Annotated in this window: 52 protein-coding genes and 1 tRNA gene (1 of these 53 running past the window's edge); 24 read left to right on the top strand and 29 right to left on the bottom strand. The window is 72.1% G+C overall.

The features are described 5' to 3' along the window. Together FFA01_RS07945 and FFA01_RS07940 are read right to left on the bottom strand one after the other, a co-directional pair. Window positions 1–240, bottom strand: partial view of an ABC transporter permease gene (locus FFA01_RS07945; RefSeq protein ID WP_146854745.1) — the 5' end (the start) only. Its footprint begins 840 nt before the window's first position; 240 of the gene's 1,080 nt are visible here — the first part of the coding sequence; it begins with the start codon at window positions 238–240; the stop codon falls past the left edge of the window. Next, window positions 237–1,778: an ABC transporter substrate-binding protein gene (locus FFA01_RS07940; protein ID WP_146854742.1), complete on the bottom strand. Its 1,542-nt coding sequence runs from the start codon at window positions 1,776–1,778 to the stop codon at window positions 237–239. Before FFA01_RS07940 ends, FFA01_RS07945 begins: the two co-directional genes overlap by 4 nt. 146 nt (window positions 1,779–1,924) lie before the next feature. On the opposite strand from FFA01_RS07940, the gene FFA01_RS07935 reads away from it, so the two are divergent. Beyond that, window positions 1,925–2,974, top strand: coding sequence for an Lrp/AsnC family transcriptional regulator (locus FFA01_RS07935; protein WP_167627315.1), 1,050 nt, complete (start codon window positions 1,925–1,927; stop codon window positions 2,972–2,974). Window positions 2,975–2,983: 9 nt separating this feature from the next. On the opposite strand, the gene FFA01_RS07930 is transcribed toward FFA01_RS07935, so the two are convergent. Continuing rightward, window positions 2,984–4,129 carry a glycerol dehydrogenase gene (locus FFA01_RS07930; protein ID WP_146854738.1) on the bottom strand — a complete coding sequence of 382 codons (1,146 nt, stop codon included), beginning with the start codon at window positions 4,127–4,129 and terminating at the stop codon, window positions 2,984–2,986. A gap of 91 nt (window positions 4,130–4,220) precedes the next feature. Further along, window positions 4,221–5,192 (bottom strand): sugar-binding transcriptional regulator, encoded by a 972-nt coding sequence (locus tag FFA01_RS07925; RefSeq protein WP_167627314.1) that lies wholly within the window; start codon window positions 5,190–5,192, stop codon window positions 4,221–4,223. 166 nt (window positions 5,193–5,358) lie between these two features. On the opposite strand from FFA01_RS07925, the gene FFA01_RS07920 reads away from it, so the two are divergent. The 7 genes from FFA01_RS07920 (at window position 5,359) to FFA01_RS07890 (ending at window position 14,241) form a co-directional block, all read left to right on the top strand. Beyond that, a complete protein-coding gene (locus tag FFA01_RS07920; protein ID WP_146854734.1) occupies window positions 5,359–6,948 on the top strand; it encodes a sugar ABC transporter ATP-binding protein in 1,590 nt (529 codons plus the stop codon). Then, the gene (locus FFA01_RS07915; RefSeq protein ID WP_146854732.1) at window positions 6,945–7,928 is read left to right on the top strand and encodes an ABC transporter permease; all 984 of its coding nucleotides are present in this window, start codon (window positions 6,945–6,947) and stop codon (window positions 7,926–7,928) included. Before FFA01_RS07920 ends, FFA01_RS07915 begins: the two co-directional genes overlap by 4 nt. Window positions 7,929–8,025: 97 nt before the next feature. After that, window positions 8,026–9,096 (top strand): substrate-binding domain-containing protein, encoded by a 1,071-nt coding sequence (locus tag FFA01_RS07910; protein ID WP_146854730.1) that lies wholly within the window; start codon window positions 8,026–8,028, stop codon window positions 9,094–9,096. A 99-nt stretch (window positions 9,097–9,195) separates the two neighbouring features. Further along, window positions 9,196–10,662 carry a xylulokinase gene (xylB, locus tag FFA01_RS07905; protein WP_146854728.1) on the top strand — a complete coding sequence of 489 codons (1,467 nt, stop codon included), beginning with the start codon at window positions 9,196–9,198 and terminating at the stop codon, window positions 10,660–10,662. A gap of 716 nt (window positions 10,663–11,378) precedes the next feature. Then, window positions 11,379–12,413: an NAD(P)-dependent alcohol dehydrogenase gene (locus tag FFA01_RS07900; RefSeq protein ID WP_146854821.1), complete on the top strand. Its 1,035-nt coding sequence runs from the start codon at window positions 11,379–11,381 to the stop codon at window positions 12,411–12,413. Between the two features lie 20 nt (window positions 12,414–12,433). After that, window positions 12,434–13,195 carry an SDR family NAD(P)-dependent oxidoreductase gene (locus tag FFA01_RS07895; RefSeq protein WP_146854726.1) on the top strand — a complete coding sequence of 254 codons (762 nt, stop codon included), beginning with the start codon at window positions 12,434–12,436 and terminating at the stop codon, window positions 13,193–13,195. Window positions 13,196–13,209: 14 nt separating this feature from the next. Next, a complete protein-coding gene (locus FFA01_RS07890; RefSeq protein WP_146854724.1) occupies window positions 13,210–14,241 on the top strand; it encodes a zinc-dependent alcohol dehydrogenase in 1,032 nt (343 codons plus the stop codon). 254 nt (window positions 14,242–14,495) lie between these two features. Here the strand turns inward: FFA01_RS07890 and FFA01_RS07885 are convergent, their stop codons facing one another. The 5 genes from FFA01_RS07885 to serS all read right to left on the bottom strand — a co-directional run bounded on the left by FFA01_RS07885 (window position 14,496) and on the right by serS (window position 18,044). After that, window positions 14,496–15,053: a PIN domain-containing protein gene (locus FFA01_RS07885; RefSeq protein ID WP_244289755.1), complete on the bottom strand. Its 558-nt coding sequence runs from the start codon at window positions 15,051–15,053 to the stop codon at window positions 14,496–14,498. Next, a complete protein-coding gene (locus tag FFA01_RS07880) occupies window positions 15,053–15,547 on the bottom strand; it encodes a helix-turn-helix domain-containing protein (protein WP_146854722.1) in 495 nt (164 codons plus the stop codon). The genes FFA01_RS07885 and FFA01_RS07880 overlap by 1 nt, the downstream gene beginning before the upstream one ends. Before the next feature lie 116 nt (window positions 15,548–15,663). Continuing rightward, window positions 15,664–15,748 (bottom strand) — tRNA-Ser (locus FFA01_RS07875). A gap of 188 nt (window positions 15,749–15,936) precedes the next feature. Beyond that, window positions 15,937–16,782, bottom strand: a complete 846-nt coding sequence (locus FFA01_RS07870) for an HAD family hydrolase (protein ID WP_244289754.1) — start codon at window positions 16,780–16,782, stop codon at window positions 15,937–15,939. Then, entirely contained in the window at window positions 16,779–18,044 is a 1,266-nt protein-coding gene (gene serS / locus FFA01_RS07865) for a serine--tRNA ligase (protein WP_146854720.1), read from the bottom strand. Before serS ends, FFA01_RS07870 begins: the two co-directional genes overlap by 4 nt. A 168-nt stretch (window positions 18,045–18,212) precedes the next feature. Between serS and FFA01_RS07860 the strand changes: the two genes are divergently transcribed. Beyond that, complete coding sequence (locus FFA01_RS07860; RefSeq protein WP_146854718.1) at window positions 18,213–19,271, top strand: diacylglycerol/lipid kinase family protein; 1,059 nt, start codon at window positions 18,213–18,215, stop codon at window positions 19,269–19,271. 40 nt (window positions 19,272–19,311) lie between these two features. Here FFA01_RS07860 and pheA read toward each other — a convergent pair whose 3' ends face one another. Continuing rightward, window positions 19,312–20,271: a prephenate dehydratase gene (pheA, locus tag FFA01_RS07855; protein ID WP_146854716.1), complete on the bottom strand. Its 960-nt coding sequence runs from the start codon at window positions 20,269–20,271 to the stop codon at window positions 19,312–19,314. A 69-nt stretch (window positions 20,272–20,340) separates the two neighbouring features. On the opposite strand from pheA, the gene pgm reads away from it, so the two are divergent. Further along, a complete protein-coding gene (gene pgm / locus FFA01_RS07850) occupies window positions 20,341–21,960 on the top strand; it encodes a phosphoglucomutase (alpha-D-glucose-1,6-bisphosphate-dependent) (protein WP_146854715.1) in 1,620 nt (539 codons plus the stop codon). 171 nt (window positions 21,961–22,131) lie between these two features. Next, a complete protein-coding gene (locus tag FFA01_RS07845; protein ID WP_146854712.1) occupies window positions 22,132–23,199 on the top strand; it encodes a matrixin family metalloprotease in 1,068 nt (355 codons plus the stop codon). Window positions 23,200–23,203: 4 nt separating this feature from the next. Here FFA01_RS07845 and FFA01_RS07840 read toward each other — a convergent pair whose 3' ends face one another. Further along, entirely contained in the window at window positions 23,204–24,037 is an 834-nt protein-coding gene (locus FFA01_RS07840) for a M15 family metallopeptidase (protein ID WP_146854710.1), read from the bottom strand. Between the two features lie 231 nt (window positions 24,038–24,268). Between FFA01_RS07840 and FFA01_RS07835 the strand changes: the two genes are divergently transcribed. From FFA01_RS07835 to FFA01_RS16410, 3 genes are all read left to right on the top strand, one after another. Further along, entirely contained in the window at window positions 24,269–24,838 is a 570-nt protein-coding gene (locus FFA01_RS07835; RefSeq protein WP_146854708.1) for a MarR family winged helix-turn-helix transcriptional regulator, read from the top strand. A gap of 241 nt (window positions 24,839–25,079) precedes the next feature. Beyond that, a complete protein-coding gene (locus FFA01_RS15900) occupies window positions 25,080–25,229 on the top strand; it encodes a hypothetical protein (RefSeq protein WP_167627313.1) in 150 nt (49 codons plus the stop codon). After that, window positions 25,229–25,354 carry a hypothetical protein gene (locus FFA01_RS16410; protein ID WP_259394199.1) on the top strand — a complete coding sequence of 42 codons (126 nt, stop codon included), beginning with the start codon at window positions 25,229–25,231 and terminating at the stop codon, window positions 25,352–25,354. Before FFA01_RS15900 ends, FFA01_RS16410 begins: the two co-directional genes overlap by 1 nt. A gap of 96 nt (window positions 25,355–25,450) precedes the next feature. Here the strand turns inward: FFA01_RS16410 and FFA01_RS07830 are convergent, their stop codons facing one another. Continuing rightward, the gene (locus FFA01_RS07830; protein WP_146854706.1) at window positions 25,451–26,365 is read right to left on the bottom strand and encodes a DNA-methyltransferase; all 915 of its coding nucleotides are present in this window, start codon (window positions 26,363–26,365) and stop codon (window positions 25,451–25,453) included. Window positions 26,366–26,686: 321 nt separating this feature from the next. On the opposite strand from FFA01_RS07830, the gene FFA01_RS07825 reads away from it, so the two are divergent. Further along, window positions 26,687–26,971 (top strand): GNAT family N-acetyltransferase, encoded by a 285-nt coding sequence (locus tag FFA01_RS07825; RefSeq protein ID WP_146854704.1) that lies wholly within the window; start codon window positions 26,687–26,689, stop codon window positions 26,969–26,971. Between the two features lie 75 nt (window positions 26,972–27,046). Here FFA01_RS07825 and FFA01_RS07820 read toward each other — a convergent pair whose 3' ends face one another. The 11 genes from FFA01_RS07820 to FFA01_RS07770 all read right to left on the bottom strand — a co-directional run bounded on the left by FFA01_RS07820 (window position 27,047) and on the right by FFA01_RS07770 (window position 40,000). Continuing rightward, complete coding sequence (locus FFA01_RS07820; protein ID WP_146854702.1) at window positions 27,047–27,352, bottom strand: hypothetical protein; 306 nt, start codon at window positions 27,350–27,352, stop codon at window positions 27,047–27,049. 14 nt (window positions 27,353–27,366) lie between these two features. After that, entirely contained in the window at window positions 27,367–28,416 is a 1,050-nt protein-coding gene (gene lplAB / locus FFA01_RS07815; protein ID WP_146854700.1) for a lipoate-protein ligase LplAB, read from the bottom strand. Window positions 28,417–28,623: 207 nt separating this feature from the next. Next, window positions 28,624–29,493 (bottom strand): alpha/beta hydrolase, encoded by an 870-nt coding sequence (locus FFA01_RS07810; protein WP_146854698.1) that lies wholly within the window; start codon window positions 29,491–29,493, stop codon window positions 28,624–28,626. Between the two features lie 257 nt (window positions 29,494–29,750). Continuing rightward, the gene (locus FFA01_RS07805) at window positions 29,751–30,380 is read right to left on the bottom strand and encodes a PepSY domain-containing protein (protein ID WP_146854696.1); all 630 of its coding nucleotides are present in this window, start codon (window positions 30,378–30,380) and stop codon (window positions 29,751–29,753) included. Window positions 30,381–31,289: 909 nt separating this feature from the next. Continuing rightward, the gene (locus tag FFA01_RS07800; protein WP_244289753.1) at window positions 31,290–32,963 is read right to left on the bottom strand and encodes a sensor histidine kinase; all 1,674 of its coding nucleotides are present in this window, start codon (window positions 32,961–32,963) and stop codon (window positions 31,290–31,292) included. Then, window positions 32,956–33,633, bottom strand: a complete 678-nt coding sequence (locus FFA01_RS07795; protein ID WP_146854694.1) for a response regulator transcription factor — start codon at window positions 33,631–33,633, stop codon at window positions 32,956–32,958. Before FFA01_RS07795 ends, FFA01_RS07800 begins: the two co-directional genes overlap by 8 nt. 159 nt (window positions 33,634–33,792) lie before the next feature. Beyond that, window positions 33,793–34,545, bottom strand: coding sequence for an SDR family NAD(P)-dependent oxidoreductase (locus FFA01_RS07790; RefSeq protein WP_146854692.1), 753 nt, complete (start codon window positions 34,543–34,545; stop codon window positions 33,793–33,795). A gap of 171 nt (window positions 34,546–34,716) precedes the next feature. Next, window positions 34,717–35,637 carry a carbohydrate ABC transporter permease gene (locus tag FFA01_RS07785; protein WP_146854690.1) on the bottom strand — a complete coding sequence of 307 codons (921 nt, stop codon included), beginning with the start codon at window positions 35,635–35,637 and terminating at the stop codon, window positions 34,717–34,719. Then, on the bottom strand, window positions 35,634–36,632 hold the full coding sequence (locus FFA01_RS07780) for a carbohydrate ABC transporter permease (RefSeq protein ID WP_146854688.1): 999 nt from the start codon (window positions 36,630–36,632) through the stop codon (window positions 35,634–35,636). The genes FFA01_RS07785 and FFA01_RS07780 overlap by 4 nt, the downstream gene beginning before the upstream one ends. Next, on the bottom strand, window positions 36,625–37,926 hold the full coding sequence (locus FFA01_RS07775; protein ID WP_244289752.1) for an ABC transporter substrate-binding protein: 1,302 nt from the start codon (window positions 37,924–37,926) through the stop codon (window positions 36,625–36,627). The genes FFA01_RS07780 and FFA01_RS07775 overlap by 8 nt, the downstream gene beginning before the upstream one ends. A gap of 46 nt (window positions 37,927–37,972) precedes the next feature. Beyond that, a complete protein-coding gene (locus FFA01_RS07770) occupies window positions 37,973–40,000 on the bottom strand; it encodes a beta-galactosidase (protein ID WP_146854686.1) in 2,028 nt (675 codons plus the stop codon). A gap of 549 nt (window positions 40,001–40,549) precedes the next feature. Between FFA01_RS07770 and FFA01_RS07765 the strand changes: the two genes are divergently transcribed. After that, window positions 40,550–41,263 carry an HAD family hydrolase gene (locus tag FFA01_RS07765; protein ID WP_146854684.1) on the top strand — a complete coding sequence of 238 codons (714 nt, stop codon included), beginning with the start codon at window positions 40,550–40,552 and terminating at the stop codon, window positions 41,261–41,263. A gap of 163 nt (window positions 41,264–41,426) precedes the next feature. Here FFA01_RS07765 and phoA read toward each other — a convergent pair whose 3' ends face one another. Continuing rightward, a complete protein-coding gene (phoA, locus tag FFA01_RS07755) occupies window positions 41,427–43,382 on the bottom strand; it encodes an alkaline phosphatase (RefSeq protein WP_244289751.1) in 1,956 nt (651 codons plus the stop codon). 205 nt (window positions 43,383–43,587) lie between these two features. Here phoA and FFA01_RS07750 point away from each other — a divergent pair, with 205 nt between their 5' ends. Both FFA01_RS07750 and FFA01_RS07745 read left to right on the top strand, forming a co-directional pair. After that, window positions 43,588–44,049, top strand: coding sequence for a MarR family winged helix-turn-helix transcriptional regulator (locus FFA01_RS07750; protein WP_146854682.1), 462 nt, complete (start codon window positions 43,588–43,590; stop codon window positions 44,047–44,049). Next, a complete protein-coding gene (locus tag FFA01_RS07745) occupies window positions 44,046–45,440 on the top strand; it encodes an MFS transporter (RefSeq protein WP_146854680.1) in 1,395 nt (464 codons plus the stop codon). The genes FFA01_RS07750 and FFA01_RS07745 overlap by 4 nt, the downstream gene beginning before the upstream one ends. 64 nt (window positions 45,441–45,504) lie before the next feature. Here the strand turns inward: FFA01_RS07745 and FFA01_RS07740 are convergent, their stop codons facing one another. From FFA01_RS07740 to FFA01_RS07730, 3 genes are read right to left on the bottom strand one after another with little or no spacing between them, the layout of a single operon-like run. Then, the gene (locus FFA01_RS07740; protein ID WP_244289750.1) at window positions 45,505–46,179 is read right to left on the bottom strand and encodes a methionine ABC transporter permease; all 675 of its coding nucleotides are present in this window, start codon (window positions 46,177–46,179) and stop codon (window positions 45,505–45,507) included. Then, entirely contained in the window at window positions 46,172–47,209 is a 1,038-nt protein-coding gene (locus FFA01_RS07735) for a methionine ABC transporter ATP-binding protein (protein WP_146854678.1), read from the bottom strand. Before FFA01_RS07735 ends, FFA01_RS07740 begins: the two co-directional genes overlap by 8 nt. Then, window positions 47,206–48,216 carry a MetQ/NlpA family ABC transporter substrate-binding protein gene (locus FFA01_RS07730; RefSeq protein WP_146854676.1) on the bottom strand — a complete coding sequence of 337 codons (1,011 nt, stop codon included), beginning with the start codon at window positions 48,214–48,216 and terminating at the stop codon, window positions 47,206–47,208. The genes FFA01_RS07735 and FFA01_RS07730 overlap by 4 nt, the downstream gene beginning before the upstream one ends. Window positions 48,217–48,365: 149 nt before the next feature. Between FFA01_RS07730 and FFA01_RS07725 the strand changes: the two genes are divergently transcribed. The 3 genes from FFA01_RS07725 (at window position 48,366) to FFA01_RS07715 (ending at window position 52,075) form a co-directional block, all read left to right on the top strand. Further along, window positions 48,366–49,733: an acyl-CoA dehydrogenase family protein gene (locus FFA01_RS07725; RefSeq protein ID WP_146854674.1), complete on the top strand. Its 1,368-nt coding sequence runs from the start codon at window positions 48,366–48,368 to the stop codon at window positions 49,731–49,733. 9 nt (window positions 49,734–49,742) lie between these two features. Beyond that, a complete protein-coding gene (locus FFA01_RS07720; RefSeq protein ID WP_146854672.1) occupies window positions 49,743–50,588 on the top strand; it encodes an alpha/beta fold hydrolase in 846 nt (281 codons plus the stop codon). A gap of 176 nt (window positions 50,589–50,764) precedes the next feature. Further along, window positions 50,765–52,075, top strand: a complete 1,311-nt coding sequence (locus FFA01_RS07715) for a PP2C family protein-serine/threonine phosphatase (protein ID WP_146854670.1) — start codon at window positions 50,765–50,767, stop codon at window positions 52,073–52,075. A 133-nt stretch (window positions 52,076–52,208) separates the two neighbouring features. Here the strand turns inward: FFA01_RS07715 and FFA01_RS07710 are convergent, their stop codons facing one another. Further along, a complete protein-coding gene (locus FFA01_RS07710) occupies window positions 52,209–52,976 on the bottom strand; it encodes a cation-transporting ATPase (protein WP_146854668.1) in 768 nt (255 codons plus the stop codon). Between the two features lie 232 nt (window positions 52,977–53,208). Between FFA01_RS07710 and FFA01_RS07705 the strand changes: the two genes are divergently transcribed. From FFA01_RS07705 to FFA01_RS07695, 3 genes are all read left to right on the top strand, one after another. Further along, window positions 53,209–54,087, top strand: coding sequence for a hypothetical protein (locus FFA01_RS07705; RefSeq protein WP_146854666.1), 879 nt, complete (start codon window positions 53,209–53,211; stop codon window positions 54,085–54,087). 67 nt (window positions 54,088–54,154) lie between these two features. Continuing rightward, a complete protein-coding gene (locus tag FFA01_RS07700; RefSeq protein WP_244289749.1) occupies window positions 54,155–55,051 on the top strand; it encodes an endo alpha-1,4 polygalactosaminidase in 897 nt (298 codons plus the stop codon). A 207-nt stretch (window positions 55,052–55,258) separates the two neighbouring features. Then, window positions 55,259–56,167 (top strand): hypothetical protein, encoded by a 909-nt coding sequence (locus FFA01_RS07695; RefSeq protein ID WP_182501178.1) that lies wholly within the window; start codon window positions 55,259–55,261, stop codon window positions 56,165–56,167. Here the strand turns inward: FFA01_RS07695 and FFA01_RS07690 are convergent. Further along, the coding region (locus FFA01_RS07690) for a transglutaminase-like domain-containing protein (RefSeq protein WP_146854657.1) at window positions 56,151–56,642 on the bottom strand (492 nt) is incomplete at its 5' end. The genes FFA01_RS07695 and FFA01_RS07690 overlap by 17 nt on opposite strands.

The following is a 56,642-nucleotide window of genomic DNA, read 5'->3' as shown; positions in this document are numbered from 1 at the left end:
GGCCAGCGCCACGGCCGGGTCGCCCGGGATGAGCTGGACGATCAGGAACGACAGCACGACCAGGGCGGCGAAGGTGCCCACGAGCCCGAGGGCACGGCGGCCCGCGAAGTCGATCCAGGGCGAGCGACCCCGGCGGGCGGGACGGGAGGCGTCGGAGGGGCGACCACCGGGGGTGGTGCCGGGTGCAGGAGGCGTGGTCGCGCCTCCTGCACCGGCGCGGTCCGCGATCGTGGACGTCATTCGACGATGCGCATGGTCGACGGGTCGATGTAGTCGTCGAAGGTGCGGATGCTGACGCCTTCGGCGGTGACCACCGTGGTGGGGACGCTCGCGAGGGGCGCGGCGTCGACGTTCTCGAGCATCGAGGTCTGGGCGGCCTGCATGGGCTCGCACTGGGCGGCCGGGTCGACGATGCTCATCGCCTCGTTGAGCGCCGAGTAGCCGGTCTCGTTCACCAGGCCCATCTTGTTGCGACCGCCGTCCTCCTGCGAGGGGCCCATCACCCGCAGCAGAGACGAGGTGAGGGTGCCCATCAGGTTGATGTCGCCCTGCACGGTCATGTCCCAGCCGGTCGGCGAACCGGTGGTGGTCGACCAGTTGGCGTTGTCGAGCTCGTCGTAGCTGACGTCGGCGCCGGCGGCGCGCAGCACCTCGGCGACGTACTCGTTGCCCGGGCCGAACAGCTGCGTGCCGACCAGGTGGATCGAGACGCCGTCGAGCACCGCCGAGGCGGCATCGGCGTCGTAGCCCGCGAGCAGCGAGTCGTCGGTGTTGACGCAGGCGACCGAGTCGGAGCTGACCGAGGCGATCGTGTCGCCGCGCCCGTTCGTCAGCACGTCGGCGAAGGCGGCGGGGTCGACGGCCTGCGCGACGGCGGCGCGGAGCTCGGGGTCGTCGGCGAACACCGAGCCCTCGCGCTCGTTGAAGACGAGGTACGACGTGAGGCCCGTCACCGACGACTGCGTGTACGCGTCGTCGCCGTCGAAGCGCTCGACGTCCTCGCCGCTGAAGCTCGCGACGTCGATGCCGCCCGAGAGCAGCTGCGTGGCCTGCGTCGCCTGGTCGGCGATCGGGGTGAAGGTGACCGTCTGCGCCGGCGTGCCCTCGACCGGGGTCGAGAACTCGGGCCAGGCGTCGTAGTCGTCGCGCAGGGTGAGCTCGTACGAGACGGCGGGCTGCGCGTCGGTCAGCGTGTACGGGCCCGAGAAGGCGCCGTCGACGGTGCCGGCGAGCAGCCCCTCGGGGTCGGCCAGGCCGGCGGGGCAGACGATGCCGGTGTGCGGCAGGGTCATGCCGGTGAGGAAGTCCGACCAGTCGTCGGAGAGCTGCACGGCGACCGTGCCCGCGGCGTCGTCCGCCGTGATGTCGGCCGTGGCGCCGCCCATCGCCAGGGTGCGGCCGGTCGAGGCGGTCTCGGGGTCGGCGAACCGGCTCAGCGAGTCGGCGACGATCGTGGGCGTGATCTCGGTGCCGTCCGAGCAGGTGGCCCCGTCGCGGATCGTGAACGTGTACGAGGAGGCGCTGGTCGCCTCCCACTCGGTGGCGAGGCCTCCGACCAGCTGGTTGTCGTCGTCCTTGCGCAGCAGGGTGTCGAACAGCATGCGGTCGACGTAGTAGTCGTCGGCGGCCCGGGCGAGCGCCGGGTCGAAACCGCCGGGGTCGGTGCCGAGCGTGGCGTTGATGCTGTCGGCGGAGGCGCCTCCACCGGAGGCGCAGGCGGTGAGCGTGAGGGCGGCCAGCGCGGTGAGCGCGGTCGCGACGAGGGGGCGAGCGGACATCGGTCCTCCGAGGGCTGCGGGGTGGCGGGTGATGAGGTGGGGTGGTGCCGACTGGTGCTGCGGCGTACCTCAACCATCGACCTCGGGTGCCAGTTATTTCGAGCGCGACGGGGTGATCGTCATCTTTATTGACAGATGGGGCCAGCGTGCGCCAGATTCTTGACGTGGCCGACCAGTTAGATTTCCAGTTGATTAACGCCGTGCAGATCAGTCCGCGCATCTCGTGGGCGCAGCTGGCGGGCATCCTGCAGGTCGACGCGTCGACCCTGTCGCGGCGCTGGCAGAAGCTCGTCGACGACCGCGTGGTCTGGACGGCCGTCTACTACCACCAGCTCCGCAGCTCGCCGTCCGACGACGCCCTCGAGATCCCGCGACGGACGGCGCTGGTCGAGGTGATCTGCCACCCCGGGGCCCGAGAGGCGGTGATCGAGACCGCGTCGGCGCGACGCGAGATCATGAGCGTGCACTGCACGAGCGGGTCGCGCGACCTCTACCTGACGGTGATGGAGGCGGACCTCATCTCGATCGACCGCCTCGTCGACCAGCTGGGCAGCACCGTCGAGGGCATCGCGGCCACCCGCACCCACCACGTGCGCCGGTTCTTCCAGGAGGGCTCGAGCTACCGGGTCGGCGGGCTGTCGACGGCGCAGGTCGGGCAGATCGCCGAGACGCTGCCGCAGAACCCGCGCCGGGCGGTGCCGACGCAGGCCTACCTCGACATCATCGACGCGCTGACCGACGACGTGCGGCGCCCCGTGTCCGACGTGCAGCAGCGGGTCGGCAAGTCGCTCGCCAGCGTCTCACGCGGCATCGACGCCCTGCTGACGGCGCCCTGGGTCGGCTGGCGCATCGACTTCGCCTACAACCTGCTCGGCTGGGAGACCTCGGCGATGCTCTGGCTGAGCGTCAGCCAGGCCGAGATGGAGAAGGTCGCGGCGGCCTTGCAGCTGTTCCCCCAGCTGCGGATGTGCGCGTCGGTCACGGGCGAGGCCAACCTCGTGGCGTCGCTCTGGCTGCGCAGCCTCGACGAGCTCGACGACATCGAGAACAAGCTGACCCGGGTGTTCCAGGGGCTGCGCATCGTCGACCGCTGGGTCGTGCCCCGGGTGGCGAAGCGGGCCGGCCACCTCTTCGACGGCGACGGGCGCTGGGTCTCGTTCGTGCCTCCCGGGCTGGAGCGGCGCCCCGCCGACTGAGGCGCCGGCTCAGTGCTCGGCGACGTACAGCTCGGGCTCGGGCAGGCCCTTCGCGGCGCGGATGGTGCGCGAGAGGCGCTCGATCGACGTCAGGGCGGCCACGACGTCGGCCGCGGTGACCGGGAACGGCATCGCGTGGATCGTCTCGGTCTCGACCGTCGCGGCCTCGGCCACCGCGGTGAGCGCATCGACGTCGTCGACCGTCAGGCCGATCTCGGTGAGCGTGTTGGGCAGGCCGACGCGGGTGGTGAACTCGACGAAGTCCTCGATCTCGGCGCGCGGAGCCCCTTCGAGCACGAGCTGCGTCAGCGACCCGATGTTGACCTTCTGACCGTGGGTGAGCCCGTGGGTCTGGGGTGCGGCGGTGAGCCCGTTGTGGATGGCGTGGGCCGCCGCGAGCCCTCCCGACTCGAAGCCGAGACCGGAGAGCAGGGTGTTGGCCTCGACGAGGGCCTCGAGCGCCGGGGTGACGACGCCGTCCTCCGCTGCGGCGATTGCCGAGAACGCGTTCTCGTGGATGATCGTCCAGGACAGCTCGGCGAGGGCGAGGCCGGCGTGGGTGGCGAGCCCGCCCGCCATGGTGGTGGAGTTCGAGCGCCCGGAGGCCCGCGCCTCCAACCAGGTGGCCAGGGCGTCGCCGATCCCGGCGACCAGGAACCTCACCGGGGCGTTCGCCACGAGCTGGGTGTCGATCAGCACGAGGTCGGGGTTGCGGGGGAAGAACCGGTACTCGATGAACTCGCCCTCCTCGCTGTAGACGACGGCGAGGGCCGAGGTGGGGGCGTCGGTCGACGCGACCGTGGGCACGCTGACCCAGCGGATGCCGGCGAGGTGCCCGGAGGCCTTGGCGGCGTCGATGGCGCTGCCGCCGCCGACGGCGACGACCACGTCGGCCGAGGCCGCCTCGATCTTCTCGACCAGGTCGTCGATGGCGGCGGGAGTGGCGAAGCGTCCGAAGCCGACCCGCTCGACGGGGAGCGAGGCCGACTCGAAGCTCGATGCGACGGCGTCGCCGACCAGCCCCCAGACGACGTCGTCCGAGACGATCAGGGGCCGCGAGCCGATGGGGGCCACGAACTCGCCGAGCCTCGTGATGGCGTCCTTGCCCTGGACGTACCGGGCGGGGCTCATCACCGTGCGGATGGGAGTGGTCATGGAACGTTCCTCTCGTTGGATCCTGCGCGTCCTCCCGACGGTACGCGGACCGGATCCGTGCGAGCAGGGCACGGTGCCGTCTCGAGGATCGTCAGGACGCGGAGTCCGGACCCGCGCCTCCTGCCGCCTCGTCGCGGTCCCCGCGCAGCAGCCGCTCCGCCGTGGCCGCATCGGTGATCAGCGACTTGACCAGCCCCGTTCGGAGCGCCGCTCTGATCGCCACCGTCTTGGTCACGCCCCCGGCGACGGCGATGACCTCGGGGATGCGGCGGAGCTCGTCGACCGTGATGGCGACCGAGCGGTCGTCGATCGCGTCGACGATCTCGCCGGACTCGGTGAAGAGGGTCGCCCCGACCTCGCCCACCACGCCCGCGGCCAACAGCGACTCGGCGATCCCGGCGCGCGCGGCGCCGTCGTAGAGCTGCGAGTCGGCCGGCTGCCAGCTGCCCACCGCGACGACGCCGATGTCGACCCGGGCGAAGCGGGTGAACGCCTCGGCGATGCCGCGGTCCGAGCGCAGCGCCTCGGCGACCTCGGCGTTGGAGACGAACAGGGGCGCGAAGATCGGGAACGTCGGGCCGCCCGTGACCTCGCCCACGCGGCGGATGACCTCGACGCCATGCTCCTTGACTGGGCCGGCGACCCCGCCGAGGGCGACGACCTCGCAGTAGGGCAACGACGTGAGCTGCATCGTCGTGGCGTTGAGGGTGCGCCCCGCGGTGAAGCCGAGAACGGCACCCGCGGGCACGATCTCCTCGAGCAGCTGCGCCGCGACGGCGCCCAGAGCCGACTGGATGACCTCGGGCTCGTCGCTCGGCGTCGTGACGGCCAGCGCATGCTGCAGGCCGAATCGGTTCTTCAGCTCGATCGAGAGGTCGAGGTCGACCGATGCCGGGTTCTGGATCGTGATCTTGACGACGCCGCTCTGGACGGCCTTGTCGAGCATGCGAGCGACCTTGAACCGGGAGACCCCGATCTCCTCTCCGATCTGCACGTGACTTGCCTTGTCGATGTAGAAACGCCGCGCTACGTGACTGATCTGGACGAGCTCATCGGGCCCCATCGTCGGTTCCTTCCCTGGATGCATGAACCCTACCCGCAGACACTCTTCCGCTCAAGTGAGCGGTGGTTGCGCTCGGACGCGCGGTGTGGTTGTCTCTGTCCTGCCACCGCGGAAGCGGCGGATGACGACGCGACGATGCGCTGATGCTCGTCGGGAAAGCGAGCTCATGAGCGACGAACCAGCGACCCTCGAGTGTCGAGACGTCGAGATGGCCTTCGGCGGGGTGCCCGTCCTCCGCGGCGTCTCGCTCGCCTTGCGACCGGGCACGATCACCGCCCTCGCCGGCGAGAACGGCGCGGGCAAGTCGACCCTGATGAAGATCGCGTCGGGCCAGTACCGCGCCGACGCCGGGATCGTGACCGTCCGCGGCGAGACGCTCCAGCCGGGCAGCACCGCCGATGCCACCAAGCTCGGCGTGGCGATCGTGCCGCAGGAGCTGGCCTCGCTGGAGGAGATGACCGTCTACGAGAACCTCTTCGTCGGGCGTGAGCTGCGCGGACCCTGGGGCCTGCGACGCCGCGACATGATCGCGACGGCCCGGGAGAACCTCGAGAGCTTCGGCGTCGACATCGACCCGAGCCGGAAGATGGGCACGCTCCCGCTCGGGCTGCGCCAGATCGTCGAGATCGTGAAGGCCACCAACACGGGCGCGCGGGCCATCCTGCTCGACGAGCCGTCGAGCGCCATCGCCGCCCGCGAGGTCGACCGGCTCGGCGCCGTCATGCGCAAGCTCCGCGACAGCGGCGTGGCTCTGCTGTTCACGACGCACAAGATGGAGGAGATGCGGAGCCTCGCCGACGTCGTCGTCGTGCTCCGCGACGGCGACCTCGTGCTCGAGTCGCCGATGTCCGAGGTCTCGGACGACGACATCGTCACGGCCATGATCGGCCGCGAGCTCGACGATCTCTTCCCCGATCGTCCCACCACCCTCGGCGAGACCGTCCTCGAGGTCGAGGGCCTGCAGGTCGAGGGCTCGCCGGCCCCGGTCGACCTCACCGTCCGTCGCGGCGAGATCGTCGGACTCGCCGGCCTCGTCGGAGCCGGGCGCACCGAGCTGCTCGAGGGCGTCTTCGGCATGCGACGCACGACCGCCGGGACGGTGACCGTCGCCGGGCGGCGAGTGCGCCGCAACGACCCCGCCTCCGCCATCTCGTCGAACGTCGCGCTCGTGCCGGAGGACCGCAAGGGCGCCGGCGGGGTGCTGTCCATGGACATCCTCGACAACGGCACCCTGCCCCGACTCGCGTCGTTCACCACGGCCGGCTGGCTGCGCGGCCGCGCCCGCCGGGAGGCGGTCGGCGCGGCCACCCGGTCGGTCGCGCTGAAGAGCCGCGGACTGAAGCAGAGCATGGAGACGCTGTCGGGCGGCAACCAGCAGAAGGTGGTCTTCGCCCGGTGGCTCGTCGGCTCGGTCGACGTGCTGCTGCTCGACGAACCGACCCGGGGCGTGGACGTCGGGGCGAGGAGCGAGATCTACCGCATCGTCACCGAGCTGGCCCAGCAGGGCATGGCCGTCGTCATGGCGTCCAGCGACATGCCCGAGATCCTGAGCCTCTCGCACCGCGCGCTCGTGCTCAAGGGCGGGCGGGTCGTCGCCGAGCTCGACCGGCGCGACCTCGACGCACCCGACGTCCAGGACACGATCTTCCGTCTCGCCAGCGGCCTGACCACCGACCCGACGACCGCCGCCTCGACGTCGACGCCCGTCACCCCCGCCTCGGCACCCGCCGCCGCTTCGAAGGAGTCCGCACGATGACCAGCGCATCCACCGCCCCCACCCGCCGACGGATCGACGCGGCGACCGTCCAGGCGTTCGCCATCCGCTACGCGATGGTCATCGTCCTGCTCCTGGTGATCGCGTTCTTCGCCTACCGCAGCGCCCGCTTCGGCACCGTCGAGAACGCCACCACCATCCTGGTCGCCGCCGCGCCGTTCGCCCTGATCGCCCTCGGGCAGACCCTCGTCATCCTCACCGGCGGCATCGACCTCTCGGTCGGCAGCGTGATCGCGCTCAGCTCGATGAGCGCCGCGCTGGTGGCCAAGGCGACACCCGGCCAGATCTGGATCCCGGTCCTCGTCGCGGTCCTCGTCGGTCTCGCGGCCGGCAGCGTGAACGGCTTCGTCGTCTCGGTCATGAAGGTTCCGCCGTTCATCACGACCCTCGGCATGCTGACGTTGGCGTCGGGTCTCGCCTACGTCGTGGGGAACGGCGCCCCGATCAACGGTCTGCCCACCGAGTTCGGCGCCATCGCCAACACGAAGTTCCTCGGCCTGACCATCCCCGTGATCCTGATGATCGTCGGCATCGTCGGTCTGGGCCTCGTCATGCGCCGCACCGCCTTCGGCATGCGCGTCTACGCGGTCGGCGGCAACCCCCTCGCCGCCCGCATCGCCGGCGTCAAGACCGGGCGCGTCCTGTTCAGCGTCTACGCCATCAGCGGTGCGTTGGCCGGCCTCTCGGGCGTGATGCTCGCCTCCCGGGTCATCACGGGCTCCCCCACGCTCGGCCAGGGCTACGAGCTCGACGCGATCGCCGCCGTCGTCATCGGCGGCGCGAGCCTCCTCGGCGGGCGCGGCACCGTCTGGGGCACCGCCCTCGGCCTGCTGCTGATCCAGACGCTGAACAACGGCCTCGACATCCTCACCGTCCCCGCCTACTGGCAGGACGTCATCAAGGGCGTGCTCATCGTCTCGGCCGTCGCCGTCGACGTCTGGGCCGCGAAACGACGGCGCTGACCCGCCCGGCGCACCGAGCCTCCCCGTTCCGCCCCTCACACCCCGCACCTCTCACCCCGCACCTCCACCCCGCACCCCACCGAGCGAAGGAAAATCGATGAAGATCAACCGCCCCCTCACCCGCCTCGCCGTCCTCGGCGTCACCGCCGCGACGGTCGTCGCCCTCACCGGCTGCGGCGCCGGAGACCCGTCTGCGGGCGGCACCGACGAATCGGGCGAGGAGCGCATCACCGTCGGCATCAGCGTCTACGACATGTCCTCGTTCATCACCGAGGGCAAGGAGGGGATCGACACGTACGCCGAGGCGAACAACATCGAGGTCCTCTGGAACTCCGCCAACAACGACGTCAGCACGCAGGCCGGTCAGATCGACCAGTACGTGACGGCCGCCGTCGACGCCATCATCGTCGTTCCCGTGCAGGCGGACACGCTCCAACCGCAGGTCTCGCAGGCCAAGGCCGCCGGCATCCCGATCCTCGACGTCAACGCGACCCTCAACAACCCCGACATCACCGCGAGCGTGCAGCCCGACGACGTCGCCGCTGGGGCCCAGGAGGCGCAGATGATGGTCGACGAGATCGGCGAGACCGGCAACGTGGTCATCCTGCAGGGCCCGCTCGGCGGGTCGGGCGAGATCAACCGCGGCAAGGGGATCGACCAGGTCCTGGCCGAGCACCCGGGCATCACGGTCCTCGCGAAGGACACCGCGAACTGGAAGCGCGACGAGGCGGTCAACAAGACGAAGAACTGGATCTCGGCGTTCGGCGACGACATCGACGGCGTCATCTCGCAGAACGACGACATGGGCCTCGGCGCCCTCCAGGCGTTGAAGGAGGCGGGCATGTCCGTGCCGATCGTCGGGATCGACGGCATCCAGGACGGTCTCCAGGCGGTCAAGGACGGCACCTTCATCGGCACATCCCTCCAGAACGGCACCGTCGAGCTGGCCACGGGGCTCGCAGTCGCCGCCCAGGTCGCCCGCGGCGAGGCCGACGACGCCAACCCGGTCTACGTCATGCCCGCGATCACGACCGACAACGTCGACGCCGCCATCGAGCACGTCGTCACCGATCGCGACGCGTTCCTCGACCAGCTGACCGAGCTCATCGACGCGAACCTCGAGACGGGCGACATCTCGTACGAGGGCCTGCCCGGCCAGGAGAAGTAGCGACGGCGGTCGGGGACCGGTCACGGCCGGTCCCCGACCCCGCCTCGGGCTCCCCGTCCCGACCGCCCCGTCCACGATCCGACACCGGAGGAACGACCCATGACCGCGAAGCGCATCGTCGCCGGCGTCGACTCGTCGACCCAGTCCTGCAAGGTCGAGCTGTTCGACCTCGACACCGGCCACCGGATCGGAGGAGGCGCGGCGCCGCATCCGGCGGTCCACCCGCCGACCAGCGAACAGGACCCCGAGACCTGGTGGCTGGCCTTCCTCGCCGCCTTCGGCCGGGCGCTGACCGACGCGGACGTCGCCCCCTCGGCCGTGGTCGGCCTCTCCGTCGCGGCCCAGTGCCACGGTCTGGTCGTCCTCGACGAGGCGGACAGGGTGATCCGACCGGCCAAGCTCTGGAACGACACGACCTCGGCCGAGGACATCGCCCGCCTTCGTCGCGACATCGGCGACGCGACCCTCGTGGGACGCCTCGGCACCCTCCCGACCTCGGCGTTCACCCTCGGCAAGCTCGCCTGGCTCGCCCGTGTCGAACCGTCCGCCCTCGCACGGACGGCCCACATCCTCCTCCCCCACGACTACCTCACCTTCCGGCTCACCGGCCGGCGGGTCACCGACCGGTCCGAGGCCTCGGGCACGGGCTACTTCGACGCCGAGACGAACGAGTACCTGCCGGGCTTCCTCGCCCGGATCGACCCCGACCGCGACTGGGCCCCCCTGCTGCCCGAGGTGCTCGGCCCCGACGAGGCGGCGGGCCCCGTCGTCGGGTCCGCACGCGAGCTGCTGGGGCTCTCCCCCGACGTGGTGGTCGGCGCCGGCGGCGGCGACCAGCATGCCGCCGCGCTCGGTCTCGGGATCACCGGCGGCGACGTCGTCTACTCCTTCGGCACCAGCGGCGTCGTCTCGGCGTTGAGCCGCACGCCCGTGCGCGACCCGACGGGCGCCGTCGACGGGGTCGCCGACATGACCGACGGGTGGATGCCGCTGGCCAGCACGCTGAACGCGGCCCGCACGACCGACACCTTCGCGCGCCTCCTCGGCACCGGGCACGACGAGTTCGCGCGGCTCGCCCTCGCGGCCGATCCCCGCCGGGCTCCCGTCCTCGCTCCGTACCTCGACGGCGAACGCACGCCTGACCTCCCCGGGGCCGTGGGCATCCTCGCCGGCATCACGACCGAGACCTCGCGTGAGGACGTGGCCTTCGCCGCCCACGAGGGCGTCGTGCTCGGCCTCGTGCGGGGGCAGCGGCACCTCGAGCGCATGGGCGTCGCGGTCGACGGGCGCACGCTCGCGGTCGGCGGCGGCGCTCGGTCCCCCGCGTACCGGCAGGTGCTCGCGGACGCGACCGGCACGCCCGTCGCCGTGACCGACGTGTCGGAGGCCACGGCACGCGGTGCCGCCGTCCAGGCGGCGGCCGTCGCCACCGGCAGCCCGGTCTCCGTCGTCCGCGACGCGTGGGCGCCCTCGAGCACCGTCGTCGCCGGACCTCGCCCGGAGGCCGTCGACCGACGGGCTGCGTTCGAGGCGGTGACCTCGATCCGCAGCCTCGATCGATCGTGACGGCGGCGATCTCGACGGACGGCGCCTCCTTCGCCGTCGCCGCGTGGTCGGAGGTCGTCGCCGCCCGCGGCGTGGTCGTCGCCGGAAGCCTCTACGCGGCGCCCGCGGGCTCGCGGGTCGACGCTGCTCGGGCGCTCGCGCGGGCCGGCCGGGCCGTCCACGTCGACCTGATCGTCGATCCATCGGGTCAGCACCGGGGCGTGACGCCGGTCGAGCTGGCCGAGGTGCTCTCCGGCGTTCCGGAGGCCCGGGTCGACGTGCACCTGATCCCGACGGCTCCCGGGACGAACCCCGCCACCACGACGACCGCCGCCGCCCGGGAGATCGACGCCGTCCTCGCCGGACTCGACCCCTCACGACTCGACCACGTCACGGTCGATCGAGGCACGCTGCAGCGACAGGCGTCCGCGCTCGAACGCTTCCGCGACCGAGGAGGGGCGGTGTGGCTCGAGATCCCCTGCGAGGACCCCGCGACGGACGTGCCCGACGTCGACGGCCTCCTGGTGATGCTCATCTCGTCCGGGACGAGGCACGACGCCGATCCGGCCTCCCTCGACAAGATCGCACCGCTCGCCGCCCGACTGCCCGTCGGCGTCGACGGCGGAGTCACCCCGACGATCGCCGGCGCCGCGGCCCTGGCCGGGGCCCGCCGGATCGTCTCGGGCCGCGCTCTCCTCTCCCTCCGAACCCCGAACCCCCATCCGAAAGGCATCACCATGAGCCAGAACCTGCCCGACTCCATGCGGACGAGCGTCCTCGAGGGCGCGAAGACCCTCACGATCGAGGACCGCCCGCTGCCCCAGGCCGGACCGGGCGACGTGCTCGTCCGGGTCGCCGCCGTCGGCGTCTGCGGGTCGGACGTGCACTACTTCCGACACGGGCGGATCGGCGACTTCGTGGTCGACGGCCCGTTGGTGCTGGGCCACGAGCTGTCCGGCGTCATCGCCGCCGTCGGCGCGGGGGTGGACGAGGCCCGGATCGGCCAGCGCGTCGCCATCGAGCCGCAGAAGCCCTGCCACCGCTGCCGCGAGTGCCTCGCCGGCCACTACAACCTGTGCCCGAACATGGAGTTCTACGCGACCCCGCCGATCGACGGCGCGTTCACGGGCTACGTCACCATCGAGTCCGCCTTCGCCCACGCCGTGCCCGACAGCATCTCCGACGAGGCCGCCGCCCTGCTCGAGCCGCTGTCGGTCGCGATCACCACGATGCGCAAGGCGCATGTGGTGCCCGGCTCACGGGTGCTCATCGCCGGCGCCGGGCCGATCGGCATCATCTGCGCTCAGACGGCGCGGGCGTTCGGGGCGAGCGAGGTCATCGTCAGCGATCTCGTCCCCGAGCGGCGCGAGCGCGCCCTCGGCTACGGCGCAACGCAGGTCGTCGACCCCGCCGAGGTCGACGTGGCCACGGCGGGCTTCGACGTCGACGCCTTCGTCGACGCGAGCGGTGCCCCGCGGGCCGTGTTCGCGGGGATCCAGGCGGTGCGGCCGGCCGGCTACGCCGTGCTCGTCGGTCTGGGCAACTCCGAGATGACGCTGCCCGTCGAGCACATCCAGAACAAGGAGGTCTGGGTCACGGGCATCTTCCGCTACACGGACACGTGGCCGGCCGGCATCCACCTCGTCGAGAGCGGCCAGGTCGATCTGGACTCGCTCGTGACCGGCCGCTTCGACCTCGATCACGTCGAGGAGGCCCTCGAGAGCGATCTCGACCCGGCCAGCCTCAAGTCGATCGTCTACCCCCACCAGTGAGCAACGAAAGGTCCCTCCCCATGACTTCACCCTTCAGCCTCCACGGCAAGACCGTCCTCGTGACGGGCGGCAACCAGGGCCTCGGCAAGGCCTTCGCCTTCGGACTCGCCGAGGCCGGGGCCTCGGTCGCGATCGCCGGCCGCAGCGCCGAGCGCAACGCCGCCGTCGTCGACGAGGCGCGCGAGACCGGCCACACGTTCGTGCCGATCACCGCCGACATCACCGACGACGCCCAGGTGACCGAGATGACGGCGACCGCGATCGACGAGCTCGGCGGGCTCGACATCCTCGTCAACAACGCGGGCACCTGCTATCACAACGAGTCGTTCGACGTGACGGACGACGAGTGGGCCGACGTCTTCGACCTCAACGTGCGCGCACTGTGGAAGGCCAGCCTCGCGGCGGGCGCCCACATGAAGGAGCGCGGCGCGGGCTCGATCGTCAACATCGGAAGCATGTCGGGCCTGATCGTCAACCGACCGCAATGGCAGCCCGCCTACAACGCGTCGAAGGCCGCCGTGCACCACCTCACCAAGTCGCTGGCCGCCGAGTGGGCTCCCCTCGGCATCCGGGTGAACGCCGTGGCCCCGGGCTACGTCAAGACCGAGATGGCACCCGTCGACCGTCCGGACCTCAAGCGCTTCTGGATCGACGACGCCCCGCAGCAGCGCTACGCCCTGCCGTCGGAGATCGCGCCGAGCGTCGTCTTCCTGGCCAGCGAGGCCGCCTCGTTCATCACGGGCTCGGTGCTCGTGGTCGACGGCGGCTACACGGCGTTCTGAGAGAGGAGGAGATCATGAGCAGCATCAGACGCGTCGTCGTCGACTCGATCGACGACATCCGGGTCGAGGCGGTCGACGCCCCTCAGGCCGGTCCCGGCGAGGTGACCGTCCGCAGCACCGTGGTCGGCATCTGCGGTTCGGACATGCACGCCGCCCACGGCCGGCATCCCTTCATGTCGCTGCCGTTCTGGCCGGGCCACGAGGTCGTCGGGGCGGTCTCGGCCGTCGGCGACGGCGTGGACCCGAGCCTGGTCGGTCGCCGTGTCGTGATCGAGCCGAACCTCGCCTGCGGACACTGCGACCAGTGCCGGGCGGGGCGGTACAACATCTGCGCGACCCTCGACGTCTTCGGCTGCCAGACGCCCGGGGGCATGACCGACGAGTTCGCGATCGCCGCCGATCGCGTCATCGCGCTGCCCGACGACCTCGACGACGACTGGGCCGCCCTGGTCGAGCCGTTCTCGACGCCGGTGCACGCGGTGCGTCGGGCCGGCGACCTCTCGGGCAAGCGCGTCGTGGTGATCGGAGCGGGGCCGATCGGCCTGTTCGCGGCGATCGCCGCCCTCGACGCCGGGGCGTCCCGCGTGGTGGTGGCCGATCTCCTCGAGAGCAAGCGCGCACGGGCCGAACGCCTCGGGGCGCACGGCTCGTTCGACTCGTCCGCCCCGGACGCCGCCGATCGGGCTCGCGAGCTCCTCGGCGGCCCGGCGCACGTGGTCGTCGACTGCGTGTCGCGCGAGTCGACCGTCGCCCTGGCGATCGCGGCCCTCGACAAGGGCGGGATGCTGATGACGGTCGGAGTGCCCGCGGGTCGCACCCTGGTCGACCTCGACCTCGTGCAGGACCGCGAGCTCACCCTCGTGGGCAACCTCATGTACGTCCGGGAGGACGTCCTGCACGCGATCGAGCTCCTCCGCCGCAAGCCGTTCGCGCTCGACGAGATCGTGACCGGCACGTTCGACCTCGACGAGGCCGATCGCGCGTTCGCGGCCTCCGACGATCCGGAGCAGGTCAAGATCCTCATCCGGGTGCGGTCCTCCGCCTAGGTACGAGCGTCGAGGAGGCGCGGGTCGGCCGGTGGCGCCGCGCACTCCCTCGGCGTCACGCCCGCCTTCGTGGTCGTCGGCGCGGTCGACACGGTCGCCACGCTGCTGCCGTTCGCCGGCGGCTCCTGGCGGCGGATGGACTCACCGCGCGGCGGCCTGCCGGCGTGACGCTGAAGCGGAGGGCGTGGGATTCGAACCCACGAGACATCGAGCTGATCCCGACTCGAGCCATGGCTCGCGAACGCCGTCAGCGCTCAGAGGTACCGGCCGACGTCGGCGGCGAAGCGAGGCACACCAGCTCTCCGCAGCGCCTCGAGCACATCATCGACATCCTGGCGCGGGTCGCTGTAGTCCTCGGCGAGCTCATGCAGAACTCTCACCACCAGGCCGGGAAAGAGGTCCAGCTGATCGAGGAGGAAGTCGTCGGGGTGAACGAGATCCACGTCGAACGGATCCAGCGACGCATCGGGGAAGTCTCGGAGATTGAAGGTCACGAGGACGTCCGCTCTCGACCGGATCGCCGCAGCGAGGACGTGCCGATCCTTGGGGTCGCAGGACAAAGAATCCATGAGCGGCTCGTAGCCCGTCACCAGGGCATCGGGGAAGAACCGACGCATCGTCGCCAATCGCTTCTCGATACCTCCTTCGGAGATCCCGTTCGCGACGACGTTCCGCCGCACCTCCTCGAGCACCTCTTCTGACCAGAGGGGCCGGAAGGCACCCTCGTCAGCGAGGCGCAGCAGCAGGTCGGTGAGCCTGATCCCATAGATCGTGCAGGCGTCGAAGAACGCAGGAAACGACACCGGGTTCACTACTCCGTGACGCGCTTCTGACGCTCGAGCGATTGCGTCTCGCGAGCCAGCTCGCGGAGCGCGCTCCGCCGGTCGACGCGGAACGTCTCCTGGAAGTCGATGACGTCGCGAAGGAGCACACGACGGTGCCTGCCCCGTTTCTCATAGGGGATCGTGTCGTCCTCCAAGTACTTGATCAGAGTGGGACGGGAGACCCCGAGGAAATCGGCGGCCTGCTGAGTCGTCATCTGCATGTCGTTCGGTGCGACCGTCACCCCGCTGCCGCTGGCGAGCGCATCCGCCACCTGTTCCAGCACCTCGAAGACTTCGTCAGGGATGTGACGAAGCGATCCATCTGGTGCTTGCAGGGCTGCGCCCTTGTGGTCCGCGGTGGACTCGACATCGAGATGCCGAAGGAGGCGGGCGAAGTCGACGATGTCGTCACGCGAAGCCTCGCTGGCGAAATACGTCCGTGCTGCGGCGTGACGGTTACGGGGTTGAAGTGAGGTCGCCATGCGCCGAGCGTATACGCAAAAAAAGAAAGTTAACCGAGACCAGGCAGACCCGTGACGGCGGGGGTCGAACGCCGAGTCAGGCGATACGACCCCTGGCTCGACCGACGTCCTTCAAGCGGAGGGCGTGGGATTCGAACCCACGAGACATCTCTGCCCACTTGTTTTCAAGACAAGCTCCATCGGCCGCTCGGACAGCCCTCCCGGTGCCGAGGCGGGCGACGCCGACACGGGGACTCCGTGCGCCTGCGACGAGCGCGGCGCGGTGCGAGACCGTGGCGGGACGAACTCCCGGGCAACCGCCGCCGAGTCTACCGGACGTCCCCGGCCTCACGAGGGGTGCCGGATCCGCCGCTCACGGGGCTCACGATGACGGGATCAGCGCGTCGACGTCACAGCGACGCGAGCGCCCGCGCCAGCCCGTCGTCGAGATCCGTGCCGGTCTTCTCGTTCGCGACCTCGACCACGTCGTCGGGCGCCTGACCCATGGCGACTCCGCGGCCCTCGACCGACGCCCAGCGCAGCATGTCGATGTCGTTGCGACCGTCGCCGGCGGCGAGCACCCGATCGCGCGGGATGTCGAGCCAGTCGCGCACCCGTTCGAGCGCCGTCGCCTTCGTCACGCCGTCGGGCGCGATGTCGAGCCAGGCCGTCCAGCCGACGTTGTAGTTCACCTTCGACAGGCCCATCCGCTCGACGACGTCGAGGAACTCCTCGGTGCCGTGATCGGGCGAGACCACCACCACTCGGGTCGCGGGCCGCTCGGAGAGGCGCTCGAAGTCGACCTTCTGGGCGTTGCCCGCCGCCTCGATCACCGGGAACGTGCCGCAGTAGCGCATCACGCCGTCGCGATCCTCGACGGCGTAGCCGCCCTCGGACAGGTTCGACCGGATCGTCGTCAGCACGTCGGTCGGGTCGAACTCCTCGACGAAGACCTGGCTGTAGCCGGTGGGGGAGCTCTCGTCGCGGCCCAACGTGATGGCGCCGTTGGCGCAGACCACGTAGTCGGAGACGAGGCCGAGCCGCTCGAGCACGGGCAGCGTCATCGACACCGACCGACCGGTCGCGATCATCACCTCGTGGCCCTCGTCGGCGAGTCGACGGATCTCGTCCGAGACGGCGTCGCTGATCGTTCCGGTCTCTTGCATGATCGTGCCGTCGATGTCGAGACAGACCAGCCAGCGCTCGTCGTCGGGCATCGACCCGACGGCGGCGGCCGCCGACGACCCGGCCGTCATGCGACCGGCTCGATGACCTCGAGGCCGCCCAGGTACGGGCGCAGCGCCTCGGGCACGACGACCGAGCCGTCGGCCTGCTGGTGCGTCTCGAGGATCGCGACCAGCCAGCGCGTCGTCGCGAGGGTGCCGTTGAGCGTCGCGACCGGAGCCGTCTTGCCGCTCTCGGTGCGGTAGCGGATGTCGAGTCGGCGGGCCTGGAACGTGGTGCAGTTCGAGGTGCTGCTCAGCTCGCGGTAGGTGCCCTGGGTCGGCACCCACGCCTCGATGTCGTACTTGCGGGCGGCGCTCGAACCGAGGTCGCCGGCCGCGACGTCGATCACGCGGTAGTTGAGGCCGAGCGCCTGCATCATCTGCTCCTGGAACCCGACGAGTTCGAGGTGCTCGGCCTCGGCCTGGTCGGGGTGCACGAAGGTGAACATCTCGAGCTTGTTGAACTGGTGCACGCGGAGGATGCCGCGGTTGTCGCGTCCGGCGGCCCCGGCCTCACGGCGGTAGCAGGTCGACCAGCCGGCGTAGCGGATCGGTCCCTTGTCGAGGTCGAGGATCTCGTCGGCGTGGTAGCCGGCGAGCGCGACCTCGCTCGTGCCCGTCAGGTAGAGATCGTCGGCCGGCAGGTAGTAGACCTCGTCGGCGTGCGACCCGAGGAAACCGGTGCCGGCCATGACCTCGGGGCGCACCAGCGTCGGCGTGATCAGCGGCGTGAAGTCGTTCTTGAGCGCCAGGTCGAGCGCCATGTTCATGATGGCCAGCTCGAGACGGGCGCCGATGCCGCGCAGGAAGTAGAAGCGCGAGCCCGACACCTTGGTGCCGCGCTTGATGTCGATGGCGCCGAGCTTCTCGCCGAGGTCGGCGTGGTCGAGCGGTTCGAAGTCGAAGGAGGGGCGCGTGCCCACCTCGCGCAGCGTGACGAAGTTCTCTTCGCCACCCGAGGGCACCCCGTCGATGATCGGGTTGCCGATGGAGCGGATCGCCGCGTCGAACGCGGCGTCGGCCTCCGTCGACTCGGCCTGGGCCGCCTTGACCCTGCCCGCGAGCTCCTGCGCCTGAGCGACCAGCGCCTTCTTCTCGTCCTTCGGCGCCTTCGCGACCGTCTTGCCGAACGCGTTCTGCTCGGCGCGCAGCGCCTCGAACGTCGCGATGGCGGCACGGCGGGCACCGTCGGCGGCGACCGCGTCGTCGACCGCCGACTCGGACTCACCCCGAGCACGCTGACTCGTCTTGATGAGGTCGGGGGCGTCGCGGAGGAGTTGGGGATCGATCACCCGGCCATTCTAAGGAAGAAAAGCCGCGCCTCCTCGGAGTCCACAGGCTGCCGCGCTCTCCACAGCGTCGCCCGGACGCGTTCTCCCCGAGGAGGCGCGGGTCGGCTCCGTCCCCACCGTCCCGCCCGGCGGAGGCCCGCCACGGGCCGGGTCACCTAGGTTGGCCTCATGACGACCTCCCCCTCCCCCGCCGAGCGCACCTCGACGCCCGAGGCCGACACGGCCGCCGACGAGGCGACGGCGGGCAGCGGCGAGACCTCGCTCCGCACCGCCGCCGTCGTCTACAACCCGATCAAGGTCGACCTCAAGGCCATCCGAGCATCGGTCGCCCGCCACGCCGGCGACGCAGGCTGGGGCCCCACGCGCTACTACGAGACCTCGAAGGAGGACCCGGGCGGCGGCATCACCAGGCAGGCCCTGGCCGACGGTGCCGAGATGGTGATCGCCGCCGGCGGCGACGGCACGGTGCGAGCGGTCGCCGAGGCGCTGCGCGGCAGCGACGCGTCGATCGGTCTGGTGCCGGCGGGCACGGGCAATCTGCTGGCGCGCAACCTGTCGCTGTCGCTCGACCGGCTCGACGACTCGATCGCGACGGCGTTCCGAGGGAGAGATCGTGCCATCGACCTCGGCGTCGTCGACATCGAACGCGAGAACGGCGACCGCGAGACGAAGGTGTTCGTCGTCATGGCGGGCGTGGGCCTCGACGCGAAGATGCTCGCGAACACCAACGACACCCTCAAGAAGCGGGTCGGCTGGCTCGCCTACGTCGACGCCATCGCGCGGGCGCTGCGCGACGACAACAGGATCGACGTGCGATACCAGCTCGACGACGGCGAGCGGAAGTCGATGCGGGCGCACACGATCATCGTCGGCAACTGCGGGCTGCTGCCGGCCAACATCATGCTGCTGCCCGACGCCGCGGTCGACGACGGCATCTTCGACATCGTCGCCCTGCGCCCCGAGGGCCTGATCGGCTGGGTGCAGATCTGGATCAAGATCGTGTGGGAGAACGGCGTGCTGCGACGCAGCCACGTCGGTCGCCGCATCATGGCCGCGAACTCCCGCGAGGTGCGCACGCTCCGCTACAACAAGGGAAAGAAGCTCGTCGTCCGGCTCGACAGCCCGCAGGACTTCGAGATCGACGGCGACTCGGTCGGCAAGGCGGTCGCCCTGCGCGCCGTCGTCGACCCCGGCGCGCTCACGGTGCGCGTCCCCGAGCACAGCTGAGCGGGCGGCCGGGCGGGTCCGCCGGTGGAGCGGGCCGACCCTAGACCGGGTCGACGCCCGAGACGAGCCCGCGCAGCCAGTCGCGGGCGTCGACGAAGGCCTCGTCGTCGTAGCGCGGCGAGACCTCGACGGGCGTCGCGTCCGCCCGCGGGTACGAGCCGAGGAAGATCACGTTCGGGCTGAACCGCTTGAGTCCGAGCAGGGCGTCCGCGACCCGCTCGTCGAGCACGTGCCCCTCGAGGTCGATCACGAAGCGGTAGCGGCCGAGGGCGTCGCCGATCGGACGCGACTGGATGAGGCTCAGGTTGATGCCCCGGGTCGCGAACTGCTCGAGCATGTCGACCAGGGCGCCGGCGCCGTCGACGGGCAGCTCGACGATCAGGCTCGTCTTGTCGGCGCCGGTCGCCGGCGGCACCGGCACCGTGCGGCTGACGAGCACGAAGCGCGTGACGGCGTTGGCGTTGTCGCCGATCTCGGTCGCGAGCACCTCGACGTCGTGGTGCTCGGTGATCCCGGGAGGCGCGACCGCGGCGTCGGCCGTGCCCGTGCCTCCTGAGCTCTGCAGCAGGTCGGCGGCGGCGGCGACGTTCGAGCTCGCGGGGATGTGCCCGTGCCCCGGCAGGTTCCGCTCGAGCCAGAGGTGGGTCTGCGCGTAGGCGACGGGGTGGGCGTTGACCACCCGCACCTCGTCGAGGCGGGTCCCGGGCCGGGCGACCAGCACGAAGTTCACCCGCACGAGGTACTCGCCGACGATGCGGAGGCCCGGCACCGTCGCCAGGGCGTCCTGCGTGGCGCTGACCCCGCCCTCGACGCTGTTCTCGATCGCGATCATCGCGGCCGTGCTGCGCCCCGAGACGACGTCGGCCAGCGCCTCCCCGACGTTGTTGACGCTGCGCCAGGTCGCGCCGACGGCCTCGGGAACCTGCTTGAGCGCGGCCTCGGTGAAGGTGCCCGCCGGGCCGAGGTAGCTGTAGGTCGACGAGGAGGCGGTGGTCGGCATGTCCGAGAGCCTACTGAGCCCTGTGGAGACCCTGCGACGAACGACGGCGGCTGGTGCCAGGATGACCTCATGACAGACCGTGCCGGAACCCCCGCCGAAGCCAGCGACCTGATCGACCCCGAGGCCGTCTCGGCCGCGTACTACGACCTCGTGCCCGACGTCTCGAACCCCGAGCAGAAGGTCGTCTTCGGCACCTCCGGTCACCGCGGCTCGTCGCTCGACTCCGCCTTCAACGAGACCCACATCGCCGCGATCACGCAGGCGATCGTCGAGTACCGCGCCGGCCAGGGCATCACCGGCCCGCTGTTCATCGGCCGCGACACCCACACACTCAGCGGTCCCGCCGAGCGCACCGCGGTCGAGGTGCTGGTCGGCAACGGCGTGCACGTGCTCGCCGACTCCGAGGGCGGCTACGTGCCGACCCCGGCGCTCAGCCACGCGATCCTCGTCTACAACGCCGACCCCGCGCACGAAGACAAGGCCGACGGCATCGTCGTCACGCCGAGCCACAACCCTCCCCGCGACGGCGGCTTCAAGTACAACCCGCCGCACGGCGGCCCCGCCGACAGCGAGGCCACGAGCTGGATCGCGAACCGCGCCAACGAGATCATCGCCGCCGGCAACGTCGACGTGGTCCGTGCCGACGGCAGCCCCGGGCGCCACGACTTCCTCCGCGGCTACGTGGGCGACCTGATCAACATCATCGACATCGACGCCATCAAGAAGGCCGGCGTGAGGATCGGCGCCGACCCGCTCGGCGGCGCCAGCGTCGAGTACTGGGGCGCCATCCGCGACGTCTACGGCCTCGACCTGACCGTCACGAACCCCGGCGTCGACCCCACCTGGCGCTTCATGACCCTCGACTGGGACGGCAAGATCCGGATGGATCCCTCCAGCGCGTCGGCCATGGCCAGCGTCGTGCACCGGAAAGACGAGTTCGACGTGCTCACGGGCAACGACGCCGACGCCGACCGGCACGGCATCGTCACCCCCGACGGCGGCCTGATGAACCCCAACCACTACCTGGCCGTCGCCATCGACTACCTCTACACGCACCGTCCGCAGTGGCGCGAGGACGCCGCGATCGGCAAGACGCTCGTCTCGTCGAGCATCATCGACAAGGTCGCCGAGTCGCACGGCCGCCGCCTGTGGGAGGTCCCGGTCGGGTTCAAGTGGTTCGTGCCCGGCCTGGTCGACGGCTCCGTCGCGTTCGGCGGCGAGGAGAGCGCCGGCGCCTCCTTCCTGCGGAAGGACGGCACGGTCTGGACGACCGACAAGGACGGCATCCTGCTCGCCCTGCTGGCGAGCGAGATCATCGCGGTCACGGGCAAGACCCCGTCGCAGCTCTACACCGAGCTCGTCGAGAGGTTCGGCGACCCCGTCTACCAGCGCGTCGACGCCGCCGCCACGAAAGACCAGAAGGCCCGCCTCGGCAAGCTCAGCGGCGACGACATCACCGCCACCGAGCTCGCCGGCGACCCGATCATCGCCAAGCTGAGCGAGGCTCCCGGCAACGGGGCGGCCGTCGGCGGTCTCAAGGTCGTCACCGAGAAGGCCTGGTTCGCCGCCCGGCCGAGCGGCACGGAGGACGTCTACAAGATCTACGCCGAGTCCTTCGAGGGGCCCGAGCACCTCACGCGCGTGCAGGACGAGGCGAAGCGGATCGTCGACGCGGCTCTCGGGGCCTGACCCGCGCCTCCCGGGCTCCCGCGCCTCCCGGCTGACGCCGCGGGGACGGCCCGTTGAGGGGATAGGCACAGGCGACGACTGTGCCTATCCTCATCGAAGGGGAGGTGCGCGGACCACGGTCGGCCACCGGCGACGCGACGGACGCGTGCCCCGCCCCGACGGGAGACCCACGTGACGACCTCAGCAACCGAACCCCGCTCCGACGTCGACGGCGACCGTCGGACCGCCTCCTCGGCGCAGGTGCGATCCGGGCGTCGTCTCGTGGCCGGCGCCGCCACCCTCCTCCTGCTCGTCACGGCGGGCGTCGTCGGCGGCGGGCAGGTCGCGCAGGCGGCCGGCACCGTCGCGTGCTCGGCGACGGGCGCCATCGACGCCAGCCGGACGGCCGCCCTCCGCTCGGACTGCGCCTACGACGACCTCGCCGTGACCGTCGGCACCGGTCGCACCGTCCCCGTGCCCGACCCGGGCACCACGCTCGCCATCGGCGTCGTGATGGCGGCGGGCGCCGACGAGCTGCCCGAGGTCTCGATCACCCGCGACGACGCCGGCCGGGTCGCCGTCGCCGTCGGCGAGAAGATCTACGGCGACCCCACCGCCGCCCAGAGCCTCACCGCCGACACCTCGGCCCCCGCGGCGCCGCAGGCCACCCCCGGCTGCGGCTCGACGACGGCGTACTCGAAGTCCAGCAGCACCTGGCCCGGCGCCCTCAGCTGGTACCTCAACGGGACGTCGCAGCCGCACCCGACGGCCGCGTCGACGTCCGTCCGGTGGGGCGCCTACTCGATGGCCTCGAAGTACACGCGCTGCGGCTACCAGATCAAGACGCGCGCCACCTCGAACTACGTCGGCACGACCCGCTACGCCGTCGGCGTCACCACCTCGGGCGGCTGCAGCACCAACTCCGACGGGCGCAACACCGTGGGCTACAAGGCCCTCCCGGCCGGAGTGCTCGGGCTGACCTGCGTGCTCTACACGCCCGCCCGGGCCATCGAGGCCGACATCGCGTTCACCACGAAGGAGTCGTTCTACGTCTGGTCGGGCACCGGAGCCTGCAAGCCGGGCCAGTACGACCTCCGCACCACGGCCGCCCACGAGTTCGGTCACGCCCTGGGTCTCGGCCACACGGGCGCGAACTCGGGGCAGATCATGCAGCCGAGCATCGGGTCGTGCGACTTCTCGACGCGCCTCAAGGGATCGGGCGACGCCGCCGCGATGGCCAAGCTGTACCCGCTCGGCTGACGCCTCAGCCGGCGTAGTCGGGCGCGGCCGGCAGGTCGAAGAACTCCTCGAGCGTCGTGACGCCCGTCTCGTGCATCTCGGTCGAGAGGTCGACGCCGACGTAGCGGAAGTGCCACGGCTCGAAGGTGAAGCCCGTCACCGCGACCTTGTCGGCGGGGTACCTCAGCAGGAACCCGAAGCGCCACGCCTCGGCCGCCAGCCACCGCCCCTGCGGGGTGTCGCCGAAGCAGGCCTGCAGCGCGCAGCTGAGCGGGATCGGGCTGATGTCGAGGGCGAGGCCGGTCTGGTGCTCGCTGAACCCGGGTCGGGCGCTCTGCGCGTCGGCCTGAGCCTGACCCAGCTGCTGCACCCAGCCGTCGTAGACGCTGACCTGGGTCGCGTACGAGCGGTACGCGCTCTGCACCTGGAACCGCCCCGCCCCCTCGGCCTCGCCGGCCGCGAACATCGCGACCACCGCGTCGGCGGCCTCGGCGCGGAGGGTCGGCGGGTTCTGGCTCACGACGTCGGGGGTGACGAGATCCCCGGGCGTGTAGTCGACCGGGTCGAGCGGACGCAGCTTGTCGCTGACGACCCAGAGGCTGGCCGGGTCGTCGACGGAACGGGCGGTGCGGTCGAAGGCGGGCGTCGTGGCGGACGTGGGAGGCGCCTCCTCGGTGGCGGTCGGAGCGGGGGTGCTCGACGGGGCGGACAGCGACGGCGACGCCGACGCCGACGGGGTCGCGGCGGACGTCGAGGGGCTCGGCGCCGGCTCGCTCGACGAGCACGAGGCGAGCAGCGCGGAGGTCAGGACGGCGGCGACCACCACGGCGGAACGGTGCGACAGAGGACGGAGAGACATCGGTCCGAGCCTAGTTCCCGCACGGATCGGTTCGGTGGCGGCGCGGACGGGAGTACGGTTGACCCGGTAGGAGGCGCTGGTCGCCTCCCCGGTCGTCTCGCCTCCGGCGTACCCTGCCCGTGAAGCTCACGCGGGAGGCGCGACGACCACGCGGGCCGCGCCTCCTCGGAGACGCGGCCCGTTCTCCGTCCGGTCTCGACCCAGGGACCCGCGAGAAGCTAGTCTCTCTAGATGGTCCACAACAAGCCTGCGGCTCCGTACGACGCCACCGGGTACTGGTACACCAGCAGCAATGAGGAGCGCGGCGTCGAGGTGCTCAACGCCCTCCGCCGCTACCGCGCCGCCGAGTCGGACATGCGCAAGCGCACCCGCGACTCGATGGGCATGGGCGACACCGACCTGGCCGCCCTGAGGTTCCTCGTCCGCGCCCAGCGCCGCGGCGACGACGTCAATGCGAAGGACCTCGCGAGCCACCTCGGCATCACCTCGGCGTCGACCTCCGTCCTGATCGGGCGGCTGGTGTCGAGCGGGCACCTCACACGCAATCCCCATCCGACCGACAAGCGCGGGGTCCTGCTGACCGTCACCGAGGAGTCGCACGGCGAGGTGCGATCGACCCTGTCGGCCATGCACCAGCGCATGATCGCGACCGCCGAGTCGTTGTCGGCGGACGAGCAGGCGACGGTCGCGCTGTTCCTGGACGCGATGGCGGCGTCGTTGTCGGCGGACGGATCGGACACGACCTCCGAGACCGGGAGGGCGGCCGAGCCGATCGACGCCCGTGCGACCCCCTCCGCCTGACGTCACCGCGTATACGCCCCTCCGAGGTCGGATGTCCAGGGAACGAACCCGGTTCGGGCGTAGCTAGACAACCTAGAGACCGTCTGCCACTGTCATCTCACGGCCCCGATTCACGGCGGGGCCACACGACACCGGTTCACGGCCGGGGTCGCACGGACCCGGTTCACGGCCGGCGATGTGACCGCACGAGAGATCACGACAGTTCAGCCGGCATCGCAGGGGTGCCAGAGACGAGCAGGACATGACTGCACTGAACCCGACCCCCCGGGGTCGACGCTCCACCTCCATCGACACGGGCCGCACCTCGACCCTCGCCGTCATCGCCGTCGCCTCGGCCGGCATGATCGCGAGCCTCGTCGCCGCCGTCGCCACCGCCGCCGGGATCTCCTGATGGGCGCCCAGCAGCTCCAGTCGCTCAGCCACGAGCAGCTCGTCGCACTCGTCCGGGGCACGGTCTCGGTCGGCGGGGTGCACGTCGCGCGCCGCGAGTCGGACGCCCAGCAGACCGCCGCCTGACGGGCGTCGCTCGGACGCTCTGACGCTCTGACGCTCTGACGCTCTGACGCTCTGACGCTCTGACGCTCTGACGCAGGGTCACCCGGACGCCGGGGCTCAGCCCGCCGTCGCGGCCGCGTCCCGCTTCGCCCGCGATCTCGTCGAGCGGGGGCGCACGACCCGGAACGTCGCGTCCGGGAGGCGTCGACGCATGACGGCCACCGCCTCCTCGTTGCTGTCCACCAGCACGAAGCGTCGCCCGAGCGACTGGGCGACCGCGCCCGTCGTGCCGCTGCCGGCGAAGAAGTCGAGGATCCAGTCGCCCTCCCGGCTGGAGGCCTGGATCATGCGTCGGATCACGCCCTCGGGCTTCTGCGTCGGGTAGCCCGTCTTCTCGCGGCCCGTCGGCGAGACGATCGTGTGCCACCAGACGTCGGTCGGCAGTTTTCCCCGCGCGACCTTCTCGGGCGTGACGAGGCCCGGGGCCATGTAGGGCTCGCGGTCGACGGTCTCGGAGTCGAAGTGGTACCGGCTCGGATCCTTCACGTAGACGAGGATCGTGTCGTGCTTCGTGGGCCAGCGGTTGCGGCTCTTCGCGCCGTAGTCGTAGGCCCAGATGATCTCGTTCAGGAAGTTGTCACGACCGAACAGCACGTCGAGCAGGACCTTGGCGTAGTGCGCCTCGCGGTAGTCGAGATGCAGGTAGAGGGTGCCGTCGGAGGCGAGCAGGCGCCAGGCCTCGGCGAGGCGCGGCTCGAGGAACGACCAGTAGTCGTCGAAGCGGTCGTCGTACCGCATGAGGTCGCCACGGATGCGCTCGTAGGCGACGCCTTTGAAACCTGTGATGGCGGTCACCGAGTCCGCGGCGCTGCGGGTCGACGTGGTCGACCGGCGCTGCTGTTGGCGTCCGGTGTTGAACGGCGGGTCGAGGTAGACCACCGTGAACGCCTCGTCGGGCAGCTGGGCCGTCGCGTCGAGGTTGTCGCCGCGGACCACGAGACTCGGAGAGGCGCTGGTCCAGTTCAGAGGCATGCCCCCATTCTGTCGCCTGCCGGCCCCCGCCCCGAGTCGCCCCGCGCCTGCCCCGCCGCCGCCGCCGCCGGTCGGCCCTGTGCACTTCGCGACCTCCGCCTCGCGCAAGGCGTCCCTTTCGTGGTGCAGCAGCGGTTCCGAGACCACCTCGGTCGGGTTCGGCGCACATCGAGCACGGCGCGGAGAGGAGAACCGTCCGATCCGTCGCGAAGTGCACACGACCCCGGGCGGTGGGAGGCCCCGAGGAGGCGCGGGTCGGCCCCCGGGAGACGGCCCGCCCCGATCAGCACCCGCGCATACGGGCGGGCGTAGCGTGGCGGGATGAACGCAGAGGTACAGAACCGCCCCGCCGAGAACCAGTACGCCCTCGTCGAAGGCGACGCCACCGTCGGCTTCGCCGCGTACGAGATCGTCGGCGACGAGATCCGCTTCACCCACACCGAGATCGAGCCGAGTCGCCGCTCGGGCGGACTCGGCGCCCAGCTCGTGCAGGGCGCCCTCGACGACGTCCGGGCGAACTCCGAGCGACGCGTCGTGCCGCTCTGCCCGTTCGTCGTGGACTTCATCGACGACCACGTCGACTACCGCGAGCTGCTCACCCGCTGAACGCCCGCCGGCCCCGAGGCGCCGCGCGACGGACGCACAGCCACGGCGACAGCCGCGCCCACGGCCCGGGCCTCGTCAGCGGCGGCGGTGGTCGCTCACGTCGATGGTGACGCGCGTGTCGAGGTCGATGACCCCGCGGTCGCCGTCTCCCGGCGCAGGCGCCGGGGCGGGCAGCACTGTCTGACGGTCCATCTCGATGCGGGCCTCGTGCCGGGTGGGGGCGAAGACCTCGTCGCCGATGCCCATGAGACCGCTCGATGAGGTGCTCCCCGTGCCTCCTCGGCGTGACTTGTCGCTGAGATCGATCCAGCCGATGCGGTGCAGCAGCCCCATCAGGCCCGCTGCAGCCACGACGATGCCGCCCCACATCCAGAGATCCACGCGTCGAGCCTAGGTCAGGGGACGCGGCGCAGCCACTCCGCCGTGGCGAACTTGGAGGTGACCAGCTGCTCGGCGGTCTCGAGCTCGGCCTCGGTCACGTGCCCTTCCGTCGCGCCGTAGAGCCCGGTGAAGGTCTGCTTGAGGCGTTCGATGATCTCGGCCCGCGGCAGGCCGGTCTGGCTGCGCAGCGGGTCGACGCGCTTCGCGGCGCTGGTCGTGCCCTTGTCGCTCATCTTCTCGCGGCCGATGCGCAGCACCTGGACCATCTTGTCGCCGTCCATGTCGTACGACATCGTCGCGTGGTGCAGGAGGGCGCCGTTGCCGAGCCGCTTCTGAGCGGCGCCGCCGATCTTGCCCTTCGCCGACGTGATGTCGTTGAGCGGCTGGTAGAACGCGTCGATGCCGAGGGACTTCAACGCCGTGATGACCCACTCGTCGAGGTAGGCGTACGAGTCGGCGAAGCTCATGCCCTGCACCAGCTCGCCCGGTGCGTAGAGCGAGTAGGTGACGATCGATTGGGCGTCCATGAACATCGCCCCGCCGCCGCTGATCCGTCGGACGACCGCGAAGCCGTAGGTGGAGGCGTTGTCGAGGTCGACCTCGTTCTTCAGCGACTGGAAGCTGCCGATCACGACGGCCGGCTGGTCCCATTCCCAGAAGCGGAGGGTCGGTCCGCGGCGTCCGGCCCCGACCTCCTCGGTCAGCACCTGGTCGAGCGCGAGATGCAGGTTCGGCGAGACGGGGCCGTCGTGGATGATCTGCCAGTCGTAGTCGCGCCAGTCGGTCGCCTTCGAGAGACTGCGACGGATCGCCACGGCGATGGCCTCGGGGCTGAAACCGAGCAGGACGGCGTCGTCGGGCAGTCCCCGCTTGATGGTCGCCGCGATCGTCGCCGCGTCGGACTCGACCGGGAGCCCGTTGACCGCCCGGTCGATCGCGTCGAGGGCCGTGTCGGGTTCGAGGAAGAAGTCGCCCGCGAGCCGGAACCCGGCGATGCGCCCCTCGGCCACCTCGAGATCGACGACGACCAGCTTGCCGCCTGGGACCTTGTACTCACCGTGCATGGTCGAAGCCTATGCCTCGACGCCGACGCGGTCCGAGGAGGCGCGGTGCGGGGTGGTGCGGGAGGCGCAATGCCAGGTGGTGCGGGAGGCGCGGCGCGAGGCGGTGCGGGAGGCGCGGTGCGAGGGGGTGCGGGAGGCGCGGCGCGAGGGGGTGCGGGAGGCGCGGGCGGTGCGGCGGGAGGCGCGACGGGCGCGGTGCGGCGCCGCTCAGCCCGCGACGTGCTCGTCGAGCCAGCGCACCAGGTCGGCCACGACCTCGTCGCGGTTGGTCTCCTGGAAGACCTCGTGCCGTGCGCCGTCGTAGACGATGAGCTCGACGTCGGTCAGCCGGCTGCGGTTGACGTAGGCGTCGGCGAGCTTGCGGGCGCTGCCCTCGCCGCCGAGCGTGTCGTCGCTGCCGACCAGGATCAGGACGGGCGGGTCGCTGTCGAGCGAGCGCGACGGGCGGCCGAGGAGACGGAGGGCGTCGCGGTAGCCGAACAGGTCGACGACGGTCGCCACGGTCATCAGCGGGTCGGCCTCGGCGCGTTCGACGACCGCTCGGTCCCGGCTGAGCCACTCGTAGCCGGTGCCGCCCTCGTGGGCGTGCCGCTTGTTGAGGTCGCCGCCGTTCATGCTGCCGGGGACGCGGTAGGCCGTACCGCTCAAGACGACCGCGTCGAAGAGGGTGGACCGCCGGTCGACGATCTTCTGCATCATCAGGGAGCCCCACGAGTGCCCGAGCCCGATCAGCGGGATCCCCGGGTTCTCGGCGCGAGCGATGCCGGCCAGCTGCACCACCTCGTCGATCGTGCCCCGGAGCCCTGACGGCCCGGGCCTCCCGAGCTTGGTGTGGTCGCCGTCCCACTGCCCGAGGCCGGTCTCGCCGTGCCCGAGGTGGTCGTCGGCGTAGACCGTATACCCGGCCCGGACGAGGTCGTCCGCCAATGCCTCGTAGCGCAGCGCGTGCTCGGCCACACCGTGCGCGATCTGCACGACGCCCTTCGCCGACGCGGCGCGCCAGACGTAGTAGTGGACGGTGACGCCGTGGGCGTCGACGAAGCTGAAGTCGCCTCGGGCGGCGGAGAAGGTGGGCATCGTCCCAGTGTCCCATCAGGAGGCGCGGTGCGGGCGGTGCGGAGTCGGTCCCGACCCCCGGACTCGAGGAGGCGCCGCATGCCGCTCACCGGCTGGGGTGAGCGGCATGCGGTGCCTCCTCGCCGTCGAGGGCGGGGCGGGGGGCCGGGTCAGCGGCTGTCGTCGACGTCGGGCGGAGCGCCGGGTCAGCGGCGGTCGTCGACGTCGGGCGGAGCGCCGGGCCAGCGGCGGGCGTCGACGTCGGGCGGAGCGCCGGGTCAGCGGCGGTCGTCGACGTCGGTGCGCACGACGCCGAAGTCCTGGTCGAGGTCGACGTCGACCTCGGTGCCGTCGTCGAGGCGCACGTCGACCTCGTAGGCGACGCCCGAGTCGTCGCTGCGGTCGGCGTCCGTCACGGTGCCCCCGCCTGCTGCGGCGATCGCGGCCGCGGCGGCCTGGTCGTAGTCCGTGCCCGTGAGGTCGTCGTCGCCGCGGTTCGAGTCGTCGGAGTCGTCGTCGGCCGTGCCGGGCGTGCTCACCGAGCCGATCGAGTCGTCGTCGCGGTCGTCGGAGCGGTCGTCGCCCGAGTCGTCACGCGAGTCGTCGTCGATGCGGCTCGACGCGACCGAGTAGTCGTCGCCCAGCAGGACGTGGGTCTCGCGGCCGTCGGGCAGGGTGACCTCGACCTCGTAGCCGGCGAGACCGTCGTCCAGGGTGTCCACCTCGGTGACCGTGCCGCCGCCGGTCTCGGCGAGCGCCGCCTCCTGCGCTCGGTCCCGGCTCTGCGGCGACACCCGGTCGTCCAGGCCCGACGCGATGGCCACTCCGCCGCCGCCGAGGACGAGGACGCCCGCGATGCCGCCGGCGATCAGGAGGGACTTCTTCTTGGTGAGGGTGTTCTTCAGCATGGTTCGCTCCGTTCGTGGGGCCGGTCCCGGCCGGGTCTGTGGCTCTCTCGAGCTGATGGACCCCACTCTCCCGACGGGGCACTGAAGCGGTGCTGAAGCGACCTGAAGATCCCTTCAGGTCGCTCCGCACCGCGTTCCGTACGCCGCACCACGACTAGACGCGGTGCGATGCACGAGACCCGGTGCGGCGCAGCCCGGGCCGCAAAACGCGGTGCAATGCACGAGACGCGGTGCGGCGCGGCCCGTGGGGTCAGGGCAGCCGGTGCCGCACGGCAGCGCACCGCGTTCCGTACACGGCACCACGACTAGACGCGGTGCGGTGCACGAAAAGCGGTGCGGCGCGTCCGGGGCCGCAGAACGCGGTGCGGCGCGCGAGACGCGGTGCGGCGCGCGAGACGCGGTGCGGCGCGCGAAAGGCGGCGCGGTGCGGCCCGCGGGGTCAGGGCAGCCGGTGCCGCACGGCAGCGCACCGCGTTCCGGACACCGCACCACGACTAGACGCGGTGCGGTGCACGAAAAACGGTGCGGCGCGTCCGGGGCCGCAGAACGCGGTGCGGCCCGCAAGACGCGGTGCGGTGCGCGAGATACGGTGCGGCGCACGAGATACGGTGCGGCGCACGAGATACGGTGCGGCGCACGAGACGCGGTGCGGCGCGGCCCGTGGGGTCGGGGCAGCCGGTGCCGCACGGCAACGCACCGCGTTCCGTACACCGCACCAGGACTAGACGCGGTGCGATGCACGGGACTCGGTGCGGCGCGGCTCGGCCCGTAGAACGCGGTGCGATGCACGGGACTCGGTGCGGCGCGGCTCGGCCCGTAGAACGCGGTGCGATGCACGAGACGCGGTGCGGCACGGGTCAGGCGACTCACGCGGGGCGGCCCGGTCCGCGGAAGGCGGCGCGGCGCGGGTCAGGCGGCGCCGGCGGGCAGGTCGACCACGAACCGGGCGCCGCCGAGCGGCGACGTCCCGACCGACACCGCTCCCCCGTGCACCCGCACGATCTCGCGCACGATCGCCAACCCCAGCCCGCTTCCGCCCGCGTCGCGGGCGCGGGCCTCGTCCAGCCGCACGAACCGCTCGAACACGCGCTCGCGATCGGCCTCCGCGACTCCGGCCCCGTCGTCGTCGACCGTGAGCAGGGCGCGTCCGTCACGCTCCACGAGCCCGATCGCGATCCGACCGGAGGCATGACGCGACGCGTTCGCCACGAGGTTGCGCACGACCTGGCCGAGCAGGCCCTCGTCGCCGTCGACGCGCGCCGGGCCGACCGCCGTCGCGTCGACGCCGAGCGCGCCCTGCCCGTCGGGACGGGGTGCGCCGCGCAGCCGGGCCGTCTCGGCGACCACGAGGTCGTCGAGGTCGACCGGACGCCGGGTCACCCCGAGCGCGCCCTCGTCGGCCCGGGCCAGCACCAGCAGGCCCTGCACCAGGGACGTGAGTCGCGCCTCCTCGCCCAGCACCGTCCCGGCCAGTGCCGCACCGTCGATGCTCTCGGGGTGCAGCAGGGCCACCTCGGCGTGCTGTCGGATCGTCGCGAGCGGCGTCTTGAGCTCGTGGGAGGCGTCGCCCACGAACCGCCGCTGCGCCGTCGCCGACGAGTCGAGCCGATCGAGCATGCCGTTCAGCGTGTGCGACAGGCGGGCGATCTCATCGCTGCCGCCCGGATCGGGCAGTCGGTGAGAGAGGTTCGCGGCCGTGACCTCGTCGACCTCGCGGCGCATCGACTCGACCGGGCGCAGCGCCCGGCCGACCACGAGCCAGGTCGTGATGCCGAGCACGAGCAGCGCCACGGGGATCGCGACCCCCAACGTCACGAGGCTGGCCGAGGAGGCGGCCCTCGCCTCGTCGAGGGAGCGCGCGGCCACGACGGCGTACTCGGTCGTCACGGGGTCGGCGTCGTCCGAGTCCGTGGCCGAGTCGTCCGCAGCCCCGTCGTCGCTCGCGTCCTCCGACGAGTCATCGGATGCATCGTCGCTCGCATCGTCAGACGAGTCATCGCTCGCATCGTCATCGTCGGAGGCCGAGGCCGAGGCCGAGGCAGACGCCGACGCAGACGCAGACGCCGACGCCGACGGCGACGGCGCAGAGGCCGACGCAGACGCCGACGGCGCAGGGGCCGACGGAGTCGGCGAGCTCTCGACGCTCGTGTCGTCGCGCTCGACGACGAACTGCTCGTCGTCGAAGGTCACCCGGTCGCCGGAACGCGCATCGGCCAGCACCGAGGCGAGACCGGTCAGGTCGTCGTCGCCGCCCGTGGCCAGCACGCGCCCCGTCGCGTCGAGGACGGCGACCACCGCGCCGTCGGCCTCGCCCGCGACCGCGACGGCCGGCGACGACCCGCTCGTCAGCGCCGACACGGCCCGCTCGACGTCGGCGCCCGCGGCCTGGCGGGGGGCGTCGGTCAGCACGGCGCCCTGCACCAGTGCGAAGACGAGGGTGAACAGGCCCAGGGTGAGGGCGACCGCCGACACGGCGGCCACGGTGATGCGCGACCGCAGCGACGCGCGTCGGCGTCGTCGGGCGCCCGCCTCGACGCGTGACGAGGACACGGGACCGGAACCGGAGGAGGCGCGGTCAGCCACCCCGCGCCTCCATCCGGTATCCGGCCCCGCGCATCGTCACGATCGACTCGCGCCCGAACGGGCGGTCGACCTTGTTGCGCAGATGCCGCACGTACACCTCGACGATGTTGGGGTCGCCCTCGAAGTCGTCGTTCCAGACGCCGTCGAGCACCTCGCGCTTGGTGACGACCTGGCCGACGCGGCGCATGAGGAACTCCAGCACCGCGAACTCGCGGCTGGTGAGCTCGATCTCCGTGTCGCCGCGGTGCACGCTGCGCGAGGCGGGGTCGACCCGCAGGTCGCCGGCCTCGAGCACGACCGGACGCTCACGGGCGCCCCGCCTCACGAGGGCCCGCAGACGGGCGAGCAGCACGACGAACGAGAACGGCTTGGTGAGGTAGTCGTCCGCGCCGGTGTCGAGGGCCTCGACCTGGTCCCACTCGCCGTCCTTCGCCGTGAGCATGATGACCGGCGTCCAGTCGCCTCCCTCCCGCATCGCCCGGCAGACGGCGTAGCCGCTCATGCCGGGCAGCATGATGTCGAGCACGACCGCGTCGTAGCTGCCCTCGCGGGTGCGCCAGAGCCCGTCGGTGCCGTTCAGCGCGACGTCGACGGCGATGCCCTCGGCCTCGAGCCCGAGCCTCAGCCCTTCGGCCAGGGTCGCCTGGTCCTCGACGACGAGCACGCGCACGGTGGGCCTCCCTCATCACGCGCCGGGTGCGCGTCGAGCCCATCATGGCGGGCGGGCGCTGAAGCGGGGCTGAAGCGGCCCGGGGACGGAACGGGACGGCGGACGTGCAGGAGGCGCGGTGCGGGAGATCCCGACCCGCGCCTCCTCGGCTCCACCGCGTCAGTGGGCGGAGTAGCCGCCGTCGACCAGGTGGTAGCTGCCCGAGATGAACGACGCCTCGTCGCTCAGCAGGAAGAGCACGAGCGCGGAGACCTCGGCGTCGGTGCCGAGGCGGCCGGTCGCGTGCTGCGACTCGAGGTAGGCGAGCGAGTCGGCGTCGAGCGACGACCGCACCAGCGGGGTGTCGATGAAGCCGGGGCCGACCGCGTTCGTGCGGACGCCGCGCTTCGAGTACTCGAGGGCGGCGACCTTGGTCAGACCGACGAGCGCGTGCTTGCTCGCGACGTAGGCGGCGTTCTGGGCGATGCCGACCGAGCCGAGCACGGAGCTCATGTTGACGACGGCTCCGCCGCCGGCCTCGACCATGGCCGGAAGCTGATAGCGCAGACCGTAGAAGACGCCGTCGAGGTCGACCGAGCGGACGCGGTCCCAGGCGGCGATGTCGTAGTCGCCGATGTCGGCGGCGGGGGCGCCGATGCCGGCGTTGTTCACCGCGAGGTGAAGCGCGCCGTAGGTCGTCTTCGCGAACTCGACGGCCGCCTCGGACTGCTCGGGCTTCGCCGTGTTCTGCTCGAACGCCACGGCCGTGCCGCCGGCGGCGACGATCTGGTCGACGACGCCCTGGGCCGCGTCGAGCTTGATGTCGGTGACGACCACCGACGCGCCCTCGGCCGCGAGCGCCCGGGAGATCGCGGCGCCGATGCCGCTTCCTCCTCCCGTGACGAGTGCCGTCTTGTCGCTGAACCGTGCCATGGTGCGTGCCTTCCTTCGTTCGGGGCCGACCGTCGGGGCCGGTCGGGGCCCGTCGCCGGGCCCGTCTCCTCGAACATACGCTTGCATGGATCTGTCAGCAACACGTGTCGCCTTGCCCGGGGTCGACCCAGGCCCGACCCCGGGTCCGACCCCCGGCCCCGGCCCCGACGCTCAGCCCTTCAGGCCGCCGGAGATCAGGTCGAGCCGCCAGAAGCGCTGCAGGAACAGCACGAGCAGCGTGAGCGGGATGATCGACACCGCCGCCCCGGTGATCGCCAGCGAGTACAGCGCCGGGGCGCCCGACCCCTTGGCGAGCAGCGTGTAGAGGCCGACGGTCAACGGGTAGTCGTTCTCGTCGCTCAGCATGACGAAGGGCAGCAGGAAGTTGTTCCAGATGCCGACGAACTGCAGCAGGAACACCGTCACCATGCCGGGCACCATGATCGGCAGCACGATGTGCCGGAAGATCCGCCACTCCCCCGCGCCGTCGATGCGCGACGCCTCGAGGATCTCCTGCGGCACCGACGCCTGGGCGAACACCCGCGACAGGTAGATGCCGAACGGGCTGATGATGATCGGCAGCAGCACCGACAGGGGCCCGCCGGCCAGCCCGATCTCGGACAGCAGGATGTACTGCGGGATCGCCAGCGTGATCCCCGGGATGAGCACCCCGGCCAGGATCATGAAGAAGATCAGGTTCCGACCGCGGAAGCTGTACTTCGCCAGGGCGTACCCGGCCATCGTCGACACGAGGGTCGACAGCACGCCGCCGACGCCCGCGTAGAGCAGCGAATTCGCCGCCCACAGCCCGTACTGCCCGCCCTCGTACGCGAACAGGTCGCCGAGGTTCCCCGCGAGACCGGTGCCGGGCGCGAACGAGAACGAGGTGAAGAGTTCGCCGGGCGACTTCGACGACGCGATGAACACCCAGCCGACCGGCACGAGGCAGTAGAAGGCCCCGATCAGCAGCACGATCGTCGGCAGGATCCTCCCGCGCCTCCCCGCCGACGACGGTCGCGGACCGGAACCGGAACCCGACCGCGTCCCCGGAGTCGACCTCCCGGTCGACCCGCGCGTCTCGACGGCGGTCACGAGGCGGCCTCGGTCCGCTTGCGGTTCGCGATGCCGAGCACGATCGCGGACAGCAGCACGGTGCCGAGCGCCAGGATCGTCGAGGAGGCGGCCGCGGCCGGAAGATTATCGGTGAGGAACGCGTCACGGTAGATGGTCATCAGCGGGGCCCAACTCTGGGTGATGTCGGTGGTCAGGGGTTTGAGGGTGTTGGGCTCGCCGTAGAGCTGCAGCGTGCCGATCAGCGCGAAGACGCCGGTCAGCACGAGCGCGGGCACCACGAGCGGGATCTTGATGCGCAGCGCGATCTGCAGCTCGCCGGCGCCGTCGAGGCGCGCCGACTCGTAGAGCTCGGCGGGGATGCCCCGCAGCGATGTGTAGATGATGATCATGTTGAAGCCGACGCCGCCCCAGATCGCGATGTTGGCGAGCGAGCCGAACAGTCCGTTCGTCTCGAGGAACGGGACCGGGCCCCAGCCGAGCGCCGTCGTCACGTACGAGAACGGGCTCGTGCTGGGCAGGTACATGAAGCCCCACAGCAGGGCGGCGGTGACCCCCGGCACGGCGTACGGGATGAAGATCGCCGTGCGCGAGAACCGCTTGGCGCGCACGGCGGGGACGTCGAGCAGCAGCGCGAAGAGCAGCGCCAGGCCGAGCGTCAGCGGCACCGCGATCAGCCCGTAGATCCCCAGTCGGCCGAAGCTCGCCAGCAGCTCGGTGTCGCTCAGCACGGCTGCGTAGTTCTCGAGGCCGACGAACCGGTCGACGCGGATCCCGAGCACCGACGTGCCCGTCTCGATGCGGTAGGCCCGGAGGCTCGACCAGATCGTGTAGATCAGCGGGATCAGCATGAACGCGACGAAGAGGACGACGGCGGGCGCCACGAAGAGGTAGGGCGCGATGCTGCCGCGACGAGCCCGGGAGGCGCGGGTCGGCCGGGAGGCCGGGTCGCGTCGGGTCGCGGGGTCGCCGCCGTCCGGGCGGGTGGCCTCGGGTCGCACAGCGGTGTCAGCCATCGGTCTTCACGTCGTATCCGACTTTCTCCATGTCGGCGACGACAGCGTTCTGCGTCGCGATGAAGGCGTCACGCCACGGGGTGCCGTTCCGGATCGCCTTGTTCAGCTGGTCGGTGAACACCGACTTCGCCAGGTTCACGTTGGGACCCCACGTGACGGGGATGACGTCCTCCGAGATCGTCGCGGCCGTCGAGTAGAAGTCGGTCTGCTGCGGCATGAGCGACGGCGGCGCGTTCGTCTCGGCCAGCTCCTGACCGACGATCGACGCGGGGTACATGTCGCGGTCGTCGAGCAGCGACCGGTTCCCCTCGGTGCTCGCGTTCATCCAGCTCGCGAACTCGGCCGCCTCGGCCGGGTGCTCGCTGTTCTCGGTGACGATCAGCGCCGATCCGCCCTGGAACGGGATGGCCGGGTCGCCGTCCGTCCACTGCGGCAACGGGGCCATCTCCCACTGACCGGCGGTGTCGGGGGCCACGCCCTGGAGGACGCTCGGCGCCCAGATGCCGGCGGTCCAGCCGGCGATGGTGCCGTCGTTGACGCGCTTGTTGTACTCGGGCGAGAGCAGCGGGTCGGTGTCGATCACGCCCTCGTCGGCGAGCCCCTCGAAGAAGTCGGCGACCTCGAGCGACGCCTCGTCGGCGATGCCGACCGTCCAGCCCTCGTCGTCGACCGACCACCAGTCGGCGCCGGCCTGCGCGGAGACCCCGGCGTAGAAGGCGAGCTCGCTGGCCGGCATCGACGCGACGACGGTGCCCGGCTGCTGCTCGGCCACGGCGCGGGCGCTCTCGGCGAAGTCCTGCCAGGTGGTCGGGGCGTCCTGCCCCGCGGCCGCGAAGACGTCGGACCGGTAGACGTAGACCATCGGGGCCGCGTCCTGCGGGACCCCGTAGACCACGCCGCCGAAGGTCGTCTGCGCCCAGGTGCCCTCGGTGAAGGCGTCCTCGACGTCCGCCACGTACTCGGTGATCTCGCGCGGCACCTCGGCCACGATCAGCGACGGCAGCGTCGTGTACTCGACGAGGGCGACGTCGGGGGCGTTGCCGGCCCGGCTCGCGGTCAGCAGCTTGGGGGCCGAGTCGTCTCCGCCGCCCGCATCGGTGTGACGGACCTGGATGCCGGGGTGCGCGGCGTTGAACCTCGCGACCTGCTCGCTCTGGCCCGTCCCCCAGCCCCAGAAGTCGAGCTGGACGACGTCGGGACCGCCGGCGTCGGCGGAGCAGCCCGTCAGGGCGACCCCCGCGATCATCACGGTCGCCAGGGCGGCGACTCGCGTCGTTCTCGTGCGGTGTCTCATGGCATCTCCTTCGATGCGGGTGCGGTGCGGGCCCTCGGCGAGGGGATCAGGCGGGGAGCGGGGGTTCGCGGAGGACGACGAAGGCGCCGGGCGGGACCGGGATCCCGCCCTCGAGGGCCTCCCCCGCGCCGAGCAGCGACGTGCCGGCCAGAGCCACCGTGCGGGACTCGGCCGTGTGGTTGATGGCGACGACCACCGTGCCGGTCGCCGTGTGGCGCCGGACGACCTCCATGCCGCCTCCGGCTCCCGGCGCCTCGGCCTCGACGCCGGCGGCGGCGAGCGCGGACGCGACGAGCGCGGTGAACGACGCGTCGTCGAGCTCGGCCGAGACGTAGGTCGCGAGGCCCTCGCCCCGGCGGTGCTCGGTGATCGCCGGCTCGCCGGCCAGGACGCCCTCGGCGTAGCGCGTGACGACGGAGGCGCCCCGCAGCTCGACGTGCTCAGTCCAGTCGTGCGCGCTGCCGCCTCCCTCGATCGCCACGCGCGCGCCCTTCGGCAGCGGGTGCGGCTCCTCGACGCGGATGCCGAGGGTCTCGGCGAACGCCCCCGAGTAGCCGCCCGGTCGCACGTGCAGGTCGGCGTCGACGGTGCCGCTGAAGCACCAGACGACGGCGTGACCGCCGCGCTGCACCCAGGCGTCGAGACCGGCGGCCTGCTCGTCGGTCGCCAGCAGCTGACTCGGCACGAGCAGGAGGTCGTACGCCGCGAGCTCGGCCGGGTCGTCGTCGAGGCGGACGAGATCGGCAGAGACGCCGGCGAACCACAGCTCGCGATGCGCGCGCCGGACGGAGGCCAGCAGCGAGAAGTGGTCGGACGGCAGCGACACGGACTCGACGGCCCACCACGAATCGGGCTCCCACGCGATCGCCACGCGCGGTGTCACGACGCGCCCCGCGGGCCCCCGGGGAGGCGCGACCACGTCGGTCAGCAGCCCCAGCACCCGGCCGAGCTCGGTCATCTCGCGGAACGCCCGGCTGTCGGCGCCGCTGTGCGGCACCATCGACGAGTGGAAGACCTCGGCACCGGCCAGGGGCGCCCGCCATTGGAAGAACAGAGCGCCGTCCGAGCCGCGCGCGACGTGCTGCAGGCTCGTGCGGATCACCTCGCCGGGCTCCTTGACGAGCATGCGGCCGGGCACCTGCGTGACGTTCGCCCCCTGCTCCATCAGCAGCCACGGACGACCTCGCGCGAACGACCGGGCCTGGTCGGCTCCGAACGCGGCGTGCGCCGCCCCCTCGACGCCGGGCGAGTCCGAGTAGTGGTCGATCGAGACGAAGTCGACCTCGGCGCCGAAGGCCCAGTGGTCGAAGTGCAGCCACGTCGGCAGCATGAAGTTCGTCGTCAACGGCACGTCGGGGCTGAGACCGCGCAGGATCCGCGCCTGCTCGCGGTAGCACTCGAGCAGGACCTCGGCGGAGAAGCGTCGGAAGTCGAGCATCTGAGACGGGTTCGGCAGGTACTGGGTCGCCTGCGGGGCGAGGATCTCGTCCCACTGCGCGTACCGCTGCGACCAGAAGGCCGACCACCAGGCGTCGTTGAGCCTGCCGAGGTCGCCGTACTTCGCCTGGAGCCAGTCGCGGAACCGTCGATCGGTGGCCGGGCCGTAGCTGACGCTGCCGTACTCGTTGTGCACGTGCCACGCGACGACGGCCTCGTGCCGCCCGTAGCGCTCGCCCAGCGCCGTGGCGACCCGCCGGGCGGCCTCGCGATACGCCTCCGCGGAGGGGTCGTAGACGTCGCGGCTGCCGTGCACCAGCTGGACCCCGTCCGCGGTCCGGTTAAGCGCCTCCGGGTGGGCTCGGGTGAACCACGGCGGCGGGGAGGCCGTCGGCGTGGCCAGCACGACGCCGATGCCGTTCACGTGCATCAGGTCGATCACGCGGTCGAGCCAGCCGAAGTCGTACTCGCCCTCTCGGGGCTCGATCGACGACCAGGAGAAGACGCCGAGGGTGACGGTGTTCACGCCGGCGGCGGCCATCAGGCGGACGTCGTCGTGCCAGACGCTCTCCGGCCACTGCTCGGGGTTGTAGTCGCCGCCGAACAGGACGCGGTCGGCGCCGCGCACGACGCTCATCGCCGACCTTCCCCTCGCGGGGTGGCGGACTCGAACGGGGATGTCATCGTCGACACGGGTGGCCTTTCGGGCGGGGACGTCGGGTGGATCGGGGAGGGGCTGTCGAAACGCTTCGATGGTGACGACGGATGGCCTCGGGAGCCGTTCGAACTCGGGTGCGTCACGACTGCGGAAGCGCTTCGACACTCGGTTCGTGGTCCGACGCTAACCGACGCTCGTCGCCGATGCAAGCAATTTGTCGTGGTGCACCACATATCGAGCGTCAGCCGGTTTTCGCTCCCCCCGCCGCGCGGCGCGCCCCGCTCACGCCCGGCGGGTTCGGTGCACGCGCGGCGGGTTCGATGCACGCGCGGCGGGTTCGCAGCATGCCCGGCGGGTTCGGAGCACGCCCGGCGGGTTCGGAGCACGCCTGGCGGGTTCGGTGCATATGCGGCGGGTGAGCGCTGACCCGCCCACGATGAACGGGACCCGCCCGCACGGCTTCGAGGCGGGCGCGGCCCGCGAGGGGCGGCGTGGGCGGCGCAGGCGGAGAGGGTCCAGGGTGATCCGATGACCTCTTCCCCGGACGACTCGCCGGCCACCCCCTCCACCGCCGTGTTCTTCGACATCGACGGCACGCTCGTCGACTCGAACTACGCCCACGTCGACGCCTGGTCGCGGGCCTTCGTCGAGGTCGGGCACCCGGTCGACAGCTGGCGGATCCACCGCTCCATCGGCAAGGACTCGTCGCTGCTCATCGCCGGCCTCCTCGGCGAGGACGTCCCCGATGATCTCGTCGAGCGGGCCAAGGAGGCGCACACGCGCTTCTACGACGAGCACCTCGGCGACGACGGCGACCTGCACGTGCTCGCCCGCGCAACCGACCTGCTCGCCGAGCTCGCCGGTCGCGGGCACTCCGTGGTGCTGGCGACGAGCGCGCCCGAGAACGAGCTGGCGGCGCTCCGTGGCCTGCTCGACGTCGAGGACGCCCTCTGGGCCGTCACCTCGAGCGAGGACGTCGAGACCGCCAAACCCGACCCGGGCATCGTCGAGGTGGCCCTCGAGAGGGCCGGCGTCCCGGCGGCACGGGCGGTCATGGTCGGCGACGCCGTGTTCGACGTCATGGCGGCGCACCGCGCGGACGTCCGCTGCATCGGCGTGCTGAGCGGCGGCTTCTCGCGCGACGAGCTGCTCGAGGCCGGCGCCGAGGAGGTCTACGACGACGTCGCCGCGCTGCTCGATGCCCTCGACACCAGCTTGATCGGCCGCCTCGGCCGCGAGTAGTCGCCCCGGGGCCCGAGCCCTGCACCCCGAGCCCCGCACCCCGCACCCCGAGCCCCGCACCCCGCACCCCGAGTCCCGAGCCCCGCACCCCCCGACGCCCGAAGGGGCGAGACACCGGCGGATCGCCCGGCGTCTCGCCCCCTCAGGGTGCGTCACGTGTGAGTCAGAGCTGCGAGCCCAGCTCACCCGTCGCGACGAGCCGACGCCGGCGACGCAGCACGAGCACGGCGCCCGAGGCGACGAGCATCAGCGCGAGGGCCAGCGCGGGCAGCGCCTCCGAACCGGTGAAGGCCAGGGGGCCCGAGCCGGTGCCGCCGGCGGCGTCACCGCCCCCGGGCAGGGCGCCCGCGGGTGTCGTCGGGTCCGCCGACGGGTCGACGGGCACCGGGCTGGTCGTCGGCGCCGGGACGACGGCGCCCTCGACCACCGAGACCGGCGCGACGAGCTCGACGCCCGACTGCGCACCGGTCAACGTGACCGTGAACGGTCCGGGCTCGGCCGGAGCCTGCACCGTGACCGTCGCGACGCCGTCGATCACGTCGACCGGACCGAGGTCGACCGCAGCCGCGGCGCCGTCGGCGTCGAGCACGGCCGAGACCTGGCGGTCACCCGCGAGACCCGAGGCCGTCACGTCGAACTCCGCCTCGGGGGCGACCTCGGACGGGGCCGAGAGGGTCGCGTCGGAGCTCAGTCCGTCGAGGTCGCGGTCGAGCTGGAGGGCGTTCGCGATGGTGAAGAAGTTGTCGGTCTGATCGATCAGTCCGACGACGTTCGCGGCCCCCGGACCGTAGCCCGCGACGCGCAGCTGCGAGCCGGTGTGCTGCTGCGAGCCGCCGGCCGCGGCCGTGCCGTAGGCGATCTTCATCGTGGTGCCGTCCACCGTGGTCAGCGCGGTGCTGAGCGTGGCGGGCGGCGTCGAGTCGACGATCTGGCTCGTGTGGGCGTGGTCGGCCGTCACGATCACCATGGTGTCGCCGTCGGCCTTCGCGAAGTCCAGCGCGGCCTGCACGGCCTCGTCGAGGTCGAGCACCTCGCCGATCTGACCGCAGGCGTCCGCGCTGTGGTCGCGCTTGTCGATGGAGGCGCCTTCGACCTGCAGGAAGAACCCGTTGTCGTCGTCGAGCAGGTCGATCGACTTCTCGGTGAGCGAGCGCAGCGAGAGGTCGGTCGAGAGGCGGTCGGGGTTCGGCTGGCAGGTCTGCGGGGCCAGGTCGGCGCCGCCGACGGTCGCCGTCGTCGCCGCGAAGCGCGTCGGGAAGTTGCCGTCGGTGAACGTGCCGAGCACCGGCTCGCTCTGGTCGGCGGACGCCAGGGCGTCGAGGCCGGCCGCGTCGCGGACGACCTGGTAGCCGCGGTCGGCGGCCTGGTCGAAGAGGCTCTCGCCCTGCCACTGACCGGCGCGGGCAGTCTGCTCGAACGACGCCGCGCCTCCTCCGAGGGTGAGGTCGGCGCGCGTGCCGATGATCTGCTCGCTGATCGAGCCGAGCCCGCCCTGGTCGAGGGCGTCGGCCCCGCACTGCGTGACCGTGTCGGGGCCGTAGCAGCTGCGCGCGGCGACGTGAGCGGACTGCACGGCGGGGGTCGCGTCCTGGAGCTCGGCCGTCGAGACGTTGCCCGTCTTCTTGCCGTTCGCCTTGGCGATCTCGAGCAGGGTGTCCTGCGGGACGCCGTCGACGTCGACCGAGATGGCGTTGTCGTAGGTCTTCGTGCCGGTCGCCCAGGCCGAGCCGGTGGCGGCCGAGTCGGGCACGTAGTCGGGCTTGCCCTTGTTCGGGCCGTCCTTGTAGAGCGAGTAGGTCGTGTACTGCCCGGTCAGGGGCAGCGCGTCGATGCCGGGCAGCTGTCCGCCGGCGCCGTAGGCGTAGTTGCGGGCCGAGGTGATCTCGGAGTCGCCCATGCCGTCGCCGATCAGGAGGATGACGTTCTTGGCCGGACCGCCGTCGACCGAGTCGAGCAGCACCTGCGTGCTGTCGTCGATGCTGCGGGCGGCGCCGCCGTTCTGCGCGACGTCGGCCGGCGTCGCCGCCGAGGCGACGGTGGGGGCGAGAGCCAGGGAGGCGGCGATCGCGACCGCCCCCGTGGTGAGTGCCGCGCGACGGCGGCGGATGCTGGTGGTCACTGTGTTCCTGCTCCAGGTGATCGATGGTGCCGGTTCACCCCTGATCGGGGGACCCGCACAGTCGACCGGGCACCGGGAAACGCCGCGTGGCCGTCCGGTGTCTGCCAGGTGTCGGACCGCGGAACGGGGTGCACGGCCCGCAGGGATGCACGTCGCGCATGAAAGCGTTTACTTAGGCGAGCTAAACGATTAGCATGGCTCCTCGATGACCGACACCGCGCCTCCCGCCACCGCCCCGACCCGGGCGATCCCCCACGCCCACCTCGCGACCGACCTGCGCGGCGCCGTGCTCCGGCTCGCCCGGCGCCTGCGCCAGCAGAAGGCCGACGCCGACGTGAGCGACGCGCAGATGGCCGCCCTCGGCTACGTCATGCAGAACCAGCCGCTGACCATCGGGGCGCTCACGACGCACGAGGGCGTCACTCCCCCGTCGATGAACCGCACGGTCGGCAAGCTCGTCGACGCGGGCATGCTGCGCCGCACCGTCGACGAGGCCGACAAGCGCCGGGTCGTGCTCGAGACGACCGAGGCGGGCGCCGCGTTCGTGTTCGAGACGCGCCGACGCCGCGACGCCTGGCTGATGCCGCGTCTGTCGTCGTTGACCCCGGACGAGCGACGGACCCTGGCCGACGCGACCGAGATCCTGCGCAAGCTCACCGTCTCGTGAGCGCGATGTTCCGCAGCCTCTCGCTGTTCAACTACCGCCTGTGGTTCGCCGGCGCCCTCGTGTCGAACATCGGCACCTGGATGCAGCGCACCGCCCAGGACTGGCTCGTGCTGACCGACCTGACCGACAACGACGCCACCGCGCTCGGCATCACGATGGCCCTGCAGTTCGCTCCGCCGATCCTGATGGTGCCGATCACCGGCCTGATCGCCGACCGCTTCGACCGCCGCCGCCTGCTGATGGTGACCCAGCTGAGCATGGGGCTGCTCGGCCTGGCGCTCGGCCTGCTCGTGCTGACCGACAGCGTGCAGCTCTGGATGGTCTACGTCTTCGCGCTGCTGCTCGGCGTGGCCGCCGCGATCGACGCCCCGGTGCGGCAGAGCTTCGTGTCCGAGCTCGTGCCTCCCGGCCACCTGACGAACGCGGTCAGCCTGAACTCGGCGTCGTTCAACGGCGCCCGCCTGATCGGACCGGCCGTCGCGGGCGTGCTGATCGCGACGATCGGCACCGGCTGGGTGTTCCTGATCAACGCCGGATCGTTCGCCGCCGTGCTGCTGTCGCTGCGGTTCATCCGCGTCGCGCAGCTGCAGCTCAAGCCCGCGGTCTCCCGCGCGAAGGGGCAGATCCGGGAGGGGTTCCGCTACGTGCGCGAGCGACCCGACCTCGTGGTCGTCTTCGTGATGGTGTTCGTGATCGGCACCTTCGGTCTCAACTTCGCCATCTTCACCTCGACGATGGCGAGCGTCGAGTTCGGCACCGACGCCAGCGGGTTCGGACTGCTGTCGTCGTGCATCGCGGTGGGCTCGCTGGTCGGCGCGCTGCTCTCGGCGCGTCGCGAGCAGCCGCGCTGGCGGGTGCTCGTCGCGGCGGCGTTCGCCTTCGGCGTGACCTGTCTCGTCTCGGCGCTGATGCCGTCGTACTGGAGCTTCGCCGCGGTGCTCGTCACCGTCGGCCTGTCGTCGATCACGCTGATGACCACCGCCAACGCGACCGTGCAGCTGACGACGGCGCCGCGGATGCGCGGACGCGTGATGGCGCTCTACATGGCCGTCTTCACCGGCGGGACGCCCCTCGGGGCTCCGGTGGTCGGCTGGGTGGCGAACGTCGCCGGGCCGCGCTGGGCGATCGGGGTCGCGGCCGCCTCGGGGTTCGTCGCCGCCGGCGTCGCGGTCGTCTGGCTGGTGCGCGGACGGCATCTCCGCGTGCACCGGGTGCTGCCCGACGAACCCGCCGCGGCGACCGGCGCGCTGCCGGTCGTGGGTGCGGGGCGGTTCCACTTCACCCTGCAGCACGACGGCGACGCCGCCGGGCGCGCGGCCGCCCGGGCACGCGCCGCGGAGGAGGCCGAGGCCGCCGCGGCCACCACCGTGATCCAGGAGCGCGGGACCTGAGCAAGGCGCGGTGCGGGACCTCCGGCACCGCGCCTCCTCGACTCCGCCGCGCGCCCGCCGAGCCTCACGCCGGCGTCTCGTGCAGCACCCTCCGCGCCACGAGGTTGCCGAGCAGCTGCGCCACCTGCACGAGCACGATGATCAGCACGATCACCGTCACCATGACGAACGTGTCGAAGCGCTGGTAGCCGTAGGTGATGGCGAGGTTCCCCAGCCCGCCGCCCCCGACCAGGCCGGCGACGGCGGTCGCGTCGACGAGGGCCACGAAGATGTAGGTGAGCCCGAGCACGAGCGGGCCGAGCGCCTCCGGGACGACGATCGTCGCGAGCACCCGGATCGGCGAGGCGCCCATGGCCGCCCCGGCCTCGACCGAGCCGCGATCGACCGCGACGAGGTTCGTCTCCGCGATGCGGGCGATCGAGAACGTCGCCACGATCGTCAGGGCGAAGATGGCCGCGTTCGTGCCGATGCTCGTGCCGATGACGACCCGGGTCAGCGGCGAGATCGCGACGATCAGGATGATGAACGGGATCGGGCGGATCACGTTGATGACGGCGTTGAGCGTCGTGAAGACGACGGCGTTCTGCAGCAGGTTGCCGCGCCGGGTCGAGTAGAGCACGAGCCCCAGCACGATGCCGAGCACCGTCGCGAGCACGAACGAGACGGTCACCATCTGCAGGGTCTGCAGCAGCGCCGTCCCGATCTTGGGCAGCAGCACGGCGGGTTCGATGTCACGCACCGGCGGCCACCTCCGTGACCGTGGTCGTCAGCCGCAGGTCGGCGATCGCGGCGTCGACCGAGACGTCGTCGCCGAGCAGCTCGACGGTGAGGTCGCCGAACAGGCGCGACTGCAGTTCGCTGATGCCGCCGTAGACGACGTTGAAGTCGACTCCGTGCGTCCGGGCGATGCGCGACAGGAACGGATCGTTCGACTCGCGATCCTCCACGTGGAGGCGCACGATGCGTCCGGTGTGCACCTCGCGGATGCGGTCCAGCGCGCCCGGGGTCGCCTGGTGGTGCAGCACCGACGAGACGAACCGCTTCGACGTGGGGTGCCGGGGGTCGGCGAAGAGGTCGTAGACCGAGCCGGTCTCGATGACCTCGCCGCCCTGCATCACGGCGACCCGGTCGGCGAGCTCGCGGATGACGTCCATCTCGTGCGTCACGAGCAGGATCGTCACGCCGTACTCGTCGTTGACCCGCCGCAGCAGGTCGAGCACCTCGCCCGTCGTCTGCGGGTCGAGGGCGCTGGTCGCCTCGTCCGAGATGAGCACGTCGGGGCGGTTCGCCAGGGCCCGGGCGATGCCGACGCGCTGCTTCTGGCCGCCCGAGAGCTTGGCGGGGTGCTCGAGGGCCTTGTCCGAGAGACCGACGAAGTCGAGCAGCTCCTCGACGCGGTCGACGGTCTCGTCGCGGGAGAGGCCCGAGAGCCGGAGGGGGTAGGCGACGTTGCCGAAGACGGTGCGCGACGAGAGCAGGTTGAACTGCTGGAACACCATGCCGATGCGCCGGCGGGCCGCGTAGAGCTCCTTGCCCCTCAGCGCCGACACCTCCCGTCCGTCGACGACGACCCGGCCGCTCGTCGGGCGCTCGAGGGCGTTCACGGTGCGCAGCAGCGTCGACTTGCCCGCCCCCGAGTAGCCGACGATGCCGAAGATCTGACCGCGCGGCACCTCCAGGCTGACGTCGTGCAGGGCGTCGAACCGCCGCCCCTGCACCGTGTACGACTTCGAGACGTGCTCGAACGAGACGACCGGGGCCGCGGTCACGAGTTCAGCTCGCGCGCTGCCGTCTCGAGCTCGCCGAGGGTGCTGCGGAGGTCGTCGGCCGAGACGTCGACCAGCACGGTGTTGCCGAACGACTCCTCCTCGAGGGCGGCGGCGACCCGGGGGTCGGCGTAGGCGTCGGCGAGGAGGTCCCACGCCTCGTCGTCCGCATCGTCGGCACGGGTCACGACGGCGTTGACGTAGGGCCGCGACTCCTCGCTCAGGGAGTCGTCGAGGTAGAGGGCGTCGTCGGCGTCGATCTCCTGCGAGGGGTCGAAGTACGAGGTGCCGACCACGACGGCGTCGAGGCTCGGATCGTCGAACTGGGTGGGGATCGTCGTGGCGCCGATCGGGACGAACTCGAGGCCGAGATCGTTCTCGGTGACGTCGTCGACCGTCGGGTACACCCCGACGTCCGGCCCGAGCTCGATGAGGCCCGCGGCCTGCAGGATGAACAGCGCACGGGCTCCGTTCGACGCGTCGTCGGGGATCGCGATGCGGGCGCCCTCGCCGATGTCGTCGAGCGAGTCGAGCGTGGCCGAGAAGACGCCCCACTGGGTGATCGTCGTCGAGAAGACCGGGGTCAGGTCGGTGTCGTTCGCGACGTTGTACGCGCTGAGGAACGCCGTGTGCTGGAACGCGTTCGCGTCGACCTCGCCTGCGACCAGCGCCGAGTTCGGCAGGGTCCAGTCGTCGAAGTTGACCCAGGTGACGTCGAGCCCCTCCTCGGCGGCGACCGTCTTCACGGCGTCCTGCAGGTCGCTCTCGCCGCTGCCGGCTATCTTCACGCTGATCCGCTCGCCGCCGGCACCGGTCGCGGCCTCGGCGTCCGCCCCGCCGACCGCGGTGCCGGCCCAGAACCCGCCGCCGACGAGGGCCGCCGCGACGACGACCCCGAGCCCGGCGAGCAGACCCCGACGCCGTCGGCGGTGCGAGGCGTCGAGGGAGGCGCGGAGGGCGGAGGGCGGGCTGCCGGCGGGCGTGGACTGCGGTGCGTCGTGATCGGACACGGTGACTCCTGGGGTCGAGGCGGGTGATGGCTGTGAACCCTGCCAGAGCGCCCCGCACCCGTCGCCGCGTCTTTCGTCGTGTTGCACGAGGTGTCCCTCCGTGACGTCGCGCTGTCACACGGCGACACGGCTGTGACACAAAGGACGGCATGAGCGAACACGACGACAGCACCCTGGACGCCCGCATCGACGAGGCCTTCGGCCCGGTGATCGACGACATCGCGGCGGGGGCGGTCGAGCGCGAACGCGACCGCCGGCTCCCGGTCGCCGAGGTGGCGGCGCTCCGCGACGCGGGCCTCGGGGCGCTGCGGGTGCCGACCGCCTTCGGAGGCTGGGGGGCGTCCCTGGAGCAGCAGTTCCGCCTCCTCGTCCGCCTCGGCGAAGCCGACTCGAACCTGCCGCAGCTGCTGCGCGGGCACGTGGCGTTCGTCGAGACGCAGCGCGCCCGCCCGGAGAGCGACCTCCGGACGGAGTGGCTGAGGAGGCTCGGCGCGGGTCGCACCCTCGTGGGCAACGCCCAGGCCGAGCGAGGCGACACGACCGCGACCTCGACCCGGCTCGACGAGCGCGACGGTCGCCTCCTGCTGAACGGTCGCAAGTTCTACAGCACGGGCACGATCTACGCCGACTGGATCTGGGTCGGGGCCCGGCGCGGCGACGAGCCGGTCGCGCTGGCGGTGCCCGCCGACGCCCCCGGCGTCACGCGGATCGACGACTGGGGCGGCTTCGGGCAGCGGCTCACCGGCAGCGGCACCACCGTGTTCGACGACGTCGAGGTCGACCCGCGGCAGGTGCTGCCGTGGAGCGACAACGCCGAGAGCCGGCCGCTCTCGTACACGCAGGGCCTGTACCAGCTCGTGCTCCTGTCGGCCTTGAGCGGGATCGCCCGGGCGGTGGTCCGCGACGCGGTCGGGTTCGTGCGACCCCGCACCCGGACGTTCGGGGTGCCGGGCGCCTCGTCTCCGCGCGACGACCAGCTCGTCCAGCGCGTCGTCGGGCGGCTGTCGAGCATCGCGTCGACGGTCGAGGCGGTGACGCTCTCGGCGGTGCGCGGGCTCGACGCGGCGGACCAGGCGGCCCGTCGCGGATCGGACGGTCGCCGGGCGGACGGACGCGACTCGGGTGGACGCCCTGCGGACGGACGCCGGGCGGACGGGCGCGACTCGGGCGGGCACGACGACCCGTATCAGGAGGCGCTGGTCACCGTCTTCGAGGCCCAGCAGACGGTCGTGCCCCTCGTCCTCGAGGCGGCGTCGTCCCTGTTCGAGGTCGGCGGCGCGTCGGCCGTGGACGCCGACCGCTCGCTCGACCGGCACTGGCGCAACGCGCGCACGCTGTCGTCGCACAACCCGGCCATCCTGCGCGAGCGCGCGATCGGCGACTACCGGCTGAACGGGACGCCGCTGCGGACGGGCCCGCTGACCGCACCGGCGGAGGTCGAGCCGGTCGCGGTCGAACCGGTCGCGGTCGAGCCGGTGGCGGTCGAGCCGGTCGCGGTCCGGACGGCCGGGGCGTAGCGTTCCGCCATGAGCACGCAGCGGCGCGAGATCACCCTGTCCGACGGATCGACCCTGGTCGCCGAGCGCCGCTCCGGCGGCGGGCCGACCGTGATCCTGCTGCACGCCGGCGTCGCGGATCGGCGCAGCTGGGCCGGGGTGGCCGACGCGCTGGCCGCGGCGGACCTCGACCTCGTCGCGTACGACCGGCGGGGCTTCGGCGAGACGCCCGCCGCCCCGGCCGAGTCGACGTTCACGCACCTGGGCGACCTGGTCGAGCTGCTCGACGCGCTCGAGGTCGAAGGGGCCGTCGTCGTCGGCAACTCGATGGGCGGGGCGCTCGCGCTCGACCTCGCCGCGACCGCACCAGGACGCGTCTCGGGGCTGCTCCTGATCGGCGCCGCCGTCAGCGGCATGACCGACGACGACACCCCGTTCGACTGGCAGGCCGACCCCGCGACCGCTCCGCTCATGGCCGAGCTGGAGGACGCCGAGAGCCGGGGCGACGTCGCCGCGCAGATCGATGCCCTGACCCGTCTCTGGCTCGACGGGCCGACCGCCGAGGAGGCGCGGGTCGGCGACCCCGCGCGCGCCCTGTTCGCCGACATGAACCGGGTGATCCTCGACTCGGGTGCCGTCGGCGACCCGGGCGACGCGGGGCTCGACACCTGGCGGACCCTCGACGGGATCGGCGTGCCCGTCCTGGCGAGCTGGGGGGAGCTCGACATCCCCGCCGACCTGCCGTTCTACGAGGAGACCGCCCGGCGTCTCGGCCAGGGTCCCGGACGCGTGCTGCCGGGGGTGGCCCACCTGCCCGGTCTCGAGCGACCCGAAGTCGTCGCCGGGCTCGTCCTCGAGGTCGTGGGGCGAGCGTAGCGCGGGCCTCGCCGCCGGAGTGCCGACGATCGGCCGACGCGTGTCGGATATCCTGATGAGGCGCCCGCAACGATGGTGAGTCACCCACACGAATCTCCGCTGACGGGCAGGCGATCGCGCCGAGGGGTCCGAACAGGCTGAAACGAGTCCTCACCACGACTTGCACAGGGGTACAGATGACGGATCAGCAGCAACCGGCCACGCGTCGATCAGGCGCGGTGAGTCGGGCCCTCGAGGCCCTCGAGACCGACAGCGGGCCTCGACTCAAGCAGACGTTCGTCGCCCTGCTCATCACCCTGGCCGCCCTGCTCAGCGCCTTCACGCCCTGGTTGATCGTGAGCGACGCCGTCGCCATGTGGTCGGGCGTGGCCGTCGCCCTCGCCGCCCTGGTCCTCGCGTCGCTGATGGCCCGCCGACCCGCACTGCTGCGATGGGAGCTCGCGATCCCCGCGGCCGACTTCGTCGCCGTCGGCCTGCTGAGGTACGGGACCGGCGACAGCCGCTCCGTGTTCCTCCCGATCGTGATCCTCACCGTGGTCTGGATCGCCGCATGGCCGGGGCGGCGCAACATCGTCTTCCCGCTGCTGGGAACCTGCGTCACGCTGCTGATGCCGTACCTCTTCGATCCGACGGGACCGGGCCCGAGCGAACTGGTGCGTCTCGCGTTCGTCCTCATGGTCTACGCGACGCTCGCCGTCGCGGTCAACGAGCTGTCGCGCCAGGCCGACCTGCGACTCGACCGCTCCCGCGCCCGGCGTCGTGCCGCGCAGGGCGAGCTCGACCGCGCGGCCCTCGTCCAGCAGTCGCTGCTGCCGCCCGACGCCTCGACCCTGCCGACGTCGTTCCGGGTGTTCGGGGCGTGCGTCCCGGCCCGGACCGTCGGCGGCGACTTCTTCGACTGGTACCCGGCGGGCGGCGGCATGGCGCTGACCCTGGGCGACGTCATGGGCAAGGGCGTCGGCGCGGGCATGATCGCAGCGGCGGTCCGATCCGTGATCCGGAGCGCCGTCGACGAGCCCGACCCCGCCACGGCGCTGAGGCGATCCGCCGTCGGGATCGCGACCAGCGACTCCTCGTCCGAGACGCAGTTCACGACCTGCTTCCACGCCCGCATCGACCACGACGGCGTGATCCACTGGGTCGACGCCGGCCACGGCCTCGCGCTGCTGCGGCGCGCCAACGGCACCGTCGAGCGGCTCCGGTCGCCGAACCTGCCGATCGGCATCGGGACGGACTGGACGACGTTCCGCACGACGGCGGCCGCCGGCGACACCCTCGTCGTCGTCAGCGACGGCGTGCTCGACCTCTACGACGACGAGCTCGAGGCGCTGAACCTCTTCGAGGCGCTGCTCGTCCGGACACCGGACGCGGCCGCCATCGTCACGGCCGTCGCCGACCTGGCGAGCGAGGAGGAGCGACCCGACGACGTGACGGTCGTCGCCGCCACCTTCACCCCCGCGCCCGTGCCGGTCCAGCCCGTGGGCTGAGCGTCCGACTCGGCTGCTCGCCACCGGTGCGGCCGCGCGAACGAGTGGTCGGAAGATGTCTTTCGCGAGCCCACGAAGAGCATCTTCCGACCACTCGACGAGCGCCCGGCGAGGCGCGAGCGCCCGGAGGGGGTCAGCGGTCGAAGAGGTCGCCGAGACCGGGGATCTGGAAGTTCGAGCCGAACTCGCCGACCTGCTCGCCGAGACCGCCGACGAGGTCCTCGCCGCCCGCAGCCAGGTCGCCGACGCCCTCGAGGCCCTCGAATCCGCCCGCGAACTGCTCGAAGTCGACGCCCGACGCCAGGGCGTCCGACAGCAGCGGGGCCGCCACGGCGCTGAGGGCCGCACCGCCCGCGACGGCGACGGCCAGACCGCCCAGGGCGGCGACGCCGGCGCCGGCCGCGGCACCGGCCGCGACCTTCCCACCGGTGCTGCCCAGGACGCGCTTCATGAGGCCGGGGCGGGCGACCTCGCCGCGGGTCGCCGAGCGGGCGAGGTCGGCCGGGCTGCTCGAGGCGGGCCGATCGCCCGCGGGCGCCTCGGCCGTGAGGCGGGCGAGCACCTGCTCGCGCTGCTCCGGCGTCAGTCGCTCGAAGGCCTCGCGGTGCACCTGCTCGAGCTGCTGCGGGGGCGCGGTCTGCAGGAGGTAGTCGTACTTGGCCAGGGCCTGGCGGTCGGCGGCCGAACCGGTCGGCACGGCGCCGGGGCGCTGCTGTCCCTGCCGACGCGGGTCGGCGGCACCCGAGCCGTCTCGACGGTCGTCGCCGGTCACCTTGTCGGAGACCTTGCGCACCATGTCGCGCCAGTCGGTCGAACCCGAACCGGACGAGCCGCCCCGCCCGGAGTTCGAGGAGCCGAGCGCACGCGTGGCGGCACCGAGGAGTCGTTGGAAATCAGCCATGCGGTGATCGTCCCGGCTCCACATCGGAGAAGCCCTCACGAACCCCGAGCATCCGCCCGGAACGTGCGGACCGTGCACGTCTCGCGGCGGGCGGCAGACCGCTCCGTTCGACCCGTCGGGAGGGCCTCTCCGCACGACTCGTCTCACCGCGGACCGCCGCAGGGGCTACATTCTCTGCAGGACGGTCGTCCGCTCCCGACGCGAGCGCGGCCGTCGCGCGAGGAGGTGTCCGATGAGCAGAGCAAGCGCGGCCGTCACCGCGGGGCTCACGATGAGCGCCGCCGGTGTGGCCATCACGGTCGCCAGCACCATCCGTCTCGCGCAGATCGGCCTCTTCTCCGACGAGTACGTGCCTCTCGCCGATCTCGACTTCGAGGCCGTCGCCTTCGCCCTCCTCGGCATCGGGCTGCTCGTCGCCGGCCTCAGCCTGGCTCTGGTCGGCCTGGCCGACCGGGTGCTCGGGGCCCTGCCGCCCGGTCCGGCCCCGACCCTCGCCGACGCCGCAGCCGAGGAGGCGCGCGCGGCCTCCGAACGGCCCGTCACCACGACCGCTCCCCCGGAGGCGCACCCGGCTCCCGCAGGCCCGGTCGCCTCGCCCGTCGCGACGGCTCCCGCGCCCGTCGCGACCTCGCCCGCGCCCACCGCGACCGCTACCGTCTCTCCTGCGCCCACCGCCGCGGAGCCGCCCGCGTCCGCGGACGAGGCCGCCGGCACGCCCGCCACGCCCGCCACGCCCGTGGCCGACCGCCTGCGGGCCCGCGGTGCGACGATCGCGGCCGGCGCCGCACCCCTCGCCCGGTCGAGCTGGGCGCACGTGCGTCGGGGCAGTCGAGCGGCCGGGGCCGCGACCGCCGCCGGGGCCCGGGCCACGGGTGACGGGGTGCGCCGCGCCTCCTCGGTGGCCGCCGCGCGCGCTCACGAGAACGCCCGCGCCCTGGCCGCCGCCCGCGAGGCCGCGCACCAGCAGGACCTCGAACGCGAGGTCGCCCTCCGAGCCGCCCGCGCGCAGTTCCTGGCCGACCGGAACGCACCGGCCCCCTCGGCCGCCCCGGCGGCCCCCGACGAGTCGACCGCCTCCGCCGAGCCGCCGGCCTCGTCGCGCGCGGTCTGAGACCGGCCGCCGCTCGGCGGGTCGACGGCGGACCGCTGATCGGCGCGGCGTCGCCTAGGCTCGGCGCGTGCAGTCGACAGCAGACGGACCCCGCCGACCCGCCCCCCGCTCGATCGGGCGACCCCCTCGCCGTGGACGGGCGGCGCTCTTCGCGGCCGCCGTGCTCGCCGTGGCGCTCGGGGCGACCGCCTGCTCCGGTGCGCCGGATGCGGAGGCGAGCCGCGCCTCCTCGGCCGACGTCACCCTGCCGACCGCCGGCGCTCGGTTCGACTACCAGCTGGGAGGCGCGTCGCCGGTCCCCGACGGAGCCTCCGTCGTCGCCCGCGACAGCACCGACGAGCCCGCCGAGGGGGCGTACGGCATCTGCTACGTGAACGGATTCCAGACGCAGCCCGGCGTCGACTGGCCCGCGGACCTGCTCGTCCGCCTGCCGGGCGGCGAACCGCTGGTCGACCCGGGCTGGCCGGACGAGCACCTCTTCGACATCTCCACCGAGGTGAACCGGGAGGCCGTCGCCGCGAAGCAGGCCGACACGATCGACGGCTGCGCCGACGCCGGCTACCAGGCGGTCGAGTTCGACAACCTCGACTCGTGGACGCGCTCGGACGGCGCCTTCGACGAGGACGACGCCGTCTCCTACGCGACGCTGCTCGTCGAGACCGCTCACCAGGCCGGGCTCGCCACGGCGCAGAAGAACACCGCCGATCTGGGCACGCGGGGCCGCGACGAGATCGGCTACGACTTCGCGATCACCGAGGAGTGCGACCGCTTCGACGAGTGCCCGGCCTACACCGACGTGTACGGCGGGCTCGTGTTCGACGTCGAGTACACCGACGACCTGCGCGGCACCGCGGCCGAGGTCTGCGCCCGGGTCGACGCGCTCGACCCGGCGCCCTCGACGATCGTGCGCGACCGCGACCTGGTCCCCGCCGACGACCCCGCGTACGCGTACACCGCCTGCTGACCCGCACCTCCTCGCGTCGCCCGCGCCTCTCGCGCGCTGGCGCCTCTCGCGCGCTGGCGCCTCTCGCGCGTTGGCGCATCGAGTGGTCGGAAGATGCTCTTCCGCACGCCACGAAGAGCATCTTCCGACCACTCGATCAGCGCGCGGCGAGGCGCGTGGGGCGTCGCGTCGCGGGGGCGGCGGGACGGGCCGCCCTAGACTCGCGGGATGAGGCGTCATCTCCGCTGGGTCATCCCGCTCGTCGCCGGCGTCGTGGTGGTCGTGGCACTGCCCGCCCTCGCCTCGGTCGTCACCTCGAGCCCGGGCTTCGACACGAGCCTCGGGCTGTCGTTCCTCTCGCTCGGGCTCGTGCTGGCCACGCCGGTGGCCGTCGTCGTGACGATCGTCATGAGCGTCCGCGGCGGCATGCGCACCTTCCGCGACTGGCGCCACCGCGGCGGCCACTACACGAAGTCCGAGCGCGGGGCCGAGCTCGCCCGCGTGAACCGCCTCTCGGCCAGCGAGGCCGCCTGGGCCGAGGCCCGGCGCCTGCGTCAGGCGCTCCTCGCCCACCAGGTGCCGCAGAGCATCACCGTGTGGGAGGTCGTGCCGCAGGCCGGCGAGGTCTTCTTCTACAGCGTCGAGGCCGAGTACGAGCGCTTCTACGGCCAGACCGTCAGCTACGGCGGGGGCGGCCGGTTCTTCTTCGGGCACCCCGCGTTCGTGCTCGCCGGGCTCGCCGTCTCGACGCTGAGCAACGCGTCGGCCCGGCGGGCGGCCGAGGCGCAGGCCCGCGACCAATGGCGCGAGCACCAGCACATCCGCCTCGTCGTCTCGAACCAGCGGCTGATCTGCCTGGCGGGCGGCCAGTGGCTGAGCTTCCCGTACTCGGCGATGACCGCCGTCTACCCCGAGGTCGGCGACTGGGCCCTGGTCATGGAGTTCGACGGCATCACGTCCCCGCTGCGTCTGCGCGGCGTCGACGCGCCCCTCGCCGCCGTCATGACCCTCTTCGGCACCCATGGGCTCGACGCCGTGGCGCAGCACCCCAGCCTGCAGCTGCTCGACCGCGACATCGCCGGCGGCGGAGCCGACGTCGGCGGCGCGCCCGGCACGGAGGTCACGCCTCGCGCGTGATCTCCACCGTGACGAACAGCTCCGAGTTCGACGACCCTGCGTAGACGCCGCGCAGCGGCGGGACGTCGCGGTAGTCCCGCCCCTGCCCCACCACGACGTGACGTTCGCCGATCTCGATCAGATTGGTCGGGTCGTAGCCGTGCCACGATCCGCAGAAGTACTCGACCCAGGCGTGCGACTCGCCCGTGACGGTCTCGCGCAGCTCGGCGTGCGGCCTCGGGTGCAGGTAGCCGCTGACGTACCGCGCGGGGATGCCGACGGCCCGCAGGGCCCCCACGGTGATGTGGGCGATGTCCTGGCAGACCCCGGCACGCGCCTCCCAGGCCTCCGAGGCGGTCGTCTTGACGTTCGTGACCCCCGGCAGGTACGAGACGGCGTCGCCGAGCCGCTCGCAGATCGCGAGCGCGGCGGCGCAGGGCGACGACGTCCCGCCCGCGAGCTCGCGGGCGAGGGCGGCGAGATCGGCGGGGGGGGG

The organism is Frigoribacterium faeni (assembly GCF_007988805.1).
In the GTDB taxonomy this organism is placed as follows: domain Bacteria; phylum Actinomycetota; class Actinomycetes; order Actinomycetales; family Microbacteriaceae; genus Frigoribacterium; species Frigoribacterium faeni.
Note: the sequence above shows the minus strand (reverse complement) of the source record. Positions and strands in the feature narration are given on the sequence as shown.

Coding starts and splice junctions, on each gene's coding strand:
- FFA01_RS07940 (WP_146854742.1), bottom strand. CDS start 1,778: ATGTCCGCTCGCCCCCTCGTCGCGACCGCGCTCACCGCGCTGGCCGCC.
- FFA01_RS07930 (WP_146854738.1), bottom strand. CDS start 4,129: ATGACCACTCCCATCCGCACGGTGATGAGCCCCGCCCGGTACGTCCAG.
- FFA01_RS07925 (WP_167627314.1), bottom strand. CDS start 5,192: ATGGGGCCCGATGAGCTCGTCCAGATCAGTCACGTAGCGCGGCGTTTC.
- FFA01_RS07920 (WP_146854734.1), top strand. CDS start 5,359: ATGAGCGACGAACCAGCGACCCTCGAGTGTCGAGACGTCGAGATGGCC.
- FFA01_RS07915 (WP_146854732.1), top strand. CDS start 6,945: ATGACCAGCGCATCCACCGCCCCCACCCGCCGACGGATCGACGCGGCG.
- FFA01_RS07910 (WP_146854730.1), top strand. CDS start 8,026: ATGAAGATCAACCGCCCCCTCACCCGCCTCGCCGTCCTCGGCGTCACC.
- xylB (WP_146854728.1), top strand. CDS start 9,196: ATGACCGCGAAGCGCATCGTCGCCGGCGTCGACTCGTCGACCCAGTCC.
- FFA01_RS07900 (WP_146854821.1), top strand. CDS start 11,379: ATGAGCCAGAACCTGCCCGACTCCATGCGGACGAGCGTCCTCGAGGGC.
- FFA01_RS07895 (WP_146854726.1), top strand. CDS start 12,434: ATGACTTCACCCTTCAGCCTCCACGGCAAGACCGTCCTCGTGACGGGC.
- FFA01_RS07890 (WP_146854724.1), top strand. CDS start 13,210: ATGAGCAGCATCAGACGCGTCGTCGTCGACTCGATCGACGACATCCGG.
- FFA01_RS07880 (WP_146854722.1), bottom strand. CDS start 15,547: ATGGCGACCTCACTTCAACCCCGTAACCGTCACGCCGCAGCACGGACG.
- FFA01_RS07870 (WP_244289754.1), bottom strand. CDS start 16,782: ATGACGGCCGGGTCGTCGGCGGCCGCCGCCGTCGGGTCGATGCCCGAC.
- FFA01_RS07860 (WP_146854718.1), top strand. CDS start 18,213: ATGACGACCTCCCCCTCCCCCGCCGAGCGCACCTCGACGCCCGAGGCC.
- pheA (WP_146854716.1), bottom strand. CDS start 20,271: ATGCCGACCACCGCCTCCTCGTCGACCTACAGCTACCTCGGCCCGGCG.
- pgm (WP_146854715.1), top strand. CDS start 20,341: ATGACAGACCGTGCCGGAACCCCCGCCGAAGCCAGCGACCTGATCGAC.
- FFA01_RS07840 (WP_146854710.1), bottom strand. CDS start 24,037: ATGTCTCTCCGTCCTCTGTCGCACCGTTCCGCCGTGGTGGTCGCCGCC.
- FFA01_RS07835 (WP_146854708.1), top strand. CDS start 24,269: ATGGTCCACAACAAGCCTGCGGCTCCGTACGACGCCACCGGGTACTGG.
- FFA01_RS15900 (WP_167627313.1), top strand. CDS start 25,080: ATGACTGCACTGAACCCGACCCCCCGGGGTCGACGCTCCACCTCCATC.
- FFA01_RS16410 (WP_259394199.1), top strand. CDS start 25,229: ATGGGCGCCCAGCAGCTCCAGTCGCTCAGCCACGAGCAGCTCGTCGCA.
- FFA01_RS07830 (WP_146854706.1), bottom strand. CDS start 26,365: ATGCCTCTGAACTGGACCAGCGCCTCTCCGAGTCTCGTGGTCCGCGGC.
- FFA01_RS07825 (WP_146854704.1), top strand. CDS start 26,687: ATGAACGCAGAGGTACAGAACCGCCCCGCCGAGAACCAGTACGCCCTC.
- lplAB (WP_146854700.1), bottom strand. CDS start 28,416: ATGCACGGTGAGTACAAGGTCCCAGGCGGCAAGCTGGTCGTCGTCGAT.
- FFA01_RS07810 (WP_146854698.1), bottom strand. CDS start 29,493: ATGCCCACCTTCTCCGCCGCCCGAGGCGACTTCAGCTTCGTCGACGCC.
- FFA01_RS07805 (WP_146854696.1), bottom strand. CDS start 30,380: ATGCTGAAGAACACCCTCACCAAGAAGAAGTCCCTCCTGATCGCCGGC.
- FFA01_RS07790 (WP_146854692.1), bottom strand. CDS start 34,545: ATGGCACGGTTCAGCGACAAGACGGCACTCGTCACGGGAGGAGGAAGC.
- FFA01_RS07780 (WP_146854688.1), bottom strand. CDS start 36,632: ATGGCTGACACCGCTGTGCGACCCGAGGCCACCCGCCCGGACGGCGGC.
- FFA01_RS07775 (WP_244289752.1), bottom strand. CDS start 37,926: ATGAGACACCGCACGAGAACGACGCGAGTCGCCGCCCTGGCGACCGTG.
- FFA01_RS07770 (WP_146854686.1), bottom strand. CDS start 40,000: ATGAGCGTCGTGCGCGGCGCCGACCGCGTCCTGTTCGGCGGCGACTAC.
- FFA01_RS07765 (WP_146854684.1), top strand. CDS start 40,550: ATGACCTCTTCCCCGGACGACTCGCCGGCCACCCCCTCCACCGCCGTG.
- FFA01_RS07750 (WP_146854682.1), top strand. CDS start 43,588: ATGACCGACACCGCGCCTCCCGCCACCGCCCCGACCCGGGCGATCCCC.
- FFA01_RS07725 (WP_146854674.1), top strand. CDS start 48,366: ATGAGCGAACACGACGACAGCACCCTGGACGCCCGCATCGACGAGGCC.
- FFA01_RS07720 (WP_146854672.1), top strand. CDS start 49,743: ATGAGCACGCAGCGGCGCGAGATCACCCTGTCCGACGGATCGACCCTG.
- FFA01_RS07715 (WP_146854670.1), top strand. CDS start 50,765: ATGACGGATCAGCAGCAACCGGCCACGCGTCGATCAGGCGCGGTGAGT.
- FFA01_RS07710 (WP_146854668.1), bottom strand. CDS start 52,976: ATGGCTGATTTCCAACGACTCCTCGGTGCCGCCACGCGTGCGCTCGGC.
- FFA01_RS07705 (WP_146854666.1), top strand. CDS start 53,209: ATGAGCAGAGCAAGCGCGGCCGTCACCGCGGGGCTCACGATGAGCGCC.
- FFA01_RS07695 (WP_182501178.1), top strand. CDS start 55,259: ATGAGGCGTCATCTCCGCTGGGTCATCCCGCTCGTCGCCGGCGTCGTG.